This window comes from Cribrihabitans marinus, assembly GCF_900109035.1.
Lineage (GTDB): Bacteria > Pseudomonadota > Alphaproteobacteria > Rhodobacterales > Rhodobacteraceae > Cribrihabitans > Cribrihabitans marinus.
Genome location: NZ_FNYD01000005.1, coordinates 222557 through 276501, shown reverse-complemented (window position 1 = coordinate 276501; position 53945 = coordinate 222557). Strand labels below are relative to the sequence as shown.

At 66.5% G+C, this 53945-nt stretch carries 55 protein-coding genes and 4 tRNA genes (2 of these 59 running past the window's edge); 33 read left to right on the top strand and 26 right to left on the bottom strand.

From position 1 onward, the window contains the following. Positions 1-774: the 3' portion of a DMT family transporter gene (locus BMX57_RS10630; RefSeq protein WP_092366322.1), read on the top strand. 129 nt of this gene lie to the left of the window's left edge; only the last 774 of its 903 coding nucleotides appear in the window; its start codon lies beyond the left edge, outside the window; it ends in the stop codon at positions 772-774. A gap of 6 nt (positions 775-780) precedes the next feature. Here the strand turns inward: BMX57_RS10630 and BMX57_RS10625 are convergent, their stop codons facing one another. The 4 genes from BMX57_RS10625 to BMX57_RS21105 all read right to left on the bottom strand — a co-directional run bounded on the left by BMX57_RS10625 (position 781) and on the right by BMX57_RS21105 (position 5380). Continuing rightward, complete coding sequence (locus tag BMX57_RS10625) at positions 781-2241, bottom strand: DEAD/DEAH box helicase (RefSeq protein WP_092366319.1); 1461 nt, start codon at positions 2239-2241, stop codon at positions 781-783. A gap of 172 nt (positions 2242-2413) precedes the next feature. Then, the gene (locus BMX57_RS10620; RefSeq protein WP_229724225.1) at positions 2414-3358 is read right to left on the bottom strand and encodes a glycosyltransferase family 2 protein; all 945 of its coding nucleotides are present in this window, start codon (positions 3356-3358) and stop codon (positions 2414-2416) included. After that, entirely contained in the window at positions 3355-4962 is a 1608-nt protein-coding gene (locus BMX57_RS10615) for a peptide chain release factor 3 (RefSeq protein WP_092366313.1), read from the bottom strand. The genes BMX57_RS10620 and BMX57_RS10615 overlap by 4 nt, the downstream gene beginning before the upstream one ends. Positions 4963-5098: 136 nt before the next feature. Then, positions 5099-5380: a cytochrome c gene (locus BMX57_RS21105; RefSeq protein WP_425304916.1), complete on the bottom strand. Its 282-nt coding sequence runs from the start codon at positions 5378-5380 to the stop codon at positions 5099-5101. Positions 5381-5477: 97 nt separating this feature from the next. On the opposite strand from BMX57_RS21105, the gene BMX57_RS10605 reads away from it, so the two are divergent. From BMX57_RS10605 to BMX57_RS10595, 3 genes are all read left to right on the top strand, one after another. Beyond that, on the top strand, positions 5478-5837 hold the full coding sequence (locus tag BMX57_RS10605; RefSeq protein ID WP_092366307.1) for a nuclear transport factor 2 family protein: 360 nt from the start codon (positions 5478-5480) through the stop codon (positions 5835-5837). 89 nt (positions 5838-5926) lie between these two features. Further along, entirely contained in the window at positions 5927-6706 is a 780-nt protein-coding gene (locus BMX57_RS10600) for an SDR family oxidoreductase (RefSeq protein WP_092366304.1), read from the top strand. A 1-nt stretch (position 6707) separates the two neighbouring features. Further along, positions 6708-7817, top strand: coding sequence for a hypothetical protein (locus BMX57_RS10595; protein ID WP_092366301.1), 1110 nt, complete (start codon positions 6708-6710; stop codon positions 7815-7817). Positions 7818-7964: 147 nt separating this feature from the next. Here the strand turns inward: BMX57_RS10595 and BMX57_RS10590 are convergent, their stop codons facing one another. Continuing rightward, positions 7965-8357, bottom strand: a complete 393-nt coding sequence (locus tag BMX57_RS10590; RefSeq protein WP_092366299.1) for a DUF1801 domain-containing protein — start codon at positions 8355-8357, stop codon at positions 7965-7967. Between the two features lie 81 nt (positions 8358-8438). On the opposite strand from BMX57_RS10590, the gene BMX57_RS10585 reads away from it, so the two are divergent. The 7 genes from BMX57_RS10585 to BMX57_RS10555 all read left to right on the top strand — a co-directional run bounded on the left by BMX57_RS10585 (position 8439) and on the right by BMX57_RS10555 (position 14313). Further along, positions 8439-9569, top strand: coding sequence for an ABC transporter ATP-binding protein (locus BMX57_RS10585; RefSeq protein WP_092366296.1), 1131 nt, complete (start codon positions 8439-8441; stop codon positions 9567-9569). A gap of 74 nt (positions 9570-9643) precedes the next feature. Continuing rightward, positions 9644-10390 (top strand): porin family protein, encoded by a 747-nt coding sequence (locus BMX57_RS10580; protein ID WP_092366293.1) that lies wholly within the window; start codon positions 9644-9646, stop codon positions 10388-10390. A gap of 87 nt (positions 10391-10477) precedes the next feature. After that, a complete protein-coding gene (gene ribB / locus BMX57_RS10575; RefSeq protein ID WP_092366290.1) occupies positions 10478-11599 on the top strand; it encodes a 3,4-dihydroxy-2-butanone-4-phosphate synthase in 1122 nt (373 codons plus the stop codon). Between the two features lies 1 nt (position 11600). Further along, positions 11601-12152 (top strand): 6,7-dimethyl-8-ribityllumazine synthase, encoded by a 552-nt coding sequence (locus BMX57_RS10570; RefSeq protein ID WP_092366287.1) that lies wholly within the window; start codon positions 11601-11603, stop codon positions 12150-12152. Beyond that, positions 12149-12631: a transcription antitermination factor NusB gene (gene nusB, locus BMX57_RS10565; RefSeq protein ID WP_092366284.1), complete on the top strand. Its 483-nt coding sequence runs from the start codon at positions 12149-12151 to the stop codon at positions 12629-12631. Before BMX57_RS10570 ends, nusB begins: the two co-directional genes overlap by 4 nt. 58 nt (positions 12632-12689) lie before the next feature. Beyond that, the gene (locus BMX57_RS10560) at positions 12690-13868 is read left to right on the top strand and encodes a S41 family peptidase (RefSeq protein ID WP_092366281.1); all 1179 of its coding nucleotides are present in this window, start codon (positions 12690-12692) and stop codon (positions 13866-13868) included. Between the two features lie 139 nt (positions 13869-14007). Next, positions 14008-14313 carry a hypothetical protein gene (locus tag BMX57_RS10555; protein WP_092366278.1) on the top strand — a complete coding sequence of 102 codons (306 nt, stop codon included), beginning with the start codon at positions 14008-14010 and terminating at the stop codon, positions 14311-14313. A gap of 233 nt (positions 14314-14546) precedes the next feature. On the opposite strand, the gene BMX57_RS10550 is transcribed toward BMX57_RS10555, so the two are convergent. Beyond that, a complete protein-coding gene (locus BMX57_RS10550; RefSeq protein WP_092366275.1) occupies positions 14547-14972 on the bottom strand; it encodes an SRPBCC family protein in 426 nt (141 codons plus the stop codon). Beyond that, positions 14969-15289: an ArsR/SmtB family transcription factor gene (locus BMX57_RS10545; RefSeq protein ID WP_092366272.1), complete on the bottom strand. Its 321-nt coding sequence runs from the start codon at positions 15287-15289 to the stop codon at positions 14969-14971. The genes BMX57_RS10550 and BMX57_RS10545 overlap by 4 nt, the downstream gene beginning before the upstream one ends. A gap of 117 nt (positions 15290-15406) precedes the next feature. Between BMX57_RS10545 and BMX57_RS10540 the strand changes: the two genes are divergently transcribed. Next, the gene (locus BMX57_RS10540; protein ID WP_092366269.1) at positions 15407-15871 is read left to right on the top strand and encodes an MmcB family DNA repair protein; all 465 of its coding nucleotides are present in this window, start codon (positions 15407-15409) and stop codon (positions 15869-15871) included. 25 nt (positions 15872-15896) lie between these two features. Here BMX57_RS10540 and BMX57_RS10535 read toward each other — a convergent pair whose 3' ends face one another. Next, positions 15897-16085: a DUF6324 family protein gene (locus BMX57_RS10535; protein WP_092366266.1), complete on the bottom strand. Its 189-nt coding sequence runs from the start codon at positions 16083-16085 to the stop codon at positions 15897-15899. Between the two features lie 76 nt (positions 16086-16161). On the opposite strand from BMX57_RS10535, the gene BMX57_RS10530 reads away from it, so the two are divergent. Continuing rightward, the gene (locus tag BMX57_RS10530; RefSeq protein ID WP_092366263.1) at positions 16162-16644 is read left to right on the top strand and encodes a GNAT family N-acetyltransferase; all 483 of its coding nucleotides are present in this window, start codon (positions 16162-16164) and stop codon (positions 16642-16644) included. Between the two features lie 128 nt (positions 16645-16772). Continuing rightward, positions 16773-16849: transfer RNA gene (locus tag BMX57_RS10525), tRNA-His, on the top strand. 31 nt (positions 16850-16880) lie between these two features. Here BMX57_RS10525 and BMX57_RS10520 read toward each other — a convergent pair. Continuing rightward, complete coding sequence (locus tag BMX57_RS10520; RefSeq protein ID WP_092366261.1) at positions 16881-17183, bottom strand: DUF6476 family protein; 303 nt, start codon at positions 17181-17183, stop codon at positions 16881-16883. Here BMX57_RS10520 and BMX57_RS10515 point away from each other — a divergent pair. The 3 genes from BMX57_RS10515 to BMX57_RS10505 all read left to right on the top strand — a co-directional run bounded on the left by BMX57_RS10515 (position 17182) and on the right by BMX57_RS10505 (position 19812). Continuing rightward, positions 17182-18240, top strand: coding sequence for an RluA family pseudouridine synthase (locus tag BMX57_RS10515; protein ID WP_092366258.1), 1059 nt, complete (start codon positions 17182-17184; stop codon positions 18238-18240). The genes BMX57_RS10520 and BMX57_RS10515 overlap by 2 nt on opposite strands. A gap of 128 nt (positions 18241-18368) precedes the next feature. Continuing rightward, entirely contained in the window at positions 18369-19265 is an 897-nt protein-coding gene (rpoH, locus tag BMX57_RS10510) for an RNA polymerase sigma factor RpoH (protein ID WP_092366255.1), read from the top strand. 277 nt (positions 19266-19542) lie between these two features. After that, positions 19543-19812 carry a DksA/TraR family C4-type zinc finger protein gene (locus BMX57_RS10505; RefSeq protein ID WP_092366252.1) on the top strand — a complete coding sequence of 90 codons (270 nt, stop codon included), beginning with the start codon at positions 19543-19545 and terminating at the stop codon, positions 19810-19812. Between the two features lie 24 nt (positions 19813-19836). Here the strand turns inward: BMX57_RS10505 and BMX57_RS10500 are convergent, their stop codons facing one another. Further along, the gene (locus BMX57_RS10500; protein WP_177175434.1) at positions 19837-20760 is read right to left on the bottom strand and encodes a DMT family transporter; all 924 of its coding nucleotides are present in this window, start codon (positions 20758-20760) and stop codon (positions 19837-19839) included. A 162-nt stretch (positions 20761-20922) separates the two neighbouring features. Between BMX57_RS10500 and BMX57_RS10495 the strand changes: the two genes are divergently transcribed. Further along, positions 20923-21630 (top strand): NYN domain-containing protein, encoded by a 708-nt coding sequence (locus BMX57_RS10495; protein WP_092366249.1) that lies wholly within the window; start codon positions 20923-20925, stop codon positions 21628-21630. A gap of 52 nt (positions 21631-21682) precedes the next feature. Here the strand turns inward: BMX57_RS10495 and ilvC are convergent, their stop codons facing one another. Continuing rightward, the gene (gene ilvC / locus BMX57_RS10490) at positions 21683-22705 is read right to left on the bottom strand and encodes a ketol-acid reductoisomerase (protein ID WP_092366247.1); all 1023 of its coding nucleotides are present in this window, start codon (positions 22703-22705) and stop codon (positions 21683-21685) included. Between the two features lie 131 nt (positions 22706-22836). Between ilvC and BMX57_RS10485 the strand changes: the two genes are divergently transcribed. Together BMX57_RS10485 and BMX57_RS10480 are read left to right on the top strand one after the other, a co-directional pair. Beyond that, the gene (locus tag BMX57_RS10485; RefSeq protein WP_092366244.1) at positions 22837-23292 is read left to right on the top strand and encodes an Lrp/AsnC family transcriptional regulator; all 456 of its coding nucleotides are present in this window, start codon (positions 22837-22839) and stop codon (positions 23290-23292) included. After that, positions 23289-23747: an Lrp/AsnC family transcriptional regulator gene (locus BMX57_RS10480; protein ID WP_092366241.1), complete on the top strand. Its 459-nt coding sequence runs from the start codon at positions 23289-23291 to the stop codon at positions 23745-23747. Before BMX57_RS10485 ends, BMX57_RS10480 begins: the two co-directional genes overlap by 4 nt. A 5-nt stretch (positions 23748-23752) precedes the next feature. Here the strand turns inward: BMX57_RS10480 and BMX57_RS10475 are convergent, their stop codons facing one another. Beyond that, positions 23753-24454 (bottom strand): histidine utilization transcriptional repressor HutC, encoded by a 702-nt coding sequence (locus BMX57_RS10475; protein WP_092366238.1) that lies wholly within the window; start codon positions 24452-24454, stop codon positions 23753-23755. 281 nt (positions 24455-24735) lie between these two features. Here BMX57_RS10475 and BMX57_RS10470 point away from each other — a divergent pair, with 281 nt between their 5' ends. Next, positions 24736-25863 (top strand): aminotransferase class V-fold PLP-dependent enzyme, encoded by a 1128-nt coding sequence (locus BMX57_RS10470; RefSeq protein WP_092366235.1) that lies wholly within the window; start codon positions 24736-24738, stop codon positions 25861-25863. 6 nt (positions 25864-25869) lie between these two features. Here BMX57_RS10470 and BMX57_RS10465 read toward each other — a convergent pair whose 3' ends face one another. From BMX57_RS10465 to BMX57_RS10455, 3 genes are all read right to left on the bottom strand, one after another. Further along, positions 25870-27066 (bottom strand): UbiH/UbiF family hydroxylase, encoded by a 1197-nt coding sequence (locus BMX57_RS10465; RefSeq protein WP_092366232.1) that lies wholly within the window; start codon positions 27064-27066, stop codon positions 25870-25872. A 75-nt stretch (positions 27067-27141) separates the two neighbouring features. Continuing rightward, a complete protein-coding gene (locus BMX57_RS10460; RefSeq protein WP_092366229.1) occupies positions 27142-27390 on the bottom strand; it encodes a hypothetical protein in 249 nt (82 codons plus the stop codon). A gap of 94 nt (positions 27391-27484) precedes the next feature. Beyond that, the gene (locus BMX57_RS10455; protein WP_092366227.1) at positions 27485-28129 is read right to left on the bottom strand and encodes a pyrimidine 5'-nucleotidase; all 645 of its coding nucleotides are present in this window, start codon (positions 28127-28129) and stop codon (positions 27485-27487) included. A gap of 101 nt (positions 28130-28230) precedes the next feature. On the opposite strand from BMX57_RS10455, the gene BMX57_RS10450 reads away from it, so the two are divergent. After that, a complete protein-coding gene (locus BMX57_RS10450; protein ID WP_092366223.1) occupies positions 28231-28881 on the top strand; it encodes a GntR family transcriptional regulator in 651 nt (216 codons plus the stop codon). Here BMX57_RS10450 and BMX57_RS10445 read toward each other — a convergent pair whose 3' ends face one another. Both BMX57_RS10445 and carA read right to left on the bottom strand, forming a co-directional pair. Beyond that, positions 28882-30774, bottom strand: a complete 1893-nt coding sequence (locus BMX57_RS10445) for a glycosyltransferase (protein WP_092366220.1) — start codon at positions 30772-30774, stop codon at positions 28882-28884. A gap of 78 nt (positions 30775-30852) precedes the next feature. Continuing rightward, entirely contained in the window at positions 30853-32019 is a 1167-nt protein-coding gene (gene carA, locus BMX57_RS10440) for a glutamine-hydrolyzing carbamoyl-phosphate synthase small subunit (RefSeq protein ID WP_092366217.1), read from the bottom strand. A 186-nt stretch (positions 32020-32205) separates the two neighbouring features. Here carA and BMX57_RS10435 point away from each other — a divergent pair, with 186 nt between their 5' ends. After that, complete coding sequence (locus BMX57_RS10435) at positions 32206-32691, top strand: GatB/YqeY domain-containing protein (RefSeq protein WP_092366214.1); 486 nt, start codon at positions 32206-32208, stop codon at positions 32689-32691. Here the strand turns inward: BMX57_RS10435 and BMX57_RS10430 are convergent. The 3 genes from BMX57_RS10430 to ctaD form a co-directional block, all read right to left on the bottom strand. Further along, complete coding sequence (locus BMX57_RS10430) at positions 32651-33184, bottom strand: DUF2244 domain-containing protein (RefSeq protein WP_092366211.1); 534 nt, start codon at positions 33182-33184, stop codon at positions 32651-32653. The two genes, BMX57_RS10435 and BMX57_RS10430, sit on opposite strands and share 41 nt — an antisense overlap. A 47-nt stretch (positions 33185-33231) precedes the next feature. Further along, entirely contained in the window at positions 33232-33831 is a 600-nt protein-coding gene (locus BMX57_RS10425) for a 2-hydroxychromene-2-carboxylate isomerase (protein WP_092366208.1), read from the bottom strand. Between the two features lie 454 nt (positions 33832-34285). Further along, the gene (gene ctaD / locus BMX57_RS10420) at positions 34286-35956 is read right to left on the bottom strand and encodes a cytochrome c oxidase subunit I (RefSeq protein ID WP_092366205.1); all 1671 of its coding nucleotides are present in this window, start codon (positions 35954-35956) and stop codon (positions 34286-34288) included. A gap of 337 nt (positions 35957-36293) precedes the next feature. Between ctaD and BMX57_RS10415 the strand changes: the two genes are divergently transcribed. Next, on the top strand, positions 36294-36713 hold the full coding sequence (locus tag BMX57_RS10415) for an HIT family protein (protein WP_092366202.1): 420 nt from the start codon (positions 36294-36296) through the stop codon (positions 36711-36713). A 60-nt stretch (positions 36714-36773) separates the two neighbouring features. Then, positions 36774-37649 carry a bifunctional helix-turn-helix transcriptional regulator/GNAT family N-acetyltransferase gene (locus tag BMX57_RS10410; RefSeq protein WP_092366199.1) on the top strand — a complete coding sequence of 292 codons (876 nt, stop codon included), beginning with the start codon at positions 36774-36776 and terminating at the stop codon, positions 37647-37649. Here BMX57_RS10410 and lipB read toward each other — a convergent pair. Then, a complete protein-coding gene (lipB, locus tag BMX57_RS10405; RefSeq protein WP_092366196.1) occupies positions 37641-38324 on the bottom strand; it encodes a lipoyl(octanoyl) transferase LipB in 684 nt (227 codons plus the stop codon). The two genes, BMX57_RS10410 and lipB, sit on opposite strands and share 9 nt — an antisense overlap. Positions 38325-38484: 160 nt before the next feature. On the opposite strand from lipB, the gene BMX57_RS10400 reads away from it, so the two are divergent. Next, positions 38485-38571 (top strand) — tRNA-Leu (locus BMX57_RS10400). A 130-nt stretch (positions 38572-38701) separates the two neighbouring features. Here the strand turns inward: BMX57_RS10400 and BMX57_RS10395 are convergent. The 4 genes from BMX57_RS10395 to BMX57_RS10380 all read right to left on the bottom strand — a co-directional run bounded on the left by BMX57_RS10395 (position 38702) and on the right by BMX57_RS10380 (position 43857). After that, positions 38702-38776 (bottom strand) — tRNA-Gly (locus BMX57_RS10395). Positions 38777-38810: 34 nt separating this feature from the next. Continuing rightward, positions 38811-38885, bottom strand: a tRNA-Gly gene (locus BMX57_RS10390). A 239-nt stretch (positions 38886-39124) separates the two neighbouring features. Further along, a complete protein-coding gene (locus BMX57_RS10385) occupies positions 39125-42565 on the bottom strand; it encodes a pyruvate carboxylase (protein ID WP_092366193.1) in 3441 nt (1146 codons plus the stop codon). 128 nt (positions 42566-42693) lie between these two features. Further along, positions 42694-43857: an alpha-hydroxy acid oxidase gene (locus tag BMX57_RS10380; protein ID WP_177175433.1), complete on the bottom strand. Its 1164-nt coding sequence runs from the start codon at positions 43855-43857 to the stop codon at positions 42694-42696. A gap of 107 nt (positions 43858-43964) precedes the next feature. Here BMX57_RS10380 and BMX57_RS10375 point away from each other — a divergent pair, with 107 nt between their 5' ends. Continuing rightward, positions 43965-46298, top strand: a complete 2334-nt coding sequence (locus BMX57_RS10375) for an ATP-dependent helicase (RefSeq protein WP_092366187.1) — start codon at positions 43965-43967, stop codon at positions 46296-46298. A gap of 451 nt (positions 46299-46749) precedes the next feature. Here the strand turns inward: BMX57_RS10375 and BMX57_RS10365 are convergent, their stop codons facing one another. Beyond that, positions 46750-46974: a DUF1127 domain-containing protein gene (locus BMX57_RS10365; protein ID WP_092366182.1), complete on the bottom strand. Its 225-nt coding sequence runs from the start codon at positions 46972-46974 to the stop codon at positions 46750-46752. A gap of 916 nt (positions 46975-47890) precedes the next feature. On the opposite strand from BMX57_RS10365, the gene mraZ reads away from it, so the two are divergent. The 6 genes in view from mraZ to BMX57_RS10335 are tightly spaced (at most 19 nt apart) and all read left to right on the top strand, a layout consistent with a single transcriptional unit that may run on beyond the window. After that, on the top strand, positions 47891-48409 hold the full coding sequence (gene mraZ / locus BMX57_RS10360; protein WP_092366180.1) for a division/cell wall cluster transcriptional repressor MraZ: 519 nt from the start codon (positions 47891-47893) through the stop codon (positions 48407-48409). Between the two features lie 4 nt (positions 48410-48413). After that, positions 48414-49409, top strand: a complete 996-nt coding sequence (gene rsmH, locus BMX57_RS10355; RefSeq protein ID WP_092366177.1) for a 16S rRNA (cytosine(1402)-N(4))-methyltransferase RsmH — start codon at positions 48414-48416, stop codon at positions 49407-49409. Then, positions 49406-49774 (top strand): cell division protein FtsL, encoded by a 369-nt coding sequence (gene ftsL / locus BMX57_RS10350; RefSeq protein ID WP_092366175.1) that lies wholly within the window; start codon positions 49406-49408, stop codon positions 49772-49774. Before rsmH ends, ftsL begins: the two co-directional genes overlap by 4 nt. Next, positions 49771-51558, top strand: coding sequence for a peptidoglycan D,D-transpeptidase FtsI family protein (locus tag BMX57_RS10345; RefSeq protein ID WP_092366172.1), 1788 nt, complete (start codon positions 49771-49773; stop codon positions 51556-51558). The genes ftsL and BMX57_RS10345 overlap by 4 nt, the downstream gene beginning before the upstream one ends. Before the next feature lie 19 nt (positions 51559-51577). Beyond that, positions 51578-53059: a UDP-N-acetylmuramoyl-L-alanyl-D-glutamate--2,6-diaminopimelate ligase gene (locus tag BMX57_RS10340; RefSeq protein WP_092366169.1), complete on the top strand. Its 1482-nt coding sequence runs from the start codon at positions 51578-51580 to the stop codon at positions 53057-53059. Continuing rightward, on the top strand, positions 53056-53945 hold the 5' portion of the coding sequence (locus BMX57_RS10335; protein WP_092366166.1) for a UDP-N-acetylmuramoyl-tripeptide--D-alanyl-D-alanine ligase. Its footprint extends 505 nt past the window's final position; 890 of the gene's 1395 nt are visible here — the first part of the coding sequence; its start codon is at positions 53056-53058; its stop codon lies off the right edge, out of view. The genes BMX57_RS10340 and BMX57_RS10335 overlap by 4 nt, the downstream gene beginning before the upstream one ends.

The following is a 53945-nucleotide window of genomic DNA, read 5'->3' as shown; positions in this document are numbered from 1 at the left end:
GCGCCCTTCATCCTGACCGGCCTTGGTGCTTATCTGTGGTTCAGCGGGCGGGCGCTGCCGGCGCTGAGCGGCACGTTCTGGCTGTTCGCGGTGATCGGGGGCACCGCGCAGATCCTCGCGACGATCTGCGTCGTGGCCCTGTTCAAGCAACGCAATTTCGCGGTCGGCATCACCTTCAAGAAGACCGAGGTGATCCAGACGGCGATCGTCGGATTCCTTGTCCTGGGCGAGGGGGTGAGCGCGGGCGGCATGGTGGCGATCCTGCTGGGGTTGCTGGCGGTGCTGGTGCTGTCCAGGACGCCCGATGTCACCGGCGCCTGGTGGCGCCACCTGACCGGCCCGGCGTCGCTTCTGGGGCTCGCCTCGGGCGTGTTGTTCGCCATCTCCTCGGTCACCTATCGCGGCGCATCGCTGGAACTGGCTGAGACCGAGCCGGTGCTGCGCGCGGCGATCACGCTGGCGGCGGTGGTCGGCTTCCAGTTGCTCAGCATGGCGATCTACCTGGCCTGGCGCGACCGCGACCAGCTTCGGGCGGTCTGGCAAACGCGCGGCACAGGTGTCTTCGTGGGGTTGACCAGCATGGGCGGCTCGTTCTGCTGGTTTCTGGCCTTCACCTTGCAGAACGCGGCCTATGTCAAGGCGCTGGGGCAGGTCGAACTGGTGTTCAGTCTGCTGGCCTCGATCCTGTTCTTCCGCGAGACGATCACCGCGCGCGAGATCAGCGGCATGGCCCTGCTGGGCCTGTCGATCCTGGCACTGGTGCTGGCGATCTGAGGGCGGTCAGCCGGTCCGGCGTTCGTCAAAGCTCAGCGCGATGAACCGGGGCAGGTGGTCGCCCAGTCCGACGACCTTCTTGGACTCTCCGCGCTCGCGCTTGCCGCGTCCGCGCGACCGGTCCTCGCCGCTTTCGGCGCGCGCGGGCGCTGGTTCGGCCTGCTTTTCGGGCGCGTCGGCCTGCTCGGTCTCGGCCGGAGCCTTGGGTGGCGTCTCGGCCTTCTGCTCGGCTGGCGCCTCGGTCCTGGGTCCGGATTTCCGGCGACGGGACGGTTTGGCGGCTTCCGTCACCTCCTCCACCTCGGCGGGGGCGTCGGATTTCAACGGGTTGTCGAGGCGCGGGATGTCCTTCTGGATCAGCTTCTCGACCGCCGCCAGTGCCTTCTCGTCGCGCGGGATGCAGATGGTGATCGCCTTGCCGTCGCGCCCGGCGCGGCCGGTGCGGCCGATCCGGTGCACGTAATCCTCGGGATGGCCCGGCACGTCGTAGTTGATCACATGGCTGACCGCCGGCACGTCCAGGCCGCGCGCGGCCACATCCGACGCGATCAGCAGCCGCAGCGAGCCGTCGCGGAACCCGTCCAGCGTGCGCGTGCGCTGCGACTGGTCCAGGTCGCCGTGGATTGGGGCAGCGTCATAGCCGTATTTCTTGAGCGATTTCGCCACGATATCCACATCCGTCTTGCGGTTGCAGAAGATGATCGCGTTCTTGCACTTGTCGCCCTCGCCGTCGATCAGCGCGCGCAGGACCTTGCGTTTTTCGCTGGCCTCGCGGTCGCGGCGCGAACCCTTGAACATCAGCACGCCCTGCTCGATGGTCTCGGAGGCGGTGGCCTGGCGGGCCACCTCGACCCGCGCGGGGGCGGTCAGGAAAGTGTTGGTGATGCGCTCGATCTCGGGCGCCATCGTGGCCGAGAAGAACAGCGTCTGGCGGGTGAATGGCGTCAGCGAGAAGATCCGCTCGATATCCGGGATGAAGCCCATGTCGAGCATCCGGTCGGCTTCGTCCACCACCATCACCTGAACACCGGTCAGCAGCAGCTTGCCGCGCTCGAAATGGTCCAGCAGGCGGCCCGGCGTGGCGATCAGTACGTCGACGCCCTTGTCGATCAGCTTGTCCTGTTCCTTGAAGCTGACGCCGCCGATCAGCAGCGCCTTGGTCAGCTTCACATGCTTGGAATAGGTGTCGAAATTCTCGGCCACCTGGGCGGCCAGTTCGCGCGTCGGACACAGCACCAGGCTGCGCGGCATCCGGGCGCGGGCGCGGCCACGGGCCAAGAGCGTGATCATCGGCAGCACGAAGCCTGCCGTCTTGCCGGTGCCGGTCTGGGCAATGCCCAGAACGTCGCGGCCTTCGAGTGCGGGGGGAATCGCGCCCGCCTGGATCGGTGTGGGCGTTTCATAGCCGGCTTCTTCGACGGCCTTGAGAACCTTGGGATTCAGGTTGAGTTCGCTAAACTTTGTCATATGTGTCCGATGGTTGCGGACACTGACCTGGCCCGCGCGTGCATGTGAGCCGGGTCCGTTTGACCGGGCGCGTCAGTGCACCCTTCGGCTGATGAGCGCGGAATAGCAAAATGCCCCGGGAGGGTCAAATGCCGATGCAAAAAGGCCGCGTTTTCCGGGCTTCTCGCGGTTTTCAGGGCACAGGCTGCGCGTGTCGGGGGAAATGCCGGGCCAGACTTTCGTTCAGGTTGAGTTCGCGCAGGCGCAGCAACCCCTCGGCCGACAGCCTTTCGCGCAGCGCGGGCGTATCGACGCAGAGCGTGTCGAAGATCTTGCGCAGCCCCTCCGGCCCGTCGGTCCGTTCGGCGAGGGACATCAGGTCGTGCAGGGTCATGCCACCCTGCGGGCGGGGCCGGCCGGGCCTCAATTCGGACCGGTAGGAGCCCTGCGCCAGCCGATAGCGGTAGAGCGACAGCCAATGCTCCCAATCCGCGGCATGAAAGTGGCACAGATCCATGCCCGCCAACTCGGTCTGGCCGGGATTTTCGACGCCGCCTGCATAGACGTTGTGGATGCGGAACGACACGTCGGGGCGGCCGGTGCGCAGGAACAGCTTGCCCTGGACATGGCTGAGAAAGCCTGCGGGCACATGCGCCCCGATCCCGGGATAGATCCGCTCTGCGATGGCGGCGCGACCGGGCCCGGGTGGAACCGGCGCCTTGAACGCGCCGCCATCGCCGGCCAGCGCCTCGATCGGCCGGACGCGGGCGCAGAAGATGTCCGAAGGCAGCGCCGCCAGTTGCGTGGCCACGGGGCGGTCGGACCAGAGGAATTCATCCACGTCGATATGCGCCAGCCAATCGACCTCGGCCCTGGCATAGGTGCGGGTCGCGTTGGCGCTCTGGCGAACCTGGTGCTTGTCCGGGCGCGGCTTGCCGGTGCGGGCCCAGAAATCCGCGTCGCAGTCGAAGACCCGAACCTTGGGATGCGCCTTGAGCGCGGCATGTGCCTGCGGATCCGCCGCGTCGAGATGGATATAGAGCCGGTGCGCGCCCAGCTCGATGTGATGGGCGGCAAAGCGCAGTATGTCGCGTGTCGGGGCCTTGACGGTCGCAACGAGGCCCCAGGTGGCGGTCACACCATCATCTCCTTGGTGGCGCTCAGCGTCACCTCGGGGTAATCGCGTTCCACCCGGTCGATATCCCATTGCAGGCGGGTCAGGTAAACGATGTCGCCGTCATGGTCGTGGGCGATGTGCTGCTTGTTGGCAGCGGTGAACTTGTCGACCGCTGCCTTGTCGCCCGAGACCCAGCGGGCGGAGGTGAATTGCGACGCCTCGAAGCGCACCGGCAGGCCGTATTCCAGCTCGATCCTGCTGGCCAGCACCTCGAATTGCAGCGCGCCGACGACGCCCACGACAAAGCCCGAGCCGATCGAGGGCTTGAACACCTTGGCGGCGCCCTCTTCGGCGAATTGCATCAGCGCCTTTTCCAGGTGCTTGGCCTTCATCGGATCGCCCGCGCGCACCCCTTGCAGCAGCTCCGGCGCAAAGCTGGGGATGCCTGTCACGCGCAACGGTTCGCCCTCGGTCAGCGTGTCGCCGATGCGCAGCTGGCCGTGGTTCGGGATGCCGATGATATCGCCGGCCCAGGCCTCTTCGGCCAGCTCCCGGTCGGAGGCGAGAAAAAGCACCGGGTTCGAGATCGCCATCGGTTTCTTCGAGCGCACATGGGTCAGCTTCATGCCGCGCCGGAAATGCCCCGAGGCCATGCGGACGAACGCCACCCGGTCACGATGCTTGGGGTCCATGTTGGCCTGAACCTTGAACACGAAGCCCGAAACCTTTGACTCCTCCGGGGAAATCTGGCGCGGCTCCGCCGATTGCACCTGCGGTTCCGGGCCGTAGGCTCCGATGCCGTTCATCAGCTCCTTGACCCCGAAGGAATTGATCGCGGACCCGAACCAGATCGGCGTCATGTGCCCCTCGAGCACGGCCTGCGGATCGAGCGCGGGCAAGAGTTCGCGGGCCATCTCGACCTCTTCCAGCAGCTGCGCCAGCAGATGCCCGGGCACGTTCTCGGCCAGCTTGGGGTCGTCAAGCCCGTTGATCTCAATGCTTTCCGCGACCTTGTTGCGGTCGGCCCGGTCCATCAGTTCCAGCCGGTCGCGCAGGATGTCGTAGCAGCCGATGAAATCGCGGCCCACGCCGATGGGCCAGCTGGCCGGGGTCACGTCGATCGCCAGCGTCTCCTGGATCTCGTCGATGATGTCGAACGTGTCGCGGCTCTCGCGGTCCATCTTGTTGCAGAAGGTCAGGATCGGCAGGTCGCGCAGCCGGCAGACTTCGAACAGCTTGCGCGTCTGGCTCTCGACCCCCTTGGCGCCGTCGACCACCATCACCGCCGCATCCACGGCGGTCAGCGTGCGATAGGTGTCCTCGGAGAAATCCGAGTGGCCCGGCGTGTCGACGAGGTTGAAGCGGAACCTGTCGAAGTCGAACGACATGGCCGAGGCCGAGACGGAGATCCCGCGGTCCTTCTCCATCGCCATGAAATCCGACCGGGTGCGCCGCGCCTCGCCCTTGGCCCGGACCTGTCCGGCCATCTGGATCGCGCCGCCGTAAAGCAGGAACTTCTCGGTCAGCGTCGTCTTGCCCGCGTCCGGGTGCGAGATGATCGCGAAAGTGCGACGCCGCGCGATTTCGGGCGGCAGTTCGGGACGGTTCGGCGACGGGTCAAGCATGTGCGGGCGTATAGGTAAGCTTTGGGGGGCGTGCAAGAAAATTGGCGTATCCGGAGGCCGACGGTGCGTAGGATGGGGTTCAACCCCATCCTACGGCCGGCGGCTTCGCGTCTGCCGATACGAGAAAGCGCGGCCCTCAGATCGTCCTGCGTGGCGATGTTCGCAGCCTTCGCGGCCGTCTCCAATGGCTTTGCCTTGCCCGTTCAGTCGTCGAAGTCGTTCCAGATGGCCGGCAATGCCTCGGACTTCGGGTCGGTCTCGGGCGCCTCGAACCGTGCCGGGACGGGGCCTGCTCGGCGATCCCGACGGCAGCAGCCTGCGCGGTGGCGGCATCGAATGCGCTCCTTCCCCTGGCCATGGCGCCAAGCTGCCGGGTCTTGTCGCCGATCACATCCATGGCGTGCATCCGCGCCTTGATGGCGGAATCTCCTGTCGTCGGACAACCGCCGCCCTTTAACGAATCGATCGGCCGTGGTATGAGAACAATTCATGAACAAACTGCAGGGAGTCTCGATATGTCGCTCAAGGACATTGCCGAAGAACTGGTCGCGGGATGCCGCGAAAACCGCGCCCGGGCCAATCTGGACAAGCTCTATGCGCCCGATGCGGTCTCGGTCGAGGCCAGCGATCAAGGTATGCCGCGCGAGACCAGGGGGCTGGACGGGATCAAGGGCAAGCATGACTGGTGGGAAAACGCGATGGAGGTGAGTGGCGGCGATGTCAGCGACCCGATGCTGCATGGCGAGGACCGGTTCGCGGTGATCTTCGAGGTGAAGGGCCGCGAAAAGGAAAGCGGCAAGGACTTCGAGATGAAGGAGGTCGCCGTCTATCACGTGGCCGATGGCAAGATCGTACGCGAGGAGTTCTTCTACTAGCTCCATCGGCGCGGGCCGGCCGGAGGGGGCTGGCGCAGGCCCGCGCGGCAGTGTCTACTCGGCGCCGGAAACCGAAGAGGAGGCAAAAGATGGATCTTGGAATTGCCGGCAAGCGGGCGCTCGTCTGCGCGTCCAGCAAGGGCCTGGGCCTGGGATGCGCGCAGGCGCTGGCGGCCGCCGGGGTCGACCTGGTGATGAACGCCCGTGGCGAGCAGGCGCTTGAGGCCGCCGCGCGAGAGATCCGCGACGCGCATGGCGTGGCGGTCGAGACCGTGGCCTGCGACGTGACCAGCGCCGAGGGGCAGTCACAGCTTCTGGGCGCGGCCGGCGAAGTGGACATCCTGGTGACCAATGCCGGCGGGCCGCCGCCGGGCCTGTGGTCGGACTGGGATCGGGACGATTTCATCGCCGCGCTGGATGCCAACATGCTGACACCCATCGCGCTGATGCGGGTTCTGCTGCCGGGTATGATGGCGCGCGGCTGGGGGCGCGTGGTCAACATCACCTCGCAATCCGTGCGCGCGCCGATCCCGGTTCTGGGCCTGTCGAACGCGGCGCGGACCGGGCTGACCGGCTATGTCGCCGGCACCGCCCGGCAGGTGGCCCCGTCCGGCGTGACCATCAACAACCTGCTGCCGGGCATCCACGCAACCGACCGGGCCGACGCTCTCGATGGAGGTGTGGCCGAACAGAAGGGCATATCGCTGGACGAGGCGCGCGCCGAACGCCAGGCCACGATCCCGGCGCGCCGCTATGGGCAGGCCGAGGAATTCGGGGCGGCCTGCGCCTTCCTGTGTTCCCGGCATGCCGGCTTCATCGTCGGTCAGAACATCCTGCTGGATGGCGGCGCCACCAATCTCACGATGTGACATGGCGCAGGGGTTTTCGCTCAAGGACCAGCTGTTCAATGCCGAAACGGTGGACGGGCTGGCCGCGCGCTTCGCCGCGGCGAGCCCCGGTTTCGATGCCAAGGCGTTCCGGGCCGAGGTGCTGGACCGCTTTCCCGAGCTGGAGCTGAAGGCGCGGATCGACTGGATCGCGGACTGCCTGGCGCAGCAGGTGCCCGGAGACCTCGACGCGATCGCCCCGGTGATCCTCCGCGCGCTGCCGCCGCCCTGCGATCCCGCGCGCGCCGATGACGATTTCGGCGAATTCATCTATGCCCCGCTCGGGGAATGGGTGGTCAAGGTCGGGCTGGACAGGCCGGAGCTTGCGCTGGACCTGATCGAGGAGATCACCCAGAGGTTCTCGATGGAATGGGCGATCCGGCCCTTCCTGAACCGCTGGCCCGATGTGGTGCTCGCCCGCCTGCACGCCTGGACGGATCATCCGCACTATCACGTGCGCCGCCTGGTGAGCGAGGGCAGCCGGCCGCACCTGCCCTGGGGGCAAGGCATCGGCCTGACCGCGGCGCAGACCCTGCCGCTTCTCGACCGGCTCCATGCCGATCCCACGCGCTATGTCACGCGCTCGGTCGCCAACCATCTCAACGATATCGCGCGGGGCGATCCAGACGCCGTTCTGGACCGTCTGGCGCGCTGGCGGGCCGAGGGGCGGCAGGACCCGGGCGAACTCGATTGGATGACCGGCCATGCCCTGCGCGGGCTGGTCAAGGCGGGACATCCCGGCGCGATGCGAATGCTGGGCTATGACCCCGACGCGCCGGTCTCGGTAACGCTGACGCTCCCGCAATCAGCGCGTATCGGCGGGGCGTTCGACCTGGTGGTACAGCTTCAAGCAAAAGGCGACGTCTGGGTGCTGGTGGACTACGTGATCCACTTCCAGCGGCCGGGTGGCAAGGTGTCGGCCAAGGTCCACAAGCTGAAACAGGCGGCGTGCCGCGGCGAGTTGCGGCTCGCAAAGACGCACAGGCTGAAGGCCGACGCCACAACCTTCCGGCTGGTGCCCGGGCCGCACCGGGTCGAAGTGATGGTCAATGGACGCGTCCGCGCCAGCGGCGAAGTGGAATTCGTCACATAGACCCGCCGACCAACGCGGCGGGCTCCCCCGGACTCCTGCATTCCTCTCGCGCCAAATACCTCGGAGCGCGAGGCAGAGCCTCGCATCAATAGATCGAGCGCGCCGCAGGCGCTCCGCAGTCCCACACCGGGTCGGCAAAGCCCGCCATCACAACAGCCGCACCAACTTGCCCTTGCGCTTGACGATGTTGCGATAGTCCCACTGAACGCTCTGCGCCTCGACAAGCCATCGGCGCAGCGCATCGCGGTCGATCTGGTCCGGCGCGGTAAAACGCTTCTCGGCCGCCTTGAAACTGCCTTCGGCCGACAGGCCGGGGGCCTCGAACGATTGCCCGCTCCAGAACAGCAGGCGGACGCAATGTTTCAGCTTGCTGTATCCCACGATAGGGTTGCCGCTCAGAAACCAGACCGGATGGGCGTGCCAGACCCTGCTCTCGGCGCCGGTCAGGTGGCGGTCGATCTCTGCCCTGAGCAGGTCGCAGATCGGCCTGTCTGCCGATGCTTGCGCGGCGTGCCAGGCGTCGATGGTGTCATGTCCCATGACCCATCCTAGCACGGGCCGCGCCGCGTGGGGATGGCGCTTGCGTGGGGGGGCGGGGGTTGTTATCCCCGCCCAAGCCCGATGGTTTTGATCGGGAACCGAGGCGAGGCACGGGCGGTGACGGACAACACGCAACCACCACGACTTGAGATCCGCAACCTCGTGCGCCGCTACGAGGGTCGCGTCGTCGTCGATGACGTGTCCCTCAGGATCGGGGCCGGGCAGGTGACCTGCCTGCTGGGCCCGTCGGGCTGCGGCAAGTCCACGACGCTGCGGATGATCGCCGGGGTCGAGATGCAGGACGCGGGCGAGATCCATGTCGACGGACGGCTGATCTGCGACACGGTGGTCCGGGTGCCGCCCGAACGGCGCCAGATCGGGCTGATGTTCCAGGATTTCGCCCTGTTCCCGCATCTGAGCGTGGCCGACAATGTCGCCTTCGGGCTCAAGGGGGCAAAGGAGGAGCGCCGGGCCCGTGTCGAAGAGCTGCTGGACCGGGTCGACCTCCTGCGCCATATCGACGCCTATCCGCATGAGCTGTCCGGGGGTGAGCAGCAGCGCGTGGCTCTGGCGCGCGCCCTGGCGCCACGACCGCGGATCATGCTGATGGACGAGCCGTTCTCGGGCCTCGACAACCGTTTGCGCGACGGTATCCGCGACGAGACCCTGCGCCTGCTCAAGGAAGAGGATACCGCCGTCCTGCTGGTCACGCATGAGCCGGACGAGGCGATGCGCATGGCCGACGAGATCGCGCTGATGCGCCGCGGCCGGATCGTGCAGCAGGGCGCGCCCTACAATGTCTACACAAGGCCTGTGGACAAGGCGGCAGTGGCGTTTTTCAGCGATATCAACGTGTTGCGCGCGCAGGTGAACGGGGCGCTGGCGCAGACGCCGTTCGGCCAGTTTCTGGCACCCGGCCTGCCGGACGGCACCGATGTCGAGATCGTCTTTCGCCCGCAGCATGTGAAGCTGGATTTCGACCGTGGCGGGCGCGGCCCGCTGCCCACGCCCAGCGACGGCGTACCGGCGCGTGGGATCGTCGAGCGGGCGCGGTTCCTGGGCAATGAAAGCCTGGTTGAGTTCCGCATGGCCTCGGACGGCTCGCGGCTGACCGCGACGGTGCCCAATGTCTTCGTCCCGCAGACGGGCCGGGTCATGTGGCTGACGGTGCGGCGCGACCGCTGCTTCGTGTTTCCACTGGGCCGGGGCTGAGCCGCCGACGGCACGCCGGGCTTGTCAGGCGGCGCGCGATCGGGGCTAATGGCCGGGTCAGCGCCGGAGGCCTCATGAAACCGTCTTCCATTCTCACGATCCTCACCTTCTGCGCCGGCCTCGTTGTGGGCCCCGCCCGTGCGCAACAGTCGGATTGGCAATATGCCGCCAGCATCTACCTCTTCATGCCGGAATCCACCACGGCCATCACCACGCCCACGCGGCGGTTGGAATCCACGCTGAGTTTCGGCGATGCGCTGGACAACCTCGACATGGCCTTCATGGGCGCGGTCTCGGCCAGCAACGGGCGGTGGAGCGTCCTGGCCGATTACATGCTCACCGACCTGTCCTTCGGCGCGCCCTCGCCGGATCCGGCTTTTGGCGGGATCAATACCACCCTCAAACTCCAGATCTTCAACGGCTACGTCACCTACCGGGCCCACCAGACCGGCGATGTGCAGGTGGATCTGGGCGCCGGCCTGCGCTGGATGGACACCGACACAAGCCTGACCCTGCTGCCCGGGACCTCACCCCAGATCAGCGCGGCGGCCAACGAGAGCTGGGTGGATCCGGTCATCGTCGCCCGGCTGCGCGCCCGCTTTTCCGACCGCTGGTCCGGAACCGCGCTGGTGGATTATGGCGGTTTCAGCAGCGACGACGAGACCTGGCAGGTCCTGCTGACCGCGGATTACGAGCTGAACGCGAACTGGTTGCTGCGCGGCGGTTACCGGATCATTTCGGCCGACCACCGGCTGGACAACGGCAATGATTTCGAGTTCGAGCAATCGGGTCCGATCCTGGGTGTCACCTACCGGTTCTGAGACGCGGCGTCGGCGCATCGCGGGCTGGCCTTTGCCGGCGGGCTGGTCTATCCCGCGACGCAGGAGTGCTCTGCGAAAGGCTGCCCCATGAGCTATGAGACCCCCGGCCCGGTCGAGGCCGAACTGCGCGACGCGATCAGTCCGATAGAAGAGATCATCGACGCTGCCCGCGCCGGCGAGATGTTCATCCTGGTCGATCACGAGGATCGCGAGAACGAGGGCGATCTGGTGATCGCGGCGGAATTCGCGGATGCCGAGGCGATCAACTTCATGGCCCTGCACGGCCGCGGCCTGATCTGCCTGCCGATGACCGCCGAGCGGATCGACCGGCTGGGCCTGCCGATGATGGCGGTGAACAACTCGTCGCGCCACGAGACCGCGTTCACCGTGTCGATCGAGGCGCGCGAAGGGGTGTCCACGGGCATTTCCGCCGCGGACCGCGCGCTGACCGTGGCCACCGCGATCAACGAGCAGAACACCATGACCAAGCTGGCGACGCCCGGCCACGTCTTCCCGCTGCGGGCGCGGCGCGGGGGCGTGCTGGTGCGCGCGGGCCATACCGAGGCGGCGGTGGACATTGCCCGCCTGGCCGGGCTGAACCCATCCGGCGTGATCTGCGAGATCATGAAACCCGATGGCGAGATGGCGCGACTGCCGGATCTGGTGGAATTCGCCGCCGAACACGGGCTGAAGATCGGCACGATCAGCGACCTCATCGCCTATCGCGCCCGCAACGACAACCTGGTGGTCGAGACCCGGCGCGAGACGGTCGAGTCGAGCTATGGCGGCGCGTGGGAGATGCGGATATTCACCGACCAGACCCACGGGATCGAGCATGTGGTCCTGGTCAAGGGCGACCTCTCGACACCCGAACCGGTGCTGACCCGCACCCATGCGCTGCACGAGGCGTCGGACGTGCTGGGCCTGGGGCCGAAATCGCCGCGCGAATTGCCGGTGGCGATGGAGAAGATCGCGGCCGAGGGGCGGGGTGTCGTCTGCCTGTTCCGCCAGCCGCGCAATTCGCTCTACGCCACCGACGAGGACGGCGTGCGCACGATCAAGCAGACCGGGCTGGGCGCGCAGATCCTGTCCAAGATGGGGCTGCACGAGTTGATCCTGCTGACCGATTCACCCAGCACCAAGTATCTTGGGCTGGACGCCTACGGGTTGTCGATCGTCGGCACCCGCCCGATCCTGACGGAGACCTGACATGGCCGGACACGAGACCCACCATACCCTGCCGCGCCCCGAATTCGACAAGCCGGTGAAGCTGCTGATCGTGGTGGCGCCCTATTACAAGGACATCGCCGACAACCTGGTCGCCGGCGCCAAGGCCGAGATCGAGGCCGTGGGCGGCACCTGGGACGTTGCCTTCGTGCCCGGCGCACTCGAGGTGCCGACCGCCATCGGCATCGCCGACCGGCGCAGCAATTTCGACGGCTACGTGGCGTTGGGCTGCGTGATCCGGGGCGAGACCACGCATTACGAGACCGTGTGCAACGACAGCAGCCGGGCCTTGCAGCTGATGGGCCTTCAGGGTCTGTGCATCGGCAACGGCATCCTGACGGTTGAGACCCGCAAACAGGCCGAGGTGCGCGCCGACGTGACCGGCCAGAACAAGGGCGGCGGGGCGGCCGCCGCGGCCTTGCATCTGATCGCGCTGGGCCGTAAGTGGGGCGCTTCCTCGAAGGGGGTGGGATTCAAGCCCCCCTCCGAGTCCTACCAGATCGCCGGCGACAAGAACGGACCCAGCACCGCATGACCCCCAGCACCGCGCCCAAGAAGGGCACCGACAAGCGCAAGATGAGATCGGCCGCCCGGCTCTACGCCGTTCAGGCGCTGTTCCAGATGGAGCGGTCCGGGCAGATCACTGACCAGGTGATCGCGGAGTTCCTCGATCACCGCTTCGGCGCGGTCTATGACGGCGACGAGATGATCGACGGCGACACCGGCCATTTCCGCAAGCTGGTCGAGGATGCGGTCAGCTATCAGGCGAGGATCGACCAGATGACCGACCGGGCGCTGGTGGCGAAATGGCCGATCGCACGGATCGACCCGACCCTGCGCGCGCTCTTCCGGGCGGCCGGCGCCGAGATGGTGCAGGGCGACACGCCGCCCAAGGTGGTCATCACCGAGTTCGTCGACATCGCGCGCGCCTTCTTTCCCGAGGGTCAGGAACCCAAATTCGTCAATGCCGTGCTCGACCACATGGCGCGCGAGGCCAGGCCCGAGGCGTTCTGAGCGCGCGGGGCTGAGGCCAAGGTGGACATTCGTTTTGCCAAGACGCTAGGATCGATCGGTGTCGCTGAGCCAAGACCTCAAACCAATTCTGGACATTGTCGAACGTGTCGATCCAAGCTTTGCGACGGTCGATCCAGAAACCATTGCTTCTCTTGTCGAAGACGCCCGAAGCCACGCGTCTCAGAATGCGAAAGACCAGTTCCTGTTTTCGGTTATGCGTCTCTTGGCCCTTTCTGGCAATGGGCACACACGTCTGATCCCAAATGATGCAATCTCGGTTCTGCCGCTTCGGTTCGTGACCATCGGCAGATCGGTCTTTCTGACCAAGACGTTATCTCCAAACGTTGAATGCGCTCCCCACAAGCTGATCGCCGTGAATGACTCGCCCGTCGACAGGATCGAACGCGCCGGAGCCTGCCTTCTGGCGGGGACACGGCAAAGGCAGCGCGTGATTGGACCTCTCCTGCTGGCCTGGCCTGCGGCACTGGCGCATTTGGGATTCGCGTCCACCGGTGATGAGACCAGTTACCAACTTCAAAGTGCCGACGGACGCATCACCAGCGTCAAGGTTCCAAACGCCAAGACAGTTCCGGCGTCAGAGATGTACCCAAGGAACGAGCACGGCCAGGTTGATCCCGTCTGGCAATTCGATGGCTACGTGAAAGTTCACGAATGTACCGATAATGGCCTCGCTTTGAGGCTGCCGAGCTTCTTCGATCCTGACGAAAGCGCGTACCCCGAAGCAATCGACAGAGCCGCCACATTGGTGCAGTCACGCCAAGGGAGTTTCCTCGTGATTGATGTTCGAGGCAATACCGGAGGCGACTTCCTGCGGGCAATGCCGTTGATTTATGCAATCACCGAGAGCGCCCGGGAGAGCGGTTGCGCTGTGCTCGTGGACAAGTTTACCTTCTCCGCAGCAATCGTCTTTGTCGCGATCCTCAAGTATCGGCTCGGGCACAAGCTACGGATCGTCGGGGAAGAAATGGGCGATTGCTTGAAGTTCTTTGCGGAAGGTGGGCTCATCGAACTGCCGACAAGCGGAGCTGTTGTTCGCTACTCCTCTGCACTTCACGATTGGGAATCAGGATCAACCGATCAAACGACGCCGCCTGAAATCGCGCGGCAGATAGTACCAGTCCGTAGACTGGAAGTTGATCGGTATTGGGTCTCGACACCGTTCGACACAACGCCGCGAGACATGGTGTATAACAGGCTGATCGAGGACTTGACTTAGCGCGCGAACGGCGGCTTCGTCCCGCATCGCCACCGCCCGCGCCGTCTGCCGCACCCGGACCATTTCGACGCAGGCCGGGCCGGTTTACAAGCGCCATGCATGCTCTAGATTGAATATGGAGCCGAAAAGGAGCAGACCGATGCCCAAGCTGATCCGCCTTTACATCACCCATGTCCTGATCGGGTTCGGGGTGGCCGCCCTGTTCATCGGTGGCCTGCTGTGGCTGAATGTCGGCAACCTGTGGCACCTGATCAGCACGTCGGATATCGGCCTGATGGCGGTGTTCGTGCTGTGGTTCGCAAACGGGATCGTCTTTGCCGGTGTGCAGTTCGCGCTGGCGGTGATGGGCATGGCCGAAAAGAAGGACGGCCCGCGCGGCGGAACGCCCGTGGCGCGCGATCCCGAGCCGGCGCTGGTGCCGGCAACCGGGCGCCGCAAGCGCTGAGCACTTCTCTGAAGGAAAAATGTGGCGGGACCACCAGGATCGACCGTGCGGCGTTGATTCCCGAGGACCTGTTTGCACAGGTGGGTGCCAGGTAATCAGACCAGGGCCTGAACAGAGCCAGCTCCCTCGGAAGTAGTTAAGGCCACCGGAATGCTGCCTGTCACGAGAAGGGCAGAACCCGCCACACGCCTAACTAGGGGTTGGCGTGGGCGGTGACAAGGGGGGCCGGTCAGTCAGGCGGGCTGCGGTTCGTGCAGGGCCGCGCGCATCTCGGCAAAATGCCCGTCCCAGCCCTTGTCCAGCGCCAGGATCATGTCGAAGGCCTCGGCACCCTGCGGCAACCCCTCGTGTTCCAGCGTGAGTTGCGTGCCACCCTCGACCGGAGCAAGGCGCCATTTGACCACGCTGACCGCGTCGCCCATCGGTTTCACGGTAAAGGTGTACTCCAGGTAGTCCGGCGCCCGCGCCTCGCGCACGTCGCCCCAGATCAGCAGGTCGCCGCTGTCGCGGCCGAACATCTCGAACCGGTTGCCCTGGGTCAGCGGGCGTTCGGGCTTGTGGAACCACTCGCCCAGGCGATCGGGCTGGGTCAGGTAGGCCCAGACGGTGTCGGGATCGGCCCGCAGATAGATCGTCTTGCGCAGGATGGCATCGGTCATTTCGGTTTCCTTTCAATGGCTTTCTGAAGGTCGTTGAGGCGGTCGTCCCAGAACCGGTCGAAATAACGCAACCAGTCCAGGACCGGCGCCATGCCGGCGGGGTCGAGGCGAGTGACCCGTTCGCGCCCGCGCGTCCGGACCGTGACCAGCCCGCCGTCGCCCAGCACGGTGAGATGCTTGCGCACCGCGGCGCGGGTCATGTCGAACTTGTCGGTCAGCTGGCCGATGGTCATCTCGTCCCGGGCCAGCAGGCGCACGATGTCGCGCCGCGTCGGGTCGGCCAGGGCGCGAAAGGCCAGTTGTGTCGGATCGGTCATCTGCGGCTTCCTGTTGCGATACCGTTCGGTTTCATAATTGAATAGATACCAAATGGTATCATGTCAAGTGCCGGGTTGATCCTTGATTTTTGTTCACGACTTGTTCACATTTGTCGAATGACACTCGATCTCCAACCCGGCCAGCGGCTGGCCCGCGGCGTCGCCCGGCATCTGGCGGGGCACGGCTTCGTGTCGGTCGAGGAATTCGTGCCCGCCCGCGGGCTGCGCGTGGATGTGCTGGGGCTGGGCCCCAAGGGAGAGCTGTGGGTGATCGAATGCAAGTCGAGCCGCGCCGATTTCCAGTCGGACGGCAAGTGGCAGGGATATCTGGAGTGGTGCGACCGCTACTTCTGGGCGGTCGACACCGCGTTTCCCACCGAGCTGCTGCCGCCGGAGACAGGACTGATCATTGCGGATGGCTATGATGCCGAGATCGTGCGGATGGCCCCGGAGGGCAAGCTGGCCCCGGCGCGGCGCCAGGTGCTGATCCGGAAATTCGCCGCACACGCGGCGCGGCGGCTGCATGTGCTGCGCGACCCCGAAGGCCACGGCGTCTTCGACTTCGACCCGGCCACGCGGTGACGGCTTTGGTCGTCAGGTTCCGGGTCTAGCGCTTCACCGCCCGCGCGGCCTCGGCGGCGGCGCGGATCTCCTCGGCGATGTCATCGGCCTCGTCGGGGTCGAAATCCATCGGGATCTCGGTGCCGCCCGCCTCGATGAACAGCCGGACCATGCCCTGGTCGGTCGGGCCGATCTGCAGGTTTGCCTCGATGTCGCGTTCGGTGTTGATGCTCATGGCGGTCTCCGGGTGGCTGCGGCCGTGCTATCCCGCGCGGGGTTGATAATCAAGCGGCGCAGGGCTCAAATGCGCCATGACCACCGCGACCCTGCGCCCGTTCCGTGCTGATGACGCCCCCTGGCTGGTGGCGCAGCACGGTGCGCTCTACGCCCGGGACGAGGGGTTCGACGCTTCCTTTGCCGAACTCGTCGAAGAGATCCTCGCCGATTTCGCGGCCGGACACGATCCGGTGCGCGAACGCGGCTGGATCGCCGAGGAGGCCGGGCAGCGCCTGGGCAGCATCTTCTGCGTGGCGCAGGACGGGCAGACGGCCAAGCTCCGGCTGTTTCTGCTGCTGCCGTGCGCGCGGCGCCGGGGGCTGGGACGCCACATGCTGCGGACCTGCATGGGTTTTGCCCGCGCGGCGGGCTATGGGCGCATGGTTCTGTGGACCCACGAAAGCCACGCCGCCGCCTGCGCGCTCTACCGCGCCGCCGGGTGGCGCCTGCTGGACAGCAAGCCGGTGCGGTCCTTCGGGGTGGATCTGGTGGAGCAGAGCTGGTCCATCGACCTGTAGGCGAATTGCCGGTCCGGGGCCGCGGATCGGGCCGTTTCTCGGCCACGTGCAATGGCTGCGACAGGTCGCGTTTTTGCTCCGGGTTAGCCCTTGCAATCCGCGGGACCGGAAGCTAAATGGGCGCCAGTGCCGCCTTAGCTCAGTTGGTTAGAGCGCTGGATTGTGGATCCAGAGGTCCCCTGTTCAAGCCAGGGAGGCGGTACCATCCTCCGGCTTCCCGACCCGCATACGCCCGGCTACTCGACGTCGACGCTCTGACGCAGCTTGCCGGTTGTCTTGTCGAAGATCAGGATGCGGTCATCGTCGGTGACCACCGCATACCAGTTCGTTCCGATGGTGACCGCGACCGCATGCGCGCCATCCGGCAGCTCGACCTGGTCGGGCAGGGTGGGGGTGCGGTCTGCGAGGCGGATGACAATCAGCGCGAATGTCACTAGAACCCCGCCAATCATCACCGCGGTCAGCCCCATGACCATGCGCCGAAGCAGGCGCAGCTGGGGCGTTTCCTGCGGGATCTCGGGCTCGGAAGGGTTGGACATGGGCACCCGCCAGATAGGTTTCACGATCGCGGACGCGCCGCCGCCGCGCCTTGATAAGGCGCTTTCGCGCGATGTGCCAGAGAGCGCGGCCCTGTCGCGCACCCGGTTGGCCCGGCTGATCGCCGAGGGCGCGGTGCGGGTGGATGGTATCGTGGTCACCGATGCCAAGGCGCGCGTGGCCGCCGGTGCCGAGGTGACGATCACCGTGGAGGCGGCCGAAGAGAGCCACATCGGGGCCGAGGCGATCCCGCTCGAGGTGGTGCACGAGGATGCCGACCTGATTGTCGTGAACAAGCCCGCCGGGATGGTGGTGCACCCAGCGCCCGGCACCCCCCACGGCACGCTGGTCAATGCGCTGCTGCACCATTGCGGCGCGGACCTGTCGGGGGTCGGCGGGGTCAGGCGGCCGGGGATCGTGCATCGCATCGACAAGGACACCAGCGGCCTGCTGGTGGTGGCCAAGTCGGACGCCGCCCATCACGGGCTGGCCGCGCAGTTTGAGGCGCACAGCGCCGAGCGCCGCTACCTGGCGCTGTGTCACGGCGTGCCCGAGGCAAGCGACCCGCGCCTGCGCGGCGTCAGGGGGGCCAGTTTCGAGCCCGGCAACGTGCTGCGGCTGACCACGCAGCTGGCCCGCCACAAGACCGACCGGCAGAAGCAGGCGGTGGTGTTTCATGGCGGCCGGCACGCGGTGACGCGCGCGCGGGTCCGCGAAAGGTTCGGTCGGCCGCCAGCACTGGCGCTGCTGGAGTGCTGGCTGGAAACCGGACGCACGCACCAGATCCGGGTGCACATGGCCCATGCCGGGCACGGGCTGGTGGGCGATCCGGTCTATGGCGGGCGGCGCAAGCCGGCCGAGCGCGCGCTGGGCCCCGCCGCGACTGAGGCCGTCCGGGCGTTCTCGCGGCAGGCGCTGCATGCCGCGGTGCTGGGGTTCGATCACCCGGTTTCGGGCCAGGCGCTGCGCTTCGAGGCGCCGCCGCCTGCCGATTTCGCGGTGCTTCTGGACACGCTGCGTTCTGCGGCGGCGGATGACACGGACCGCACAACCGCGTGAAACACGGGCCTTTGCGTTTTCTTAATGGAAACTTAATCGCAAACTGGGAGTTGTCTTCTTGAAAGACCCCGGCCTCACCACATATGGTATGTTAAGACCATAAACATTCTCCGATAGGGACTTCCGAAATGGCAAACTATGGAAATCTTCCCGCGCCGACGCCCGAAGGCGGTTTGAACCGCTATTTGCAAGAGATTCGCAAGTTTCCCCTGCTGGAGCCGGAAGAGGAATACATGCTGGCCAAGCGCTGGGTCGAGGAGCAGGACGCCGAGTCCGCGCACAAGATGGTCACCAGCCACCTGCGGCTGGCGGCAAAGATCGCCATGGGCTATCGCGGCTACGGCCTGCCACAGGCCGAGGTGATCTCGGAGGCCAATGTCGGCCTGATGCAGGCGGTCAAGCGCTTCGACCCCGAAAAGGGTTTCCGGCTGGCCACCTATGCGATGTGGTGGATCCGCGCGGCGATCCAGGAATACATCCTGCGGTCCTGGTCGCTGGTCAAGCTGGGCACAACGAGCGCGCAGAAAAAGCTGTTCTTCAACCTGCGCAAGGCCAAGGCACGCATCGGCGCACTTGAGGAAGGCGATCTGCGCCCCGAGAACGTTGCCCAGATCGCCAACGATCTCGGCGTGACCGAGGACGAGGTCATCAGCATGAACCGCCGCATGTCCGGCGGGGACGCTTCGCTCAATGCCCAGGTCGGGCAGGAGGGCGAAGGGTCGATGCAGTGGCAGGACTGGCTGGAGGACGAGGATGCCGACCAGGCCAGCGATTACGAGGCGCGGGACGAGCTGACGGCGCGGCGCGAGCTGATGGCCGAGGCGCTGGACGTGCTGAACGACCGCGAAAAGGACATCCTGACCCAGCGGCGGCTGATGGATCAGCCGGTGACGCTGGAGGAGTTGAGCGGGCAATACAACGTGAGCCGCGAACGCATCCGCCAGATCGAGGTGCGCGCCTTCGAGAAGCTTCAGAAGAAGATGCGCGAACTGGCGCGCGAGCGGGGTATGCTGACCCCGGGCTGATACCCGCCCGACCCGTTTTCTCCGCCGGAGCGATCCGGGCCGGCGGACATACTTGGCATTGGGGCGATCCCGCCGAGATCGATCCTGCCGGCCCCCGGCCGGGACCCGGGATCCTGTCGTGCGCGAGCGAAACCCTTGCCGGGCGGCACTCTCGTCCTGGAACCGCCTCTGGATCGGTCTGGACTGCGAAACTCGAATACGGGATCATGCTGGGACCGGCCTCCGCGTTCAGCGCGGCAGGCCGAGGTCAGGCCGACGGGGCATCGGAGAGAGGAACATGGCCGGAGGATGGTCGCGCGACGGCGCTGTGAACGAACAGATCGAAGCCTCGATCTCGGACGAACTGGCGCGGATGAAGGCGCGCCGCGCGCCGGTGGGCGAAAGCCTGAGTCATTGCGCGGAATGCGAAGAGCCCATTCCCGAGGCGCGGCGTGCGGCGCTGCCCGGCGTGAAGCTGTGCATCGACTGCCAGCAGGAGCGTGACGGCGCGTCCCGGCCGCGCGGCGGGATCAACCGGCGCGGGTCGAAGGACAGCCAGCTGAAGTGACCCCGCGCCGTGACTGCGGAGATGTCATGCGCCTGCGCCGAACAACCGGCGCAGCGCCCCGAACTGGCTGAGCGCAACGCCGCCCAGGATCAGCAGCAGCGACCAGATCAGCGATGGCGGCAGCGGTTCGCCCAGGAACACCCAGCCCAGCAGCACCGCCCAGACCGGCACCTGGTAGTTCGTCAGGCTCATGAAAACCGGCCCGGCGCTGCGCACCAAAGTGACCCGCAGCAGGTTGGCCGCCGCCGTGGGCACCAGGCCCAGAAAGGCCACGATCCAGATCGTGCGCGTGTCAGGCAGGGGCGGAGGCCCCTCGGCGATCCAGGCGGCGGGAAGGATCGCCAGCGCGCCGATCAGCAGCAGAACCGAGGACAGGCCCACGGGGTCCACCGGGGGCAGGCGGCGCATCAGGATCGAACTGACCGCGTAGCAGCCGGTAGCGCCGAGGATCGCAACCCGACCCTGCATCTCCAAGGCCGCGCCGGTCGATCCGAAGGCCTGCGCACCGATGAGCAGCGTCACCCCGGCAAAGCCGATCAGGAATCCCAGAAGCCGCCGCAGGCTCATCCGCTCGCCGGGAATGAACAGGTGGGCCAGCGGCAGGATCATCAGCGCGATGCTGGCCATGGCGACACCGGTGAAGCCCGAGGTGACGAATTGCTGTCCCCATGAGATCAGCGAAAACGGCACCGCTGAACTGAGCACGGCAATCGTCGAGAGCGAAGCCCAGGCCGCCGAATCCGCGGGGCCGAGAAACAGCCGCCCGCCCCGCAGGCGCCAGACCAGTCCGCTGAGCAGCGCGCCGAAGGTCACCCGCCCCGCAGCCAGCCAGAACGGCGTGATCCCCTCGAGAGCCAGTTCGATCACCAGGAACGTCCCGCCCCAGGTCAGGCCCAACAGGGCGACCATGATCCAGCTTCGGGCGGTGATTTCAGGCAGTTGCGTCATGCGCGCTCCGGTTTCGTGCCGCGGCGACAAGAGCCGCGCGCCGCACCGGGGTCAAGCAGGATCGCTTCGATGACGGACGAAAAATGATCCACACCTTGCCAAGTTTTCGCCCGATGAGGGTGGTCGGCTTCGCCTCGACGCAAGCCAAGCGATGGGGATTCGATGAAGCGCGTTGCCGTATTGGTCGATGGTGAAAACCTGAGCGCAGACTTCGCGGCGGAAATTCTCCGCCGTATCGATGGCCTGGGACGTGTCGATGTCAAGCGTGTCTATGGCAACGCCGCCAGCCTGCCGCGTTGGGATCAGGTCAACGGGTTCCGTTTGATCCATTCCGGTTCGGGAAAGAATTCTGCTGACCTGTTGATGGCAATCGATGGGATGGAATTTTCCTGCAGTCATGGGTTCGAAGTCGTGGTGATCTGCAGCTCGGACGGTGACCATTCGCATCTGGCCGCCCGACTGGTCGAACGCGGCGTGTGCGTGGTCGGAATGGGTGAGGACAAGACACCGACACGGTTCCGGGCCGCTTGTTCCGACTTCGAATTGCTACAGCGATCGCGTCCTGCTGCTCCCGCCCCAAAAGTCGAAGTTTCGGCGCTCGATCGGCGCATCAAGGACGTGATCGAGAAAAATGGGAGCGAAGGCGCCACATTGCTTTTGAAGGACCTGAACGGACTTATGCGGGCCCGCTACGGCACGAGGATCAGCACCTATCCTGAGAAGAACTGGCGGACATACCTTGGAAACCGGCCGCAGATCTTCAAAGTCGGCCCCAGGGGGCCGGATGCCGTCGTGCGCGTGAAGCCGGGTGCATTCTGCCAGGAAGATGCCCCCGCCGAACCGCCCGCGGCCCGGGCCGGGACAACGTAGGGGGCGGCGTGATCCGCCGCCCCGTCCTGAATGTGCCGATGCGCGGGCGCGCTCAGTTCTTTTCCTTGTCGACCATCTTGCCGGCCGAGATCCAGGGCATCATGCCGCGCAGCTTCTCGCCGACCTGCTCGATCTGGTGTTCGTCGTTCATCCGGCGGGTGCCCTTGAAGAAGGGCTGGCCGACGGCGTTTTCCTGCATGAAGTCGCGCACGAAGCGGCCGGTCTGGATGTCGTGCAGAACCGCCTTCATCCGTGCCTTGGTCTCGTCATAGGGCAGGATGCGCGGTCCCGAGACGTATTCGCCGTATTCGGCGGTGTTCGAGATCGAATAGTTCATGTTGGCGATGCCGCCCTCATAGATCAGGTCGACGATCAGCTTGACCTCGTGCAGACACTCGAAATAGGCCATCTCGGGCTCGTAGCCCGCCTCGACCAGGGTTTCGAAGCCCATCCGGATAAGCTCGACCAGCCCGCCGCAGAGCACCGCCTGCTCGCCGAAGAGGTCGGTCTCGCATTCCTCGCGGAAATTGGTCTCGATGATGCCCGAGCGGCCGCCACCAATGGCCGAGCAGTAGCTGAGGCCCAGCTCCAGCGCCTTGCCGCTGGCGTCCTGGTGCACCGCGACCAGGCAGGGCACGCCGCCGCCCTTGGTGTATTCGCCGCGCACGGTGTGGCCGGGCCCCTTGGGCGCCATCATGATGACATCGACGCCGGGCTTGGGCTCGATCAGGCCGAAATGCACGTTCAGGCCGTGGGCGAAGGCGATGGCGGCGCCGTCCTTCAGGTTGTCATGGACATATTTCCTGTAGGTTTCGGCCTGCAGCTCGTCGGGCATGGTGAACATGATCAGGTCGCACCAGGCCGCGGCCTCGGCGATGCCCATGACCTTGAGGCCTTCGCCCTCGGCCTTCCTGGCGCTGGCCGAGCCCTCGCGCAGGGCGACGACGACGTTCTTGGCGCCCGAGTCGCGCAGGTTCAGCGCGTGGGCGTGGCCCTGGCTGCCATAGCCCAGGATGGCCACTTTCTTGTCCTTGATCAGGTTGATGTCGCAATCGCGATCGTAATAAACGCGCATGTCTGGTCCTTCCGGTTTGTCTCTGACGCGCTTCTATCCCGGATCTTGCGCCGGATTCGAGAGGTTGCGCCTTGAGTATTTGAAAAAATGGTGAAAGATCATTCGCAGTAGCGGAGATATCCGGAGAAATCATGCTTGATGACATCGACCGCCGGATCCTGCGGCACTACCAGGCCGAGCCGAGCCTGACGGCCGGCGAGCTGGCCGAGCGCTGCCGCATCACCGCAAGCACCTGCGTGCGGCGGCTGGACCGGATGCAGGCGGCGGGGATCCTGCGCGGACAGGAGGCGGTGATCGACTGGGCGGCGCTGGGCTATGCGGTCGAGGTCAGCCTGCGCTTCACCCTGGACAAGACCCAGCCGCGCGCCTTCGACGAGTTCCTGGCCGCGGCGCGCGAGGTGCCCGAGGTGCTGGAGATCCAGACCTTCCTGGGCCGGGTCGATGTGCGCCTGTCGGTGATCGCGCGGGACATGGGCCACTACCAGCAGCTTTACCGGGACCGGATCCTGACCCTGCCGCATATCGCCGACATCGAGGCGCTGATGCATATCGCACGGGTCAAGCGCGACGAGGTGCTGCCGGTATGACCGGGCTGGATGACCTGGACCGCAAGCTCATACGGGCGCTGGCAGTGGATGCCGGGCAGAGCGCCAGCGCCCTGGGCCGGCGGTTCGGCCTGTCGCAGCCGGCGGCGTGGCGGCGCATCCGGCGGCTGGAGGCGGCCGGCATCCTCAACGGGCGCCGGCTGCGGCTGGACGGGCAGGCGCTGGGCTTCGGGGTCACGGTGTTCCTGGGCGTGAAACTGGCGCGCAAGGGCCGGGTGAGCCTGGAGGATTTCGAGCGCGCGGTCAGCGCCATACCCGAGGTGCAGACGGTCGAGCATGTGCTGGGTCTTTACGACTACCGGTTGCGGGTCGTGGCGCGGGATCTGTCGGATTTCGAACGGGTCCTGCGGCGGCGGATCATGACGCTGCCGGGGGCGGGCGATGTCGAGGCCAATGTGCTGCTGAGCGAGGAACGGCTTCCGGGGCCGATCGGGTAGGGCGATCAGTAGCGGGTGCGCAGGCGGAAGCCCGGATGATGGGTCATCCGCGCCAGGGTCACGGGGTTCTCCGGCAGCCAGGTCGTGCGTTCCATCTGCATCACCGGCGTGCCTGTGGGCGTGGCCAGGAATTCCGCCAGCCGCGCGTCGGCGGCGACGGCGGCAAAGCTGATCTCGGCCTCGGTGAAGGGTACTGCATCCAACAGCCATTCGTTGGGACCGGCGCAGGTCAGGTCGGCCTTTTCGATCTCGGGCACCGCGGCGAGGTTGATCCAGCGCTCCTCGAACTGGAAGGGGCGGTTGTCGGCGTAGTGCATGCACAGCACGTGCAGGACCGGCGCCGCGCGGTCCAGGCCCAGCTGCGAACACAGCCAGGCGGGGGCCGGGCCGGTTTGCCGGTCGACCAGCGCATAGCGGTACTCGGCATTCTGCTCCTCGATCACGTGGCGGACGACGGCTATCTCGATCCGGGCCTGCTTGACCGGCGCGCGCATCACCCGTGTTCCGCTGCGGCGGCGGCGTTCGATGAACCCCTGGTCGGCCAGCTCCCGCAGCGCGCGGTTGACTGTCGCCCGGGCACATTCGAATTCCTGCGCCAATTCGGTTTCCGTCGGCAGAAGCGTGCCCTGCGGCCAGATCCGGTCCTCGATCCGGCGTTTGACCTCGTCCCGGACGGTGTGAAAGCTGATGCGTCTGTGCCGTGGCAAGATGACCGGGTTCCCTCGTTACTGGTCCGGGCACGGCGGTTGAATTCGCCCGTCCGGTATACGCACAGGTTGTTTCTAGAGAATGCCGGCTTGACGGGGCAAGCCTGAATAGCGCGATTTTGCAGCGGCTTACGAGGATTTCCCTGGTGACGTAACGGCAAGTCCGGTTGCGCGGGATGGATCCGGCCTGCGGGCCCTTCGCGTTGCGGGAACGGAAAGGGGCCTTTACCTTGGATTGTTCGCGGGTGACAACACCGGGGACAGTCAGAAGGAGGCCGCCCATGCCCGCATTGCTCGATACCGTCGATCCGCAGGGGCTCGAGGAATTCTCGGTCGTGTTCACCGACCGCTCGCTCAACCACATGTCGGCCGCGTTCCAGCAGGTGATGCGCGACATCTCGGAGATGCTGCGCGAGGTCTATGGCGCGCAGGCCGTGGCGGTGATCCCCGGTGGCGGCACCTACGGGATGGAGGCGGTGGCCCGGCAATTCGCCCGCGGCGCGCAGGTCCTTGTCGTGCGCAACGGCTGGTTCTCCTACCGGTGGAGCCAGATCTTCGAGACCGGCGGGCTGACGGCGGGCGCGCATGTGATGAAGGCGTGCCAGGTCGGCAACGACACCCCGCGCCCCTTTGCCCCGGCCCCGATCGACGAGGTGGTGGCGGCGATCCGCGAACGCAGGCCGGACGTGGTGTTCGCCCCGCATGTGGAAACCTCGGCCGGGGTGATCCTGCCCGACGACTACGTGACCGCGATGGCCGCGGCGGCGCATGAGGTGGGCGCGCTCATGGTCCTGGATTGCATCGCCTCGGGCTGTGTCTGGCTGGACATGGCGGCGACCGGGGTGGACGTGCTGATCTCGGCCCCGCAAAAGGGCTGGAGCGCGTCGCCCTGCGCGGGGCTGGTGATGCTGTCCGGGCGTGCAGAGGCCCGTCTGCAGCAGACCGAGTCGGACAGTTTCTCGATCGATCTGAAGAAATGGCGCGACATCATGAAGGCCTATGAGGGCGGCGGTCACGCCTATCACGCGACCATGCCGACCGATGCGCTTCGGGCCTTCCGCGACACGATGGGCGAGACGCGCGCCTATGGCACCGAGCGGCTGCGCGAGGCGCAATGGGCCCTGGGCAACGGGGTGCGCGCGATGCTCAAGGACAAGGGCGTCGTCTCGGTCGCGGCGGAAGGGTTCGGCGCGCCCGGCGTCGTGGTCAGCTATACCGAGGACCCCGAGATCCAGTCCGGCCGGGCGTTTGCCGCCCAGGGCATGCAGATCGCGGCCGGTGTGCCGCTGCAATGCGACGAACCCGAGGATTTCCGCACGTTCCGCCTGGGCCTCTTCGGTCTCGACAAGCTGTATGACGTGGATGGCACCCTGGCGCGGTTGCGGCGGGTGATCGCCCAGGTTCTCTAGGGCGGCTCAGCTGACGCCAAGGCCCATCCGCATCAGCGTGTGGCGCACCGGGGCCAGCCCGTAGAGCGCGCCCAGACCCAGGGCGCGGGCGTCGCGCAGCGGTTGCGCGCCGGCCATCGACGCGCGGTTGAGCAGGTCGATGCCCCGGACCCGGAGTTCCACGTCGCGGATGCGCGCCGCGTGATAGGCCTCCAGCACCTGCGCGGTGCCGGGATCGGCGCGATGGGCCTGGGCCAGGTCCAGCAGGCAGCGCAGGTCGCGCAGGGACATGTTCAACCCCTGCGCGCCGATGGGTGGCACCACATGCGCGGCCTCGGCCATCAGCGCGATGCGTTCCCCCGACAGGCGCGCGGCGGACTGGCTGATGATCGGCCAGATCGTGCGGCGCGAGGCCAGGGTCAGCGGCCCGAACAGCCCGCAGGACCGTTCCGTCATCGCCGCCTCGAAGGCGGGCCTGTCGAGCGCAAGCAATTCCTTGGCGCGCGGGCCCCGCTCCATCCAGACTACGGCCGAGGAGGGCCGTCCATCCCAGTCGGGCAGCGGCACCAGCGTGAAGGGCCCGCCCGAGCGGTGGATCTCGGTCGAGACATTGTCATGCGGGATGTCGTGGGTGGTGGCGAAAGCCAATGCCTTCTGGCCGTATCGCGTGGTGTGCACGTCGATGCCGGCGGCACGCCGCATGGGTGACTCGCGCCCGTCAGCGGCCACCACCAGCCGGGTGCGCAGTGTCGCACCGTCGCTCAACCCGACGCGGGCCTCGCCCTCGCGGGTGAAAAGGCGGGTGGTGGCTGTGCCGGGGCGGAAATCGACATTGGGCAGCGCCTCCAGCCGGGCCAGCATCTCGCGCCGCAGCAGCCAGTTCGGCAGGTTCCATCCGAACGGTTGATCCGAGATGTCGGCGGACCGGAACTCGCGGGTGAGGCGCGGCTGATAGGTCTCGCCGCCGGCATCGACGATGCGCATCACATCGAGCGGGGCGGCGTGATCGTCGAGCCGCGCCCAGAGCCCGCATTCGTCCAGCAGCGCGCGCGCCGGTTGCAGGAAGGCTGTCGTCCGCAGGTCGGACCCTTCGGCATCGCGCTCGGTCACCGGCGGCGCCGGATCGACGCAGATCACCGAGAACCCGGCGCTGCCGAAGGCGGCCGCCGCGGTCAGACCGGCGATGCCACCGCCGGAAATCAGGATGTCGCAGGATTCGGTCATCGCATCGGCCTCCGTCTTGGCCGGAACACTAGGGCCGTGGCCGGGGCAAGGCCAAGCGACATCCTGTCCTGCCGGTCAGATCCCGGCCATGGCGATCAGCACGATCCAGATCACCGGGACAAGCGCCAGCGCCGGGATGTAGAGGCCGGGAAGGCCAAAGATCAGGATCGCGCAGCCCCACAGGCTGACGAAGGCCAGCACCGCATAGAGGATGTTCTCGTCGTCGCCCTCGGCGATTTCGCGGGCCATGCGCCCGAGGATCGGGACGGCAAAGAGGATCCGCCGCAGGATCGGGTCGCGGCGCGGCATGTCGATGGCGGTCATGGGGTCTCCGTTCAGGGCAGGATCAAAAGATATGAACGGGATGTAGGTATTCCGCGCCGCAGGGCAGCGGCGCGTTTCGTCGCAGGCCGCGGGCTCAGACGAGCCGGGCGAGGAAGTCTGCGAGGTCGTCGGTGTGGTGATGGATATGGTCGGCCGCCTGCGGCTCCGGCGCGACATGGACGGTTCGCATGCCCATCGCGTGCGGCGCGGCCAGATTGCGGGTGTCGTCCTCGAACATCGCCGCGGTGTCGGGCCGCATCCCGTCGCGGGCGAACACGGCCTCGAAGGCCTCGCGCTCGGGCTTGGGGCGGAAGCCCGCATGCTCGACTCCGTAGATCGCGTCGAACAGCCCGGTTAGGCCGCGCGCCGCGAGCACCCGCTCGGCATAGGGCGCGCTGCCGTTGGTATAGACGATGCGCCGGCCCGGCAACTCGCGCAGCCGCGCGGCCAGGTCCGGATCGGGGGCGACATGGCTCATGTCGATCGCATGCACCGCGACCAGATAGGGCTCGGGGTCCAGGTCGTGCTCGCGCATCAGCCCGGCGAGTGTGGTGCCATAGCTGCGCCAGTAATGTGTGCGCAGATGATTGGCCTGCGCATGTTCCACCCCAAGCGCCTGCATCACGTAATCCGTCATCAGCACCTCGATCTGATCGAAGAGCCGCATTTCGGGCGGGTAGAGGGTGTTGTCGAGATCGAACACCCAATCCCGGACGTGGCTGAAGCTGGTCCTGACCATGCGCCATGACCTAGGCCAGTTCGCCCGCCATGGCAACGGGCGGGCTTGATCGCAGGGGGTGCCGGGGTCTAGACAGGTCCGATCCAAGGAAAGTTCCGCCGATGCCGCGCTCGCAGACCAACAACAAGGACGCCTATCACCTGATCCTCGAGGCGATCGACATGGGCATCTACAAGCCCGGCGACAGGCTGGTCGAAAGCGACCTGGCCGAACGCTTTGGGGTCTCGCGCACGCCGATCCGCGAGGCGTTGCAGCGGCTCGAGACGCAATCGCTCCTGGAACGTGACGGCCGGTCGTTGATCGTCGCCTCGCTGGATCATAACCAGATGGCCGAGCTTTACGTGGTGCGCCGCGAACTGGAGGGGCTGGCCGCGCGCCTGGCCGCGCGCCACGCCACCGACGAGGAAGTGCGCGTGCTGCGCGACATGGTTGAGGCCGATGACGCGCTGGTGGACGATCCGGTGGCGCTGAGCCGGGCCAATCGCCGCTTCCACGAGCAGATCCACCTGGCCTCGCACAACCGCTATCTGGTACAGCAGCTGGACCTGGTGCATCGCACCATGGCGCTGATGGCCACGACCTCGCTGGCGGCGCAGGGGCGCGGCGAGATCGCGCAATCCGAACATCGCGGCATCGTCGAGGCGATCAGTGCCCGCGACGAGGAGGCGGCGGCCGAGGCGCTCCGCGACCACATATCGATCGCCTTCATGACCCGGCTGAAACAGGATGCCGGCCGGCGCGAGCGTGGCTGATCACGCGGGTGGGATGTCCTCTGCGGCCTGGCCGTGCTGGGTCTTGTCCCAGAAAAAGGGCCGGAACGCCATTTCCCACAGCGCCTTGTAGGCCGCCAGCACGCCCAGCGGGAAATAGAGCGGCATGGTCGGTACGAACGGCAGGAGGAACCGCCGCTCACGCCCCGAGACGGCGCACAGCCCGGCAAGGAACGCCAGCAGCTCGGACGCCGCGAAGACCGCGAAAGTGCCGGTCAGCGCGCCGGGCGGCAGTGCGTCGACCAGCGGGTGCGGCATGCCCAGGGCGGCCAGCCACAGCGACCAGAGCACCGGGGCCAGCAGGAACTGGCCCAGCGTGCCCAGAAAGAAGGCCTGGAATCCCAGGAACCGGGCCAAGCCGAGATCGCGCAGCAATTGCAGCGGCGCACGCATATGCACCAGGTAGGTGACCATGAACCCCTTGAGCCAGCGCGACCGCTGCCGCACCCAGGGCCAGGCGCGGTGGTTGGCCTCTTCATAGGTGACGGTGCCGATCATCTCGGTGCGATAGCCGGCGCGGGACAGGCGCACCCCCAGGTCGGCGTCCTCGGTCACGTTATGGGCATCCCAGCCACCCAGCTTTTCCAGCACATCGCGCCGGAAGAACAGCGTCGTGCCACCCAGCGGCACCACCAGGCCCAGCCGCGCGATGCCCGGCAGGATGATCCGGAACCAGCTGGCATATTCGATGGTGAAGCAGCGCGCCCGCCAGTTGGTCCTGGGATTGTAGAAATCCAGGATCCCCTGCAGGCAGGCGACATCCTCGCCCGCCTGTTCGAATTGCCCGACCACCGTTTCGATCTGGTCTGGCAGCGGGGCGTCCTCGGCATCCCAGACCCCGATGATCTCGCCCCGGCAGAAATCCAGCGCATAGTTCATCGCGCGCGGCTTTGTCGTCAGCCCGGACAGGGCGGGAACCGTGACGACCCGCATCCAGCCCGGCAGATCGGTCCGGGCCAGGGTGTCCTGTGTGACGGCGTCATGCTCTTCCAGCACCAGGACGACCTCCAGCAGGGCCTTGGGATAGGTCAACCGGGTCAGCCTGCGGATCAGCGCGCCGGCGATCTCGCGCTCCTTGTAGAGCGGGACCATCACCGAGACGCGGGGCAGGCGGGTGCCCTCGGCCGGAGTGTTTTGCGCCTTTTGCGGCGCAAGCAGTTGAGATTGGTTCAGCATCTGGGCGATCAGGGCACAGCCCCTCAGCCCGCTGAACAGCAGCAGCGTGGCCAGTCCCAGCCCCAGCAGGACGGCCAGGGCCGCCACCGGCGCCCAACAGGCCGCAGCCACCGCGACCAATGCCACCAGAACAGCCGAAAACCGCCGCCCGGCATGCCAGTCCCGGCAGCTGAACCGGAGCGCGACCCGGGTCTCTGCACATTGCGCCAGATGCGGACCAAAGGCACGGGACAGGGCGGCGTGAATGTCCCTCTCGCGGGCGAAGACCGGCACCGGTGTCAGGCCGGACGCGGGATCCGCCAGCCGGTCGCGCACCGACTGGAACCGGTCCGGGCGCGACGTGGCGACCAGCAGAAGCGGTCCGATCCGCTGCCAGGGCAGCGCGCCGAGGTCGAGCCAGTCCCGGCAGGGCAGCAGGTCGCAAAGGTCGTCGGGCGGCGGCTGTGTGGCAAGATCGGCGGTGTCGATCCCGTGCTGGCCAGCCAGCGCAGCGGTCACCTGATCCGGCGCGACCCAGCCCTCGGCCTCCAGGATCTCGCCCAGAGGCGCGTTCAGGTGCAGCTGCATCCGCAGGGCCTGAACCAGTTGATCCTGGGTGATGGCGCCGCTCTCGACCAGGTGCCGGCCAAGCGGCAAGCGCGACCGCGCCGGAACCGCGGCGGGAAGCGGCGTCGCCAGGTTCAGTTTCTGATCGCTCATCCGCGGCACCCTGCGCTGTGACGGCGTCAGGGTGGGCGCGGCGTGGTTAACGCGCGGTTAAAGCCGGAAAAACACGGGTCAGGCCGCCGGTTTGCGCGCCGTCATCGCGGCCGAGAACCGCTCGAACAGGTAGAAGCTGTCCTGCGGGCCAGGGCTGGCCTCGGGGTGGTATTGCACCGAATAGACCGGGCGATCGGCCATGCGGATACCGCAATTGGAACCGTCGAACAGCGACCGGTGGGTTTCGATTACACCCTCGGGCAGCGATTGCCCGTCCACGGCAAAGCCGTGATTCATCGATGTGATCTCGACCTTGCCGGTTTCCAGGTCCTTGACCGGGTGGTTGGCGCCGTGGTGGCCGTGGTTCATCTTGACGGTCTTCGCCCCCAGCGCCAGCGCCAGCATCTGGTGGCCCAGGCAGATCCCGAAGACCGGCATGTCGCTGCCCTCCAGGATCTCCCGGATCATCGGCACCACGTATTCGCCGGTCGCCGCCGGATCGCCGGGACCGTTCGACAGGAACAGCCCGTCCGGCGCATGGGCCAGCACATCGGCGGCGGTGGCGGTGGCCGGCAGAACCGTCACGTCGCACCCGGCCGAGGCCAGACAGCGCAGGATGTTGCGCTTGGCGCCATAGTCGATCGCCACGACCTTGTGTTGTGGCGCCTCCTGCCGGGTGTAGCCGTCGGGCCAGGCCCAGCGCATCTCGTCCCAGCGGTAGCTCTGGGCGCAGGTCACGTCGCGGGCCAGGTCCATGCCCTCGAGACCGGCAAAGCCGCGTGCGGCGCTCACCAACGCCTCGAGGTCGAAATTTCCGTCCGGATCATGGGCCAGCGCCACATGCGGTGCGCCCTGCTGGCGGATCGCCCGCGTCAGGCGGCGGGTGTCGACCCCGCCGATGGCGATGCGCCCGCGGCGGGCCAGCCAGTCGGCCAGGTTCTCGGCCGCGCGCCAGTTCGACGGCACGGTCGGATCCCACTTCACCACCATGCCCGAGGCCACCGGATCGGCGGTTTCGTCATCCTCGGGGTTCACCCCGACATTGCCCACATGCGGAAAGGTGAAGGTCACGACCTGACCGGCATAGGAGGGGTCGGTCATGATTTCCTGGTACCCGGTCATCGCGGTGTTGAAGCAAAGTTCGGCCACCGTCTGTCCGGTCGCCCCGAAGCCGCGTCCGTAAAAGATGGTCCCATCGGCCAAGGCAAGACACGCGGTGGGCTTGGACGAGGCGAAACGGGCCATGACGCGGCTCCTCTTATGTGGCTAAATCGGCGCATACCTAAGGGGGTTCCGGGTCCGGGTCAAGCCTGTTGCGATTCTCGCATATCGTTTATTGTCAGTGACTTAAGCCATGTTGCCACCGGTTGTGCCTGTCTTTTTCTTTGGGTATGGTCGGGGTCTTCGATTTCCATGGGGATGGATCAGCAGATGGATATGCGTGCCAAGGTCAACGCGGTTTTGAAACAGGCGATGAAGGACAAGGACGCCGAGAGGGTCTCGACCTTGCGTCTGATCAATGCCGCGATAAAGGACAAGGACATCGCCGCGCGCGGCGCCGGCGACGACGAGGCGCAGGGCTGTGGTGACGGCGATGTGCTTGCGATCCTTGGCAAAATGACCAAGCAGCGCCAGGAGAGCGCGCGCGCCTATGAGGAGGGCGGGCGCCTGGACCTGGCCGAGCGGGAGCGGCGCGAGATCGAGGTGATCGAGGAGTTCCTGCCCAAGCAGTTGGACGAGGACGAGGTGTCGAAGGCGATCGGCACGGCGATTTCCGCGACCGGAGCCCAGTCGATCCGCGACATGGGCAAGGTCATGGGAGAGTTGAAGTCGCGCTATACCGGGCAGATGGATTTCGGCAAGGTCGGCCCGATGGTCAAGGATCGCCTGTGCCAGGCCGCCCCGGGCCAGTGCTGAGCGGTGCCGGGCGCCCGGGCAGCCGGGCGCTGAGATCGTCATAGAGGCTGCGACGTTCTTCCTCTGACAGGAACGCGCCGATCTCGACCTCGCGCCCCGACCCGTTGAGCGTCACGTAATAGGGCACCGGACCGTCCGCCTCGTGCATCTCGGGCCGGGCCCAGTAGCGGTTGCAGTCCCAGCTCTGCACCGGCCCACGCGGGTTGTGACGTTCCAGCCGCGCCGTGTCCTGCGATAACGTGAGAACCTCGAGGACGCGGCGGCTGCGGTAGTTTACCTGCAACGCCCACCAGATCCCGCCGATCGCGATCAGGACGAATGGCAGGATCCCCCAGAGAAGCACCGAACCCAGCAGCGTGAAGACCGGAATCATCGCCAGGGTGAACAGCCCCAGGACCGACGCGGCGAACCCCCGCGGCGGCAGCGAGTTGTGGGGCCAGAGCTGCAGCTCCTGCCGGTCTTCAGAGGGGGTGGTGGTCCAGCGATAGGGCATGGCGTTTTGGTAGCACGTTTTCCGTCCGCGTCGAGAGGGCTGCGGCCTCAGGCGACATGGCCGACCCGCGCCCAGGAGAACGCATCGTCCAGCCGGTCATCGCCCCAGAACAGCTCGTCGCGGACAACGAAGCTGGGCGCGCCGAAGACGCCCTGGCGAACGGCCTCGGCGGTTTCCGCGTCCAGGGCCTCGCGTGTCGACGGATCGTCGGCGCGGGCAAGAACGGGCATCGGATCCTGGCCCGCGCGGTGCAGCGCCTCGGTCAGCGCCTCGGTGCTGCCCGCCTCGACCCCGTCTTCGAACCACAGCCGGTAGAGTGCGCGCGTGAATCCGATGCCCCAATCCGCCGACATGCCCATAAGCGCGACCCGGTTGGCCAGCGAAAGGTCCGAAATCGGGTACGGGGCCGGAAGCCGCGCGCGCAGCCCGTATTTCGCCGCGCGCCGCTCGATGTCGCGCCACATATAGGCGGTCTTTTGCGGCTTGCCCACGAACGGCACGTTCTGCTGCGCCTGCATCACCTGGCGCACGTCGAAGGGCCGCCAGCGCACCGACGCGTCGTGTTTGCGGCACCAGTCCGGCAGGCGCATGACGGTCAGGAAGCTGTAGGTGCTGCCGATGGAATACCAGAAGTCGATTTCGGGCATGGGGCCGCTCCGGCGTCGGACAGGTTGACGTATGGTAAACCATATCCGGCAGGAAGGCGATGGGGCGGTTCGGGGTGCGTCCTCGGGGTGCCTGGCGGGGCGAAGCCGACATGGCAATTGCCCGGTGACACGAATACCGAGGCATTCACCCGACGGCGCGATAGCCAGCACAAGCAACGCAGATCTCAATTGTGCGATCGGGTGGTACCCCCCGGACAGTTCCGCACTGATTGAAGTGCCAGAAGCCGTCTGCGTGATACAGCTCTTCGACCACCAAGCCCATCACCGCGGCAGATACATACTATGCTTTCGGCTGCAGGGGCCGAACCTGAGCCAACGGGAATTCTGCAGATGCCTTGGAAAACACTCTCGATTGGCCCTCGTCGCGTGGACAGTTGTCCAAAAAAAAGGCCCCGTCTTGCGGCAGGGCCTTTCATTCCGGGTGGCCGGGCGCTCAGTGCGCGTGGCCGTGGTCCCAGTCCTCGCGCTTGGGCAGTTGCTCGAACGTGTGTTCGGGCGGCGGCGTCGGCAGGGTCCATTCCAGCGTGTCCGCGTATTCGTTCCAGTAGTTGTTCCGGGTCTCGCGCGCGCCGCGGAACAGCGCGTAGAAGACGATGCCGAAGAACAGCAGGAACGAGGCGAAGGACAGGAACGCGCCCCAGGACGAGATCTTGTTCCAGTAGGCAAACGCCTCGGGGTAGTCGATATAGCGGCGCGGCATACCCTGACGGCCCAGGAAATGCTGGGGGAAGAAAGTCACGTTGGCGCCGATGAAGAACAGCCAGAAGTGGATCTTGCCCCAGAACTCGGAATATTGCCGCCCGGTGATCTTGGCGAAGTAGAAATAGACACCGGCAAAGATCGCGAACACCGCACCCAGGCTCATCACATAGTGGAAATGCGCCACCACGTAGTAGGTGTCGTGATAGGCCCGGTCGACGCCCGCCTGGCTGAGCACAACGCCGGTGACGCCGCCGACGGTGAACAGGAACAGGAAGCCGAAGGCGAAGAGCATCGGCGTCTTGAACTCGATCGAGCCGCCCCACATCGTCGCGATCCAGCTGAACACCTTCACGCCTGTGGGCACCGCGATGACCATCGTGGCCAGCATGAAATAGGCCTGCTGGTTCACGCTCATGCCCACCGTGTACATGTGGTGCGCCCAGACGACGAAGCCCAGCACGCCGATGGCGATGATCGCCCAGACCATCGGCAGGTAGCCGAAGACCGGCTTGCGGCTGAAGGTGGCGATCACGTGGCTGATGATGCCGAACCCGGGCAGGATCACGATGTAGACTTCGGGATGGCCGAAGAACCAAAGGATGTGCTGGTAGAGCACCGGATCGCCGCCGCCGGCCGGATCGAAGAAGGTGAAGCCGAAATTTCGGTCCATCAGCAGCATTGTGATGGCGCCCGCCAGCACCGGCAGCGACAGCAGGATCAGCCACGCTGTGACGAAGATCGACCACGAGAAGAGCGGCACCTTGAACAGCGTCATGCCCGGCGCGCGCATGTTCAGGAAGGTGGTGATCATGTTGATCGCGCCCAGGATCGAGCTGGCGCCCGACACGTGCACGGCAAAGATCGCCAGGTCCATCGACATGCCGCCCTCGGTGGTCGACAGCGGCGGATAGAGCACCCAGCCCACGCCGGATCCGGCCTGGTCATTGCCGCCCGGCGCCAGCATCGACACCACGCCCAGCGTGGTGCCCGCGACATAGAGCCAGAACGACAGGTTGTTCATCCGCGGAAACGCCATGTCCGGCGCGCCGATCTGCAAAGGCATGAAATAGTTGCCGAAACCGCCGAAGAGGGCGGGAATGACCACGAAGAACATCATCAGGACGCCGTGATAGGTGATCATCACGTTCCACAGATGCCCGTTGGGCGTGCAGACCTCGCCACTGGAGAACAGGCGGAAGCCCTCGAGGCACATGTGCTGCACCCCCGGCTCCATCAGTTCCAGCCGCATGAAGACGGTCAGCGCGACCGAGATGAAGCCCGCAAGGGCCGAGAACACCAGGTAGAGGATACCGATGTCCTTGTGGTTCGTGGACATGAACCAGCGGGTAAAGAACCCGCGGTTGTCTTCGTGCCCATGACCTTGAATGGCTGCGTCTGCCATTTAGGCGCCTCCTGTTGCAGATAGCGCGCGCCACGGAACGGGACGGGCACGCAGAGTCCCGCTGGTTTTAGAATGCGGGGCGCGCGCCTTCAATGGCCGAGTTTGATCTGGATCAAGATAAATGGCCGCACCCTCTTGAAGAACCGGCCATTCCCGCTCTGTACGGCACTGCCCGGGGGCGCGTCGAACTCGCGGGCCGGCATGCGGTTGCAGGTCGGGACTGCCCACGGCTGGATCGTTCGCCGGACGCCGCTGTTGCGGTTTTCACCCGGTCGCAGCTTGACCCCGCCCCGGCGGGCCCGCAGAACTGCTTCGCAGTCTACAGGAGGTGCGCGACATGGCCTATGATCCCGACAACATCTTTGCCAAGATCCTGCGCGGGGAAATTCCCGCCACAAGCGTCTACGAGGACGCGCAGACGCTGGCCTTCATGGACATCATGCCGCGCGCGGACGGGCATGTGCTGGTGATCCCCAAGACGCCTTGCCGAAACCTGCTGGACGCCAGCCCGGATCAACTGGCCGCGGTGATGGCCACGGCGCAACGGGTCGCCCGCGCGGTGATGCAGGCCTTCGACGCCGGTGGCGTGACGGTGCAGCAGTTCAACGAGACCGCGGGCGGTCAGGAAGTGTTTCACCTGCATCTCCACGTTCTGCCCCGGCATGACGGCGTGGCGCTGCGCGCGCCGGGCCAGATGGGCGACATGGAGGTCATCGCAGGACATGCAGAGCGCATTCGCGCCGCCCTGGCGGGGTGAGGCCGGCACGGGTTGGGTTTTCGCTTGATCGGCGGAAGTGTCTGACTAAAGTCAGATACCATGCCGCCCGATTCCGTCTCCCGTTTTCGCCGCTTCGCACGTGCCGTCACGACCGAGGTCGGCGCGCTGGACCAGTCCTTTCTCGGGCGGGGCCGTCCGCTCGGCGCGGCGCGGGTGCTGAACGCCATCGGCCAGGGAACCGGCGACGTGGCCGAGATCCGCGCCTACCTGCGGCTCGACTCCGGGTTGATGAGCCGGTTGCTGCGCGGGCTCGAGGGCGAGGGGCTGATCGAGATGCAGCCCCATCCCGAGGACGCCCGCCGCCGCATCGCGGCGCTCACCCCGGCCGGGCGACGCGAGTTCGATGCCTATGAGACGCTGTCCAACGACCGGGCCCGGGCGCTGCTGGCCCGGCATCCCGATCCCGAGGCGCTTCTGGCGGCGATGGACATGGTCGCGACAGCCCTGTCACCGGACTCGGTTCGCCTGAGCGAGAGCGATCCGCGAAGTCCGGAGGCGCGTTACTGCCTGGGCGAATACTATGCCGAGCTGGCGCGCCGCTTCGACACCGGTTTCGACGTGTCGCTGTCGCGCGATCCCGAGGCCGGCGACATGGTGCGCCCGCGTGGTAGTTTCCTGCTGGCGCAGTCGGACGGTCTGCCTCTGGGCTGTGTCGGTCTCAAGGGGCAGGGCGGCGCGGTTGCCGAGGTCAAGCGGCTCTGGGTGTCGCCATCCGCCCGTGGTCTGGGCCTGGCACGGCGGCTGATGGCGGCGGTGGAATCAGTGGCGCAGGACCTGGGCATCGCCACATTGCGGCTGGACACCAACAGCGCGCTGCCCGAGGCGGTCGCACTCTACCGCCGCAGCGGCTGGCACGAGATCCCGCGCTTCAACGACGACCCCTATCCGGACATCTTCTTCGAGAAATCACTCTGACGATGCGGAGCAAACCGCCGGGACGGCGTCATCGCCGAACACCGCGTCGAAATTGCGCCGCAAGGCCACGTCCAGATCCGCCATCGTGACAGGCAGGCCCAGATCGACCAGCGAGGTCACGCCGTGGTCGCGGATGCCGCAGGGCACGATTCCGGAGAAATGCTCAAGGTCCGGCTCCACGTTGATCGAGATGCCGTGAAAGCTGACCCAGCGGCGCAGGCGGATGCCGATGGCGGCGATCTTGTCCTCGGCCATCTCGCCGGACGGCAGTCGGGGCTTTTCGGGGCGTTCGATCCACACGCCGACACGGCCCGGGCGGATCTCGCCGCGCAGGCCGAACTCGGCCAGGGTCGCGATCACCCACTCCTCGAGCTGGCGGACGAAACAGCGCACGTCGCGGCCGCGGCGCGCGACGTTCATCATCACGTAGACGACGCGCTGACCGGGACCGTGATAGGTGTACTGCCCGCCACGCTTGGTGGGGTAGACCGGAAAGCGGTCGGGCGCGGTCAGATCCTCGTCCCGTGCCGAGGTCCCGGCGGTATAGAGCGACGGGTGCTCGACCAGCCAGACACATTCTTCCGCCGCCCCGTCGGCAATCGCGGCGGCGCGGGATTCCATGAAGGCCACGGCCTCCTCATAGTCTGTCAGACCGGGTGTGACGATCCATTCCATGCGGTCCTCCTAGCGCGCCCGCGCCTCCGGGGGAAGGGGCTGCGGGAAGGGGCTGCCGGGGCCGGCCGCGGTCCTCGCTCGGAAATCCGGACGGCAGGCGAATTGCCTCTTCACATCGCCCGAACCCTCGTTTATACGCCGCGACACCAAGCCTGACAGTGCGGTCGTGGCGGAATTGGTAGACGCGCAGCGTTGAGGTCGCTGTGGGGTAACACCCGTGGAAGTTCGAGTCTTCTCGACCGCACCATCCAAATCGAAATTGCAATGCGGATAGGCCCATTTTAGCCGTAAATCCCGATTGTTCCGATGCCAATGCGGCGCTCGGGGACATGGCGACTGTTGCCGCGAAGGCTATCGCCAATCCTGCCGGAGAAATCTGGAGCGGGCGATGAGATTCGAACTCACGACCCTTACCTTGGCAAGGTAATGCTCTACCCCTGAGCTACGCCCGCATCCTGTTCGGCCTTCCGGCCTGGGGTCTCAATCTGGAGCGGGCGATGAGATTCGAACTCACGACCCTTACCTTGGCAAGGTAATGCTCTACCCCTGAGCTACGCCCGCCCCGTTGAGTGAGACGGGAGATATAAAGTCCCGCCCGGTGCTGCAAGTGGAAATGTGCGGGATCCGGCAAAAAATCACCGGACGCGCAGCCTGGGGCGGAATGGCGAACCGGGGCGCGCACAAAGCGGCGGAAACCACGACATTCACCGGTGCGGCGCAACAATCGCAACCCTGTGCGATCCCCTGTCATCTGGCCCAAAATACCTCGGGGCAGTGCCTCCCCGCCCTGGCCGGCCGGTTCACTCCAGCTCGACCAGCAGGTCCTTGGCGTCGATCTGCCCGCCCGGCTGGACATGGACCGCCTTGATCGTGGCGTCGCGCTCGGCGTGGATGCCGGTCTCCATCTTCATCGCCTCGATGGTCAGCAGCAGGTCGCCTTCCTTGACCTTCTGGCCGGCCTTCGCGCCGACCGACGCGACGACACCGGGCATCGGGGCGCCGACATGGTTCGGGTTTCCGACCTCGGCCTTGGGCCGTTGCGCGGCCTGCGACATGACCAGACGGTTGGGCGCGCGGATCACGCGGGGCTGGCCGTTCAGCTCGAAGAACACTTTCACTTCGCCGTTCTCGTCGGTTTCGCTGATCGCCTGGCAGCGGATTTCCAGCGTCTTTCCCGGGTCGATCTCGGCCGATATCTCCTCGCCGGGCTCCATCCCGTAGAAGAAGGTGCGCGTGGGAAGCGTCCGGACCGGACCGTATTGGCGGTGGCGGCCCATGTAGTCCATGAACACCTTGGGATACATCAGGTAGCCGCTCAGATCCTCGTCATCGACGTCCTTGCCCTCAAGCTCGGCCGAGACCTGGGCGCGGACCTCCTCCAGGTCGACCGCGGGCAGGTGCTTGCCCGGGCGCTCGGTGTTGGGCGCCTCGCCCTTCAGGACCTTCTTCACGATGGCTTCGGGGAACCCGCCCGGCGGCTGGCCCAGGTTCCCGCGCATCATGTCGATGACGCTGTCGGGAAAGGACACGTCGGTGTCGGGATCCTCGACATCGGCCCGCGTCAGCCCCTGGCTGACCATCATCAGCGCCATGTCGCCGACCACCTTGGAACTGGGTGTGACCTTGACGATGTCGCCGAACATCCGGTTCACGTCGGCATACATCTGCGCCACCTCGTGCCAGCGTTCCTCCAGCCCCATGCTGCGCGCCTGCGCCTTGAGGTTGGTGAACTGCCCGCCGGGCATCTCGTGCAGATAGACCTCCGAGGCCGGGGCCTGCAGGCCGCTTTCGAAGGCGGCGTAGTGCCCGCGCACGGTCTCGAAATAGTCGCTGATCTCGCGGATCGCCTTGATATCCAGCCCGGTGTCGCGGTCGGTATGGCGCAGCGCCTCGACCACCGAGCCCAGCGTGGCCTGGCTGGTATTGCCCGAGAAACTGTCCATCGCGCAATCGACCGCATCCACCCCCGCCTCGGAGGCGGCGAGGATGGTGGCGCAGGCGACACCGGCGGTGTCGTGGGTGTGGAAGTGGATCGGCAGCCCGACCTCTTCCTTGAGCGCGCGGATCAGCTGGCGCGCGGCGGCGGGTTTGAGCAGGCCGGCCATGTCCTTGAGGCCGAGCACATGAGCGCCCGCATCACGAAGCTCCTTGCCCATGGCAACATAGTATTTCAGGTCGTATTTCGCGCGGTCCGGGTCGTTGATGTCTCCGGTATAGCAGACCGTGCCCTCGCAGACCTTGTCCTGCTCGATCACCGCGTCCATCGCCACGCGCATGTTCTCGACCCAGTTCAGGCTGTCGAAGACTCGGAACACGTCGATGCCGGTCTCGGCGGCAACGCGGACGAATTCGCGCACCACGTTGTCGGGGTAGTTGGTGTAGCCCACGCCGTTGGATCCGCGCAGCAGCATTTGGGTCATCAGGTTCGGCATCCGCTCGCGCAGATCGCGCAGGCGCTGCCAGGGGCATTCCTGCAGGAACCTGTAGGCCACGTCGAACGTGGCCCCGCCCCAGCATTCCACGCTGAACAGCTGCGGCAGGTTGGCGGCATAGCTGGGCGCCACGCGGATCATGTCGAGCGAACGCATCCGCGTGGCCAGCAGCGACTGGTGCCCGTCCCGCATGGTGGTGTCGGTGATCAGCAGGTGCCGCTGCGCCTTCATCCAGTCGGCCACCGCCTGCGGGCCCTTCTGCTCCAGCAGGTTGCGGGTGCCCATCTGCGGTTCGGCCCTGGGCGCGGGCGCCTTCGGCTCCTTGAGGTCGGTGCGGGGCAGGGGGCGGTCCTTGGTTTCGGGATGCCCGTTCACCGTGATGTCGGCGATATAGGTCAGCACCTTGGTGCCCCGGTCGCGGCGTTTCTTGAACTGGAACAGGTCAGGGGTCTCGTCGATGAACTTGGTGCTGTATTCATTGGACAGGAAGGTCGGATGCTTCAGCAGGTTCTCGACAAAGGCGATGTTGGTCGACACGCCGCGCACCCGGAACTCGCGCAGGGCGCGGTCCATCCGGGCAATCGCCTTTTCCGGGGTCGGCGCCCAGGCCGTCACCTTGGTCAGCAGCGAATCGTAGAACCGGGTGATGACCCCGCCGGCATAGGCGGTGCCGCCATCCAGCCGGATGCCCATGCCGGTGGCCGAGCGATAGGCGGTGATGCGGCCATAGTCTGGGATGAAGTTGTTGAGCGGATCCTCGGTGGTCACGCGGGTCTGCAGCGCGTGGCCGTTCAGGCGGATGTCCTCCTGGCGGTCCTTGCCGGTGGCCTCGGCGATGCTCTTGCCCTCGGCGATCAGGATCTGCGCCTGGACGATGTCGATGCCGGTCACCTCCTCGGTGACGGTGTGTTCGACCTGAACGCGCGGATTGACCTCGATGAAGTAGAACTGCTCCGTCTCCATATCCATCAGGAATTCGACGGTGCCGGCGCATTCGTAATCGACATGCTTGCAGATCCGGTATCCCAGGTTGCAGATCTCGGCGCGCTGGGCGTCGGTCAGATAGGGCGCGGGGGCGCGTTCCACGACCTTCTGGTTGCGCCGCTGGACCGAACAGTCGCGCTCGAATAGGTGATAGATCTGCCCGTGCTTGTCGCCCAGGATCTGCACCTCGACATGGCGGGCGCGGGTGATCATCTTCTCCAGGTAGCCTTCGCCATTGCCGAAGGCCGCTTCGGCCTCGCGCCGGCCCTCCAGCACCTTCTCCTCCAGCTCGTCGGGGCCGGTGATCGGGCGCATTCCGCGCCCGCCGCCGCCCCAGGACGCCTTGAGCATCAGCGGATAGCCGATCTCCTCGGCCTCCTTGCGGATCTTTCCCATGTCGTCGCCCAGAACCTCGGTCGCCGGGATCACCGGCACGCCGGCCTCGATGGCGACCTTGCGGGCGCTGGCCTTGTCGCCGAGCGCGCGCATGGTCTCGGCCCGGGGGCCGATGAAGGTGATGGCGTTCGACGCGCAGGCATCGACGAAATCGGGATTCTCGCTCAGCAGGCCATAGCCGGGATGGATCGCGTCGGCGCCACATTCCTTGGCGACGCGGATGACCTCGTCGATCGACAGATAGGCCCCGACCGGACCCAAGCCCTCGCCGATGCGATAGGCCTCGTCGGCCTTGAACCGGTGCAGGCCCAACTTGTCCTCTTCGGCATAGACGGCGACGGTGCGTTTGCCCATCTCGTTGGCCGCGCGCATGACGCGGATTGCGATTTCGCCGCGGTTGGCAATGAGGATCTTGTTGAAGTCGGTCATGTCATGTCCCGGTCGATTGAGGCCCGGCCGCGGCCGCGGCGGCGGACCATGTTCATGTGTATCGGCGGAAAGGGCAGGCTCCCCGGCTTTTTTCTGCACCTGCAAACACGCCGCATTGGCGCATCATGTCAAGATGTTTCCGGCCGCGTGAGCGGACCGAGCGGCCGCGTGGGCGGCAAATCCGACAGGCGGGCGGCGCCCAACTGGCCCATGTTCGCCTCGAGATCCCGGCGCAGGATCTCGACCAGATGCGCCGGGCCGCCGGGGCCGAGCGCGGCCAGCGCCACGTGGAAGGCCCGGCCCAGCATCACGTAATCCGCGCCCAGGGAAATGGCGCGCAGGATGTCGAGCCCGCCCTCGACGCCGCTGTCGAAGATCAGCGGCAGGCGTGTTGCGGCCCGGATCTCGGGCAAGGCCTCGATCGTGGCCGGGGCGCCGTCGAACTGCCGGCCCGCATGGTTCGACACCCAGAGCGCATCGACACCCGCCGCCTCGAGCGGGGCGGCATCGCGGGCGCGCAGGACGCCCTTGATCACGAACGGCCCGTCCCAGTGGTCGCGCAGCCACCTGACATAGTCCAGATCCGGCGAAGTGCGCAGCAGATATCCGATATGCGCCGTGGGTGGCAGGCCGGCCGCCGCGCCGGTGATATACTTGTCCAGCGTCCGCATCCGCGGCATGCCCGCGCGCGCCATGCCGACAGCCCAGGCCGGCCGCAGCGCAACCTGCGCCAGCAACCGCGGCGTCAGTTTCGGCGGCTGGGTCAGCCCCGAGCGGGTCTGACGCTCGCGCCGCGAGGCGACCGGCACATCGACCGTCAGGACAAGCGTGCGGAACCCGGCCCGCCGCGCCCGCTCCAGCAGATCGGCCCGGATCTCGGGGTCCTTGGGCGGGTAGAGCTGGAACCAGGCATCCTCACCCAGATGCGGCGCCAGGTCCTCGGGGCTGAGGCTGGCCACGGTGGAAAGCGTATAGGGCAGGCCGGCCTCGGCCGCACAACGGGCCAGGTGGATCTCGGCCCCGGGCCAGATCAGCCCCGACATGCCCACCGGCGCGATACCGAAGGGCAGCGGCCGCGCGTGTCCCAGGAAATCGACACCGAGGTCGAATTCCAGCGGCCCGTGCAGGATCGAAGGCTCGAACCCGACCGCATCCAGAGCGGCCCGGTTGCGCGCCTTCGTGGCCTCGACCCCGGTGCCGCTGTCGAGATACTCCCAGACAAACCGCGGAAGCCGCCGCTTCGCGCGCCATTTCAGATCATCGAGGCCGGGGCAGGTGCTGTGCAGATCCATGCGCCGCAATCTGGGCTGGAACGCCTGCCGCTGTCCAGTGTGAGGCTTGCAGGAACATAGTGCGAACGTGTCTTTATCTCACCCCTCATTGCCGCTAGAGTCGCGGCATGAGCAGTTTCGACGAAATGGACGCCTTCGAGGGCGCCTCGCTGTCGGCCCGTGCGATGGCGGCGCGGCCCAGCCCCTATCTGGACGATCTCAACCCGGCGCAACGCGCGGCGGTGGAGCGGTTGGACGGGCCGGTGCTGATGCTGGCCGGGGCGGGCACCGGCAAGACCAAGGCGCTGACGGCGCGGATCGTGCATCTGCTGATGACCGGCAAGGCGCGCCCGAACGAGATCCTGGCGGTGACATTCACCAACAAGGCCGCGCGCGAGATGAAGGCCCGCGTGGGGCGGATGTTGGGCCAGCCCGCCGAGGGCATGCCCTGGCTGGGCACTTTCCACGCCATCTGCGTCAAGCTGCTGCGACGGCACGCGGAACTGGCGGGGCTGAAATCGAACTTCACCATCCTCGACACCGACGACCAGCTGCGCCTGCTCAAGCAGCTGGTGCAGGCGGCCGGCATCGACGACAAGCGCTGGCCCGCGCGGATGCTGGCCGGGATCATCGACGGCTGGAAGAACCGCGCGCTGACGCCCGACAGAGTGCCGGCGGCGGATGCGGGGGCCTATAACCGCAAGGGGGTCGACCTCTACGCCCAATACCAGACCCGCCTGCGCGAGCTGAACGCGGTCGATTTCGGCGACCTGCTATTGCACATGGTCACGATCTTCCAGACCCATCAGGACGTGCTCGAGCAATACCAGCGCTGGTTCCGCTACGTGCTGGTGGACGAATACCAGGACACCAACGTCGCCCAGTACATGTGGCTGCGCCTGCTGGCCGGGGCGCACAGGAACATCTGTTGCGTGGGCGACGACGACCAGTCCATCTATGGCTGGCGCGGTGCCGAGGTGGGCAACATCCTGCGATTCGAAAAGGACTTTCCCGGCGCCCATGTGGTGCGGCTGGAGCAGAACTACCGCTCGACCCCGCATATCCTGGCCGCCGCCTCGAACGTGATCCGCGGCAACGAGGGGCGGCTGGGCAAGGAGCTGTGGACCGACGCAGAGGGTGGCGAGAAGGTTCGCCTGATCGGCCACTGGGACGGCGAAGAGGAGGCGCGCTGGATCGGCGAGGAGATCGACGCGATGCAGGGCGGCACCCGCGGGATGCGGTCCTTCCACCTCGACGAGATCGCGATCCTGGTTCGTGCAAGCCACCAGATGCGCGCCTTCGAGGACAGGTTCCTGACCATCGGCCTGCCCTACCGGGTGATCGGCGGCCCGCGCTTCTACGAGCGGATGGAGATCCGCGATGCCATGGCCTATTTCCGGCTGGTGGTCTCGCCCGCCGACGACCTGGCCTTTGAACGCATCGTCAACACGCCCAAGCGGGGGCTGGGCGACAAGGCGCAGCAGACCATCCAGATCACCGCCCGCGCGCATGGTGTCAGCCTCGTCGAGGGCGCGCGGCTCGCGCTGGAGCAGGGGCTGATCAAGGGCAAGGGCGGCGCGGCGCTGGGCCAGCTGGTGGGTGACCTCGCGCGCTGGGGCCGCATGGTCGAGGATGCCGATCTCAGCCATATGGAGCTGGCCGAGATCGTGCTGGACGAATCCGGCTATACCGCCCATTGGCAGAACGACAAGACGCCCGAGGCGCCGGGGCGGCTGGAAAACCTCAAGGAACTGGTCAAGGCGCTGGAGGGGTTCGAGAACCTGCAGGGTTTCCTGGAGCATGTCAGCCTGATCATGGACAACGAGAGCCAGGATGCCGAGCGCAAGGTCTCGATCATGACCCTGCACGCGGCCAAGGGGCTGGAGTTTCCCGCGGTGTTCCTGCCGGGCTGGGAGGACGGGCTGTTCCCATCCCAGCGCAGCATGGACGAAAGCGGGCTCAAGGGCCTGGAGGAGGAGCGCCGGCTGGCCTATGTGGGCATCACCCGCGCCGAGGAACTGTGCACGATCTCGTTCGCCGCCAACCGGCGGGTGTTCGGGCAGTGGCAGAACGCGATGCCCTCGCGGTTCATCGACGAATTGCCCGAGGATCACGTCGAGGTGCTGACCCCGCCCGGCCTCTATGGCGGTGGCGGGATGCCGGCCCCGGGGATTGAATCCCGCGCGGCCGAGGCCAATGTCTACAACTCGCCGGGCTGGAAGCGGCTGCAGGCGCGGCAGGGGCAGCGCGGGATGTCGCAGCCCCGCGAATCCCGCAACACCGTGATCGACATGGAGGCGGTGGCGAGCTTCACCATCGGCGAGCGGGTGTTCCACCAGAAATTCGGCTATGGCGCGGTGATCGAGATCGAAGGGGACAAGGTCGAGGTCGCGTTCGACAAGGCCGGCACCAAGAAGGTCGTCGCCCGGTTCCTGTCGGCCAAGGACGACGTGCCGTTCTGACGCCACGCTGACCATTCCGCGTCGATCAGCGTCCGGCGCGGTCCTGTCGACGCATATCCGTTCCCGGCATATCCCGAACCCCGAGGCATCGGCGGGCCCGTCGCGGCGCGTTCGGCTGCTCTTTTGTGATTGTCGCTGAAAAAGAAGCGGCGGCACCAGGGAGGAGGAAGGTGCCGCCGCTCTCAACAGCATCGGTGTCAGGGAGGAGGAGAGACCCCGATGCGTCCGGTCCCGGGCGTCAGGCCCGGTATGTGGTTGGCGGCAGCGCCCAGGGAGGAGGAGGGGCGCTGCCGCTGGTGCTGCATCCGGGCCAGGGAGGAGGAGAGACCCGGGTGCATCTGGTGCCGGCGCGTGGCCGGTATCTGGTGCGGCGACATCAGGGAGGAGGAGGATGCCGCCGCAGAATCCAGATCCGCTAGGGAGGAGGCGCGGATCTGAAATCGAAATTCGTTCAGGCGCCGCCGTTCTCGTAGGCTGCCTGGTAGGCCACGCGGCGGATCATCGAGCGGTTGAGGCCCAGATCGTCCAGCTCGCGGTTCGACAATTCCGACAGTTCATTCACCGTCTGGCGATACAGGCGGTACTGGGTGAACCGGGTGACCAGGTTGTCGAGCAGGGTGGCGAAGCCGGATGCTTCGAGGGATTTTGCGGCGCTGAAATCGCTGGTAGCAGCCATGAGTCTTGACCTTCTTCTTGCAGTTAAGCCGCAGCATCGCGGCGTTGCTTGAGGCTGAAGATAGGCAAATGCTGCGAGTGCACAATGCCTTTCAACATCAATGCCGCTATGCAGCAAGTGCATAGATTGACGGGGTAAATCCCCAAAGTGCGGGCCAAGTGCGGGTTTTCATTGGCCCCGGCCGGTGTTGACGCAGCGTCGGATCCGGCGCGGGCGGACACCGGCTGCGGGCGGGGGTCCAATATTCGTGCGAACCGCCCGGCATTCAGGCACGCTTCGAACGCTTTCTCTTCTGGCGGGTCCGGCACGGGAAAGCATGGGCCGCGGCTGCAAGGCGTCCCTAAGTGCGTGCCAGCCGCGTTCGATTTGATTGTGGACAGGCTTGATTCGGCCTTTGCAAAAAGAACAAAACAGGAAAATACAAGAGTTGTGTGGGTTGAGGTGAAAAAACTTGGGAATTGATGGGAGGATTCTGGGCCAAGGCTGGGAGCACTCTATATAGTGTTCATCTGGAAAAGATGTCTCATATATGGTGTCGGTTTGGACTTACGGTCAGTATTTCCATACGGTTCCCGAGTCTTACCGTCGCTTCGAATCTGCTTTAGGGTGAATTTCGTTGTTGATTTCCATGAATTCCCATGGCATCCCTAATTCATCCGATGAGGACGAGGACGCAGGGGCAAGCAAACGACCCCGAACCAAAACAAAAAAGCAGGTTTCATACAGGCCCTTCGCTTTCATCGAACAAAGAGATCCGGCGCGCGAGCGAGCAGACATCCCCCCAGGTGGCGCGCGCAGTCGGACATCCCGTCAAGCGCGGGTAAATGCGGCGGGTTGATCAGTGGCAGCAGATCAACCCGCCGTTTTCAGTTTCGGGGGCAAGTCGCAACGGCGCAAAGCGAAAGGGACAGTCGGCTTGGCGCGCAGGTTCAGAGGCGAAAGCCACCACAAGGTGGATGCAAAGGGCAGGGTGTCGATCCCGGCCTCGTTTCGCCGTGTCCTGGAAGCGGGCGATCCCAACTGGCACTCCGGCGGCAATCCCGACCTTGTCATCGTCTATGGCGATCACCGCCGCAAATACCTGGAATGCTACACGATGGAGGCGATCGACGAGGTCGATGCCAAGATCGACGCGCTGCCGCGCGGGTCGATGCAGCGCAAGATGCTGCAGCGCCTGTTCCACGGCCAGTCCTTTCCCACCAACGTGGACGAGACCGGGCGGCTGGTCCTGCCCGCCAAGCTGCGCGGCAAGATCGGGCTCGAGGGCGAGGCGTTCTTCATCGCCGCCGGCGACACCTTCCAGATCTGGAAGCCCGAGACCTACGAGGCCGAGGAGCTGGCCGCCACCGAGGAGTGGCTGGACGAGCTGCCCGAGGATTTCGATCCGTTGCAATTCCTTGACGGCCCGGCATCTGACGGGCAGGGGGGCGGCTAGGCCCATGTCCGCTGCTGCCGCCACACCGCCTGCCGATCCCCACATTCCCGTTCTTCTGCGCCCGTTGCTGTCGGCGGTTGCGCCGGTGCGCGGCACCTGGCTTGACGGCACTTTCGGCGCGGGCGGCTATACCCGCGGGTTGTTCGAGGCCGGGGCCGAGAAGGTCATCGCGGTCGACCGTGACCCGCTGGCCTTCGAGATGGCCCGGGGCTGGGCGCAGGACTATGGCGACCGTCTGGTCATGCAGCAGGGCGTGTTTTCCCGGATGGACGACTATGCCAGCGGCCTGGACGGCGTGGTGCTGGACCTGGGCGTCTCCTCGATGCAGCTCGACCGGGCCGAGCGCGGGTTCTCCTTTCTCAAGGACGGCCCGCTGGACATGCGCATGAGCCAGGAGGGTGAAAGCGCCGCCGATCTGGTCAATTCCGCCTCCGAGGCCGAACTGGCCGACATCCTGTTCCATTACGGCGAGGAACGTGCGAGCCGCCGCATCGCCCGCGCCATCCTGCGCGAGCGGGCGGCGGAGCCGATTACCACGACAACGCGCCTGGCGGGCATCATCGAGGGCTGCCTGCCGCGCGCCAAGCCCGGCCAGTCGCACCCGGCGACCCGCAGTTTTCAGGCCATCCGCATCGCAGTGAACGCCGAATATGACGAGTTGTTCCAGGGGCTCATGGCCGCCGAACGCGCGCTTGCGCCCGGCGGCAAGCTGGCGGTCGTCTCGTTCCACTCCACCGAGGACCGCATGGTCAAGCGGTTCCTCCAGACCCGCGCGGGCAAGACCGGGCGGGCCAACCGCTTTGCGCCGGAGATCGAAGAGGACGCGCCGCAGTTCCGGCTTCTGTCGCGCAAGGCCATCGGTCCCGACGACCGCGAACTGGCCGAGAATCCGCGCTCGCGCTCGGCCAAGCTGCGCGTGGCCGAGCGAACCGACGCGCCGTCGGGGGCGGTGGACGCGAAATCAATCGGCATGCCGCAGCCGGCGAGGGGGACGAGATGAAAAGCGTGATCTACGTACTCACCGCACTGGCGGTGTTCGGCCTGGCGCTCTGGGCCTACCAGGAGAACTATCGCACCCAGCTGGTGGTCAAGCAGACCAAGACCCTGCAACACGAGATCGGCGCGGCGCAAGTCCGGTTGAACGTGCTGCGCGCCGAATGGGCCTATCTCAACCGCCCCGACCGCCTGCGCGAGCTGGCCGACCTGAATTTCGACCGGCTGGGCCTGCTGCCGCTGCGCGCCGACCAGTTCGGCCGGGTCGACCAGGTGGCCTATCCGCCCGAGCCCGAGCCGGAGCTGAACTTCGATCTGCCGATCCTCGACTCGGTTGACGTGTCGGCCTTTGCGCAGGAGCAGTTTCCATGATCCGCACGCCGCTCAGGCCGCTGGCCCGCATCCTCGCCGCCCGTGACAAGGGCGAGAACCCCGACACCATCGAACGCGAGAACATCCGCCGCCGCCACGAGGCCATGCGCGACAAGACCCGCGCCCGGGCCGAGGGGCGGCTTCTGGTGCTGGGGGCGTTCTTCCTGCTCGCGTTCGGCGTCGTGGGCGGGCGCATGGGCGCGCTGGCCCTGTCCGAGGCGCGCGAACCGGTCGCCAGCGCGCCCGGCGCCCGCATCGCCGCGCAGCGCGCCGATATCGTCGACCGGCACGGGCGCATCCTGGCCACCAATTTCGAGACCCATTCGCTTTATGCCCAGCCGCCTCTGATGGTCGATCCGGTGGCCGCCGCGGACGGTCTCGTCGCGGTGTTCCCCGATCTCGACCGCGACCGGCTGATCAAGGACTTCACCGGCAAGCGCAAGTTCCTGTGGATCAAGAAGCGCATCAGCCCCGAGCAGAAACAGGCGGTTCACGACATCGGCGATCCCGGCCTGCTGTTCGGCCCGCGCGAGATGCGGCTCTATCCCAATGGTCAGCTTGCCGCGCATATCCTGGGCGGCGCCAGTTTCGGCAAGGAAGGCGTCTCTTCGGCCGAGGTGATCGGCGTGGCCGGTGTCGAAAAGCGGTTCGACGGCTATCTGCGCGACCCCGCCAACGGCGCCAAGCCGCTGCAGCTGTCGCTGGACCTGACCGTGCAGACCGCTGTCGAGCGGGTGCTGTTCGGCGGCATGAAGATCATGAACGCCAAGGGCGCCTCGGCGGTCCTGATGAATGTGCATACCGGCGAGGTGGTGGCCGCCGCCTCGCTGCCGTCCTTTGATCCCAACGACCGCCCAAACCCGCCCACCAGCGGGTTCGATCCCTCTGACAGCCCCCTGTTCAACCGCTACGTACAGGGCGTCTATGAGCTGGGTTCGGTCTACAAGATATTCACCGCGGCGCAGGCCATCGACCTCGGCCTGGTCAATTCCGACACGGTGATCGACACTGCGGGCCCGATGAAGGTCGGCGGCTTCCGCATCGGCGAGTTCCGCAACAAGAACTATGGCAAGCTGAGTGTCGCCGACGTGATCGTCAAGAGCTCGAACCGTGGCACCGGGCGGCTGGCGCTGCATATCGGCGCGCAGCGGCAGCAGGAGTTCCTGGGCGCGCTGGGCCTGTTCGAACCGACCCCGTTCGAGATCGTCGAGGCCGCCGGCGGCCATCCGCTCAAGCCCAAGAACTGGGGCGAGCTGAGCACCGTGACCATCTCTTATGGACACGGGCTGTCGACCAGTCCGATGCACCTGGCCGCCAGCTATGCGGCGATCGCGAATGGCGGGTACTACGTCAGCCCGACGGTCCTGAAGAAGTCCGGCGCGCAATATGGCCCCCGCGTGATGTCGGCCAATGCCGCCGGGCAGGCACGCGATATGCTGCGCAAGGTCGTCACCAGCGGCACCGCAAGCTTCGGCGAGGTTCCCGGCTATGAGGTGGGCGGCAAGACCGGCACGGCCGACAAGCCGCGGCCGCGCGGCGGGTATTACGAGGACAAGGTGATCGCCACCTTCGCCTCGGTCTTTCCCTCCAGCGACCCGCAATTCGTCCTGGTCGTTGCGCTGGACGAGCCCTCGATCGTGGCCTACGGCGAGAAGCGGCGCACCGCGGGCTGGACCGCTGTACCCGTGGCGGCCGAGCTGATCGGTCGTGTCGCCCCTCTGCTGGGTCTGCGGCCCAAGCTTGCAGCGGGGGAGAAGGCGGGTATAACCCTGACCTCGAACTAGACGGACGCGCGGGGGCGACATGGGCGACACGGCAAGACCACTCAGCCAACTGGCCCTGACCGCCCGGGGCGGACGCGACCCGCGGATCACCGGGCTGGCGGTGGACAGCCGCGACGTGAAAGACGGCCACCTCTTCGCCGCTCTGCCCGGAACCCGTGTGCATGGCGGCGAATTCATCCAATACGCCCTGCGCATGGGCGCCTCGGCCATCCTGACCGACGCCGAAGGCGCGCGCATCGCGGCGACCGAGCTGGCCGCCTCGGACGCAGCCTTGGTCGTGGTGGACGATCCCCGGCAGACGCTGGCCTTTACCGCCTCTCTGTGGTTCGGCGCCCAGCCCGATACCGTGGTGGCGGTGACCGGCACCAACGGCAAGACCTCCGTGGCGACCTTCCTGCGCCAGATCTGGACCGAGCTGGGCCACGCGGCGGTCAACCTGGGCACCACCGGTGTCGAAGGCGCCTGGACCGCGCCCCTGGCCCACACCACGCCCGAGCCGATCACCCTGCACCGTGCCCTGGCGCAGGCCACGGAACAGGGCGTGACCCATGCGGCGATGGAGGCGTCCTCGCACGGGCTGGAGCAGCGCCGGCTGGACGGGGTGCGCCTGGCCGCGGCGGGGTTCTCGAATTTCAGCCAGGACCACCTGGACTACCACGACAGTTTCGACGCCTATTTCGCCGCCAAGGCCGGCCTGTTCCGCCGCGTGCTGCCGCCCGAGGGCACGGCGGTCGTCAACATGGACGACCCCAAGGGCGCCGAGATGCGCGCCGTCGCGGCCGCCCGGGGCCAGACGGTTCTGACGGTGGGGCGCGGGCCCTGCGATCTCAGCCTGATGAACCAGCGCTTCGACGCCACCGGCCAGGACCTGCGGTTCACCTGGCAGGGTCAAGCGCACCAGGCACGCCTGGGTCTGATCGGCGGCTTCCAGGCCGAGAACGTCCTGCTGGCCTGCGGCCTGGCCATCGCGGCAGGCGACGCGCCCGATCGCGTGTTCGAGACGCTGCCGCATCTGACCACCGTGCGCGGGCGGATGCAGCTGGCCGCCACCCGCGACAACGGCGCGGCGGTCTTCGTCGATTTCGCCCACACCCCGGATGCCGTGACCACCGCCCTGCGCGCGTTGCGCCCGCATGTGATGGGCCGGCTGGTGGTCATCGTCGGCGCCGGCGGCGACCGGGATGCCGGGAAACGCCCGCTGATGGGTCAGGCCGCCGCGGCGAATGCCGACATCGTCTTTGTCACCGACGACAACCCGCGCAGCGAGGATCCCGCGACGATCCGCGCCGCGGTGTTGGCCGGCGCCCCCGGCGCGGTCGAGGTCGGCGACCGGGCCGAGGCCATCCTGCGCGGCGTCGATGCGCTGCAGCCGGGCGACGCGCTTCTGATCGCGGGCAAGGGGCATGAAAGCGGGCAGATCGTCGGCGACGACGTGCTGCCCTTCGACGACGCCGAACAGGCCAGCGTCGCGGTTACCGCGCTGGACGGGAGGGTGCCATGACACTGTGGACCTCAACCGAGGCCGCCCGCGCCACCGGCGGGCAGGCGACCGGCTACTGGCAGGCCTCGGGCGTGTCGATCGACACAAGGACACTGGAGCCGGGCGACCTGTTCGTGGCGCTCACCGCGACAAGGGACGGGCATGAATTCGTGGCCCAGGCGCTTGAGAAAGGGGCCGCCGCGGCGCTGGTCTCGCGCCGGCCCGAGGGCGTGGCCGAGGACGCGCCGTTGCTGATCGTTGACGACGTGCAGACCGCGCTCGAGTCGCTGGGCCGCGCGGGTCGTGACCGTTGCGCCGCGCGCGTGGTGGCAGTGACCGGCAGCGTCGGCAAGACCTCGACCAAGGAAATGTTGCTCTGCATGCTGCAGGATCAGGGCGAGACCCATGCCAGCGTGGCCAGCTACAACAACCATTGGGGCGTTCCGCTGACGCTGGCCCGGATGCCGCGCGACACCGACTACGCGATCATCGAGATCGGCATGAACCACCCCGGCGAGATCGATCCGCTGGCGCGCATGGCGCGCCCGCATGTGGCGCTGGTGACGACGGTGGCGGCCGCACATCTCGAGGCCTTCGACTCGATCGAGGGTATCGCTCAGGAGAAGGCCGCGATCTATGACGGACTGCCCCGGGGCGGCGTGGCTGTGCTCAACGCCGATATCCCCCAGGCGCAGATCCTGCGCGACAAGGCGGCCAGGCTTGGCGCAACGCCGATCAGCTTTGGCCGCACCGCCCGCGATTTCCGTCTGGCCGAGGTCGAGGTGGAGGGCCAGGTGACGCGCGCCAAGGCCGATATCTACGGGTCGATCCTGGGCTTCCGCATCAACTCGGCCGGGGCGCATTTCGCCATGAACGCGCTGGGCGCGCTGGCCGCCTGCGCGGCGCT

Excerpts from the sequence above, each read along its gene's own strand:
- BMX57_RS10625 (WP_092366319.1), bottom strand. The coding sequence starts at position 2,241 with ATGACAAAGTTTAGCGAACTCAACCTGAATCCCAAGGTTCTCAAGGCC.
- BMX57_RS10580 (WP_092366293.1), top strand. The coding sequence starts at position 9,644 with ATGAAACCGTCTTCCATTCTCACGATCCTCACCTTCTGCGCCGGCCTC.
- BMX57_RS10465 (WP_092366232.1), bottom strand. The coding sequence starts at position 27,066 with ATGACCGAATCCTGCGACATCCTGATTTCCGGCGGTGGCATCGCCGGT.
- BMX57_RS10450 (WP_092366223.1), top strand. The coding sequence starts at position 28,231 with ATGCCGCGCTCGCAGACCAACAACAAGGACGCCTATCACCTGATCCTC.
- ribB (WP_092366290.1), top strand. The coding sequence starts at position 10,478 with ATGAGCTATGAGACCCCCGGCCCGGTCGAGGCCGAACTGCGCGACGCG.
- carA (WP_092366217.1), bottom strand. The coding sequence starts at position 32,019 with ATGGCCCGTTTCGCCTCGTCCAAGCCCACCGCGTGTCTTGCCTTGGCC.
- BMX57_RS10340 (WP_092366169.1), top strand. The coding sequence starts at position 51,578 with ATGGGCGACACGGCAAGACCACTCAGCCAACTGGCCCTGACCGCCCGG.
- BMX57_RS10375 (WP_092366187.1), top strand. The coding sequence starts at position 43,965 with ATGAGCAGTTTCGACGAAATGGACGCCTTCGAGGGCGCCTCGCTGTCG.
- rsmH (WP_092366177.1), top strand. The coding sequence starts at position 48,414 with ATGTCCGCTGCTGCCGCCACACCGCCTGCCGATCCCCACATTCCCGTT.
- BMX57_RS10470 (WP_092366235.1), top strand. The coding sequence starts at position 24,736 with ATGCCCGCATTGCTCGATACCGTCGATCCGCAGGGGCTCGAGGAATTC.
- BMX57_RS10425 (WP_092366208.1), bottom strand. The coding sequence starts at position 33,831 with ATGCCCGAAATCGACTTCTGGTATTCCATCGGCAGCACCTACAGCTTC.
- BMX57_RS10540 (WP_092366269.1), top strand. The coding sequence starts at position 15,407 with ATGACACTCGATCTCCAACCCGGCCAGCGGCTGGCCCGCGGCGTCGCC.
- BMX57_RS10520 (WP_092366261.1), bottom strand. The coding sequence starts at position 17,183 with ATGTCCAACCCTTCCGAGCCCGAGATCCCGCAGGAAACGCCCCAGCTG.
- BMX57_RS10485 (WP_092366244.1), top strand. The coding sequence starts at position 22,837 with ATGCTTGATGACATCGACCGCCGGATCCTGCGGCACTACCAGGCCGAG.
- nusB (WP_092366284.1), top strand. The coding sequence starts at position 12,149 with ATGACCCCCAGCACCGCGCCCAAGAAGGGCACCGACAAGCGCAAGATG.
- ftsL (WP_092366175.1), top strand. The coding sequence starts at position 49,406 with ATGAAAAGCGTGATCTACGTACTCACCGCACTGGCGGTGTTCGGCCTG.
- BMX57_RS10415 (WP_092366202.1), top strand. The coding sequence starts at position 36,294 with ATGGCCTATGATCCCGACAACATCTTTGCCAAGATCCTGCGCGGGGAA.
- BMX57_RS10570 (WP_092366287.1), top strand. The coding sequence starts at position 11,601 with ATGGCCGGACACGAGACCCACCATACCCTGCCGCGCCCCGAATTCGAC.
- BMX57_RS10365 (WP_092366182.1), bottom strand. The coding sequence starts at position 46,974 with ATGGCTGCTACCAGCGATTTCAGCGCCGCAAAATCCCTCGAAGCATCC.
- BMX57_RS10445 (WP_092366220.1), bottom strand. The coding sequence starts at position 30,774 with ATGAGCGATCAGAAACTGAACCTGGCGACGCCGCTTCCCGCCGCGGTT.
- BMX57_RS10385 (WP_092366193.1), bottom strand. The coding sequence starts at position 42,565 with ATGACCGACTTCAACAAGATCCTCATTGCCAACCGCGGCGAAATCGCA.
- BMX57_RS10595 (WP_092366301.1), top strand. The coding sequence starts at position 6,708 with ATGGCGCAGGGGTTTTCGCTCAAGGACCAGCTGTTCAATGCCGAAACG.
- BMX57_RS10500 (WP_177175434.1), bottom strand. The coding sequence starts at position 20,760 with ATGACGCAACTGCCTGAAATCACCGCCCGAAGCTGGATCATGGTCGCC.
- BMX57_RS10380 (WP_177175433.1), bottom strand. The coding sequence starts at position 43,857 with ATGGATCTGCACAGCACCTGCCCCGGCCTCGATGATCTGAAATGGCGC.
- BMX57_RS10460 (WP_092366229.1), bottom strand. The coding sequence starts at position 27,390 with ATGACCGCCATCGACATGCCGCGCCGCGACCCGATCCTGCGGCGGATC.
- BMX57_RS10545 (WP_092366272.1), bottom strand. The coding sequence starts at position 15,289 with ATGACCGATCCGACACAACTGGCCTTTCGCGCCCTGGCCGACCCGACG.
- BMX57_RS10505 (WP_092366252.1), top strand. The coding sequence starts at position 19,543 with ATGGCCGGAGGATGGTCGCGCGACGGCGCTGTGAACGAACAGATCGAA.
- BMX57_RS10480 (WP_092366241.1), top strand. The coding sequence starts at position 23,289 with ATGACCGGGCTGGATGACCTGGACCGCAAGCTCATACGGGCGCTGGCA.
- lipB (WP_092366196.1), bottom strand. The coding sequence starts at position 38,324 with ATGGAATGGATCGTCACACCCGGTCTGACAGACTATGAGGAGGCCGTG.
- BMX57_RS10530 (WP_092366263.1), top strand. The coding sequence starts at position 16,162 with ATGACCACCGCGACCCTGCGCCCGTTCCGTGCTGATGACGCCCCCTGG.
- BMX57_RS10590 (WP_092366299.1), bottom strand. The coding sequence starts at position 8,357 with ATGGGACATGACACCATCGACGCCTGGCACGCCGCGCAAGCATCGGCA.
- BMX57_RS10345 (WP_092366172.1), top strand. The coding sequence starts at position 49,771 with ATGATCCGCACGCCGCTCAGGCCGCTGGCCCGCATCCTCGCCGCCCGT.
- BMX57_RS10515 (WP_092366258.1), top strand. The coding sequence starts at position 17,182 with ATGGGCACCCGCCAGATAGGTTTCACGATCGCGGACGCGCCGCCGCCG.
- BMX57_RS10600 (WP_092366304.1), top strand. The coding sequence starts at position 5,927 with ATGGATCTTGGAATTGCCGGCAAGCGGGCGCTCGTCTGCGCGTCCAGC.
- rpoH (WP_092366255.1), top strand. The coding sequence starts at position 18,369 with ATGGCAAACTATGGAAATCTTCCCGCGCCGACGCCCGAAGGCGGTTTG.
- BMX57_RS10435 (WP_092366214.1), top strand. The coding sequence starts at position 32,206 with ATGGATATGCGTGCCAAGGTCAACGCGGTTTTGAAACAGGCGATGAAG.
- BMX57_RS10615 (WP_092366313.1), bottom strand. The coding sequence starts at position 4,962 with ATGCTTGACCCGTCGCCGAACCGTCCCGAACTGCCGCCCGAAATCGCG.
- BMX57_RS10430 (WP_092366211.1), bottom strand. The coding sequence starts at position 33,184 with ATGCCCTATCGCTGGACCACCACCCCCTCTGAAGACCGGCAGGAGCTG.
- ctaD (WP_092366205.1), bottom strand. The coding sequence starts at position 35,956 with ATGGCAGACGCAGCCATTCAAGGTCATGGGCACGAAGACAACCGCGGG.
- BMX57_RS10585 (WP_092366296.1), top strand. The coding sequence starts at position 8,439 with ATGGTTTTGATCGGGAACCGAGGCGAGGCACGGGCGGTGACGGACAAC.
- ilvC (WP_092366247.1), bottom strand. The coding sequence starts at position 22,705 with ATGCGCGTTTATTACGATCGCGATTGCGACATCAACCTGATCAAGGAC.
- BMX57_RS10555 (WP_092366278.1), top strand. The coding sequence starts at position 14,008 with ATGCCCAAGCTGATCCGCCTTTACATCACCCATGTCCTGATCGGGTTC.
- BMX57_RS10455 (WP_092366227.1), bottom strand. The coding sequence starts at position 28,129 with ATGGTCAGGACCAGCTTCAGCCACGTCCGGGATTGGGTGTTCGATCTC.
- BMX57_RS10605 (WP_092366307.1), top strand. The coding sequence starts at position 5,478 with ATGTCGCTCAAGGACATTGCCGAAGAACTGGTCGCGGGATGCCGCGAA.
- BMX57_RS10410 (WP_092366199.1), top strand. The coding sequence starts at position 36,774 with ATGCCGCCCGATTCCGTCTCCCGTTTTCGCCGCTTCGCACGTGCCGTC.
- BMX57_RS10550 (WP_092366275.1), bottom strand. The coding sequence starts at position 14,972 with ATGACCGATGCCATCCTGCGCAAGACGATCTATCTGCGGGCCGATCCC.
- BMX57_RS10535 (WP_092366266.1), bottom strand. The coding sequence starts at position 16,085 with ATGAGCATCAACACCGAACGCGACATCGAGGCAAACCTGCAGATCGGC.
- BMX57_RS10495 (WP_092366249.1), top strand. The coding sequence starts at position 20,923 with ATGAAGCGCGTTGCCGTATTGGTCGATGGTGAAAACCTGAGCGCAGAC.